Below are 56337 nucleotides of genomic sequence, written 5' to 3' on the forward strand. Positions count from 1 at the left end.
CGTTCCTGATCTGTTCTCTCTCAGGGGTGACGGGCGACAGCGGGCGCGGTTTCAGCGCTGTCCGCGAGCAGTGGCGTCCTGAGGGGGTTTTTCATGCACGGCGACGATGAGCGCGAGGAGGGTTCGCGCGCGCAAGGCCATGTTCCGGTCATGCTCGACCGGATCCTGGCGCTGCTCGCTCCGGCTCTGTCGGTGCCCTCCGATGAGGACGCGGTCTACGTCGACGCCACCCTCGGCCTCGCCGGACACGCCGCCGCCGTGCTCGCCGCACATCCGCGGGCGCGCCTCATCGGGCTCGACCGTGACACGACGGCGCTGGAGCGGTCCCGGCAGCGGCTCGAGCCGTACGCCGGCCGGTTCGCGCTCGCGCACGCCGTCTACGACGAGCTGCCCCGCGTCCTGGACGAGCTCGGCGTCCGCCGGGTGCACGCCGTCCTGTTCGACCTCGGGGTCTCGTCCCCGCAACTGGACGAGGCCGAGCGCGGCTTCGCCTACTCCTACGACGCGCCGCTCGACATGCGGATGGACCGCACCCAGCGGCTCACCGCCGAAGAGGTGGTCAACACCTACTCGGTCGCCGACCTGACGCGCATCCTGCGCGACTACGGCGAGGAGCGGTTCGCGCGGCGCGTCGCCGAGGCGATCGTCCGTGAGCGGGGGCGCGCCCCGCTCACGTCGACGGCCCGCCTCGTCGACGTCGTCCGCGGCGCCATTCCCGCCGCCTCGCGTCGTACGGGAGGCCACCCGGGCAAGCGCACCTTCCAGGCCCTGCGCATGGAGGTGAACGGCGAGCTCGCCGCGCTCGAGCGCGCGGTGCCCGCCGCGCTCGACGCCCTGGCCCTCGGCGGCCGCATCGCCGTCCTGTCCTACCACTCTCTGGAGGACCGGATCGTCAAGCGCGCGCTGGCCGCGCGCACCACCGATACCACCCCGCCGGATCTCCCGGTTCCGCTGCCGGAGTTGCAGCCCCGGTTCCGCCTCCTCACCCGGGGCGCGGAGCAGCCGTCCGACGAGGAGACCGAGACCAACCCCAGAGCCGCCTCGGCACGCCTGCGCGCCGCCGAGCGGATCCGGGAGGACGCACGTCCGCGAGGCATCGGCGCGATGCCCCTCGGTGAAGAGCCGCCGAGCGGGCGGAGTGGAGCAGGAGGCATCGCATGACCATCACGACTCCACCGGAGACCCGGCGGCGCCGCCTCCGGCGCGAGGAGGCGTCCACGCGCGCCGCGAACGGCACCGATGCCCCGACGAAGGACCGGGCGGATCCGCCACGCGAAAAGCGCTCCAGGGCGGCTCCGAAGAGCGCGTCGGGTGCCAAGGGTGCCCCGAAGGGCGCCACGGCGGTGCCGAAGGAGACGCAGGGCGGCAGGACGTCCAAGGGTTCCGGGACCGGCGGCCGCGCCGCCGCGCGCGGGACGGCGGACACCGGCACGGCCAAGCGCGGCAAGCCGCGGACCGGCGGCGCCAAGGACGCCTCACGCTCGGCGGCCACCGGCACGGCCACCGCCACCGCGCGCCGCCCCGCCTCGGCGAAGGCGGCCGGGAGGACCGGCGCACCGGCGACGGGCCGGAAGGCCGCGACGCCGGCGTCGGGCGGCACGGCGACGAAGGCCCGGACGACGACCGGGACGCCGACCCGCCGGACCGCCGGGAGCGCCGCGACGCGCCCGCGGGTGTCACGAGAGGCCGCGCCGCCGCGCGGCCGCGCGCCGTTCGTCCTGCTCATCGTGGGCCTGCTCGGTGGAGCCCTCGTCAGCCTCCTGCTGCTGAACACCGTCCTGGCACAGGACGCCTTCACGCTCAGCGAGCTGCAGCGCGACAACCGGCAGCTGGCCGAGCGCAAGCAGGCGCTCCAGGCCGACATCGCCCGGGAGAGCGACCCGGAGGTGCTGCACCGGAAGGCCCTCGGCCTCAACATGAAGGACCCGCAGGGCCCGGCCTTCATCGACCCCCGCACGGGACGGCTGATCGAAGGCGGCGCCCGCCCCCAGGGCGTGTCCGACGCCGCGGTGGCCGCCGCGGCGGCCGGTGCCGTCACCGGCGCGCCCGGCGCGCTGGTGCCTCCGGCCGATCCCACGCCTCCGCGCCGGAACACCGGCACGGCTCCGCAGGCGAAGACCGCGCCGCGTAAGACCGGAGGCGGCACGCGGTGACCTCGCGCCGCGGCCGCGGACCGGCCGCACCCTCACCGCCCGGAGGCCCGCGCCGCTCGAGCGGCCCCGGGCAGGCCGGTCGCGGCCAGGGCGGCCGGGGCCAGGCGTCATCGGCGCGTTCGGGTGCGCGGGGGGCCGCCGGTTCGGCGCAGTCCGCCCGGCGCGCCCGCGGCCGTCCGCCGGCGGCGGCGCCGCGGCGGCCTCGCGCGCTCCTGCGGCGCCGGATCGTCCGCCGTGATCCCGTCAAGCGCCTGAACGTCGGTCTGTTGCTCGTCGCGTTCGTGCTGTCGCTGTTCGCCGGGCGCCTCGTCCAGCTGCAGGGCATCGAGTCCAAGGGCTACGCCGAGGCCGCCGTACGGCAGCGGCTGAACCGGATCGACCTGCCGGCGGTTCGCGGGTCCATCACCTTCGCCGGTGGGCAGCCGCTGGCGATGACCGTCGACGCCCGGGTGATCTACGCCGACCCGTCGCTGATCCAGCAGTACGAGCAGAAGCACCGGACGAACATCCGGAACAAGATCGCCACGACGCTCGCGTCGATGTTCGGCCTGAACCCCGCGACGCTGCTGCAGAAGCTGGCACCCCGGACGAAGATGGACCACTACCGGGAGCTGATCCACCACGTGCCGCCCGACCGCGCCCGCATGGTGACCGCGATGGACTTCACGGGGATCGGCACGCTCCAGGAGTACCGCCGGGACTATCCGGGCGGTGATCTCGCCGCCAACGTCGTCGGCTTCGTCAACACCCAGAACGACGGCGCCGCGGGCCTGGAGTCCAGCATGAACAAGCTGCTCAAGGGGCGCAGCGGCTGGCAGAAGGTCGAGGTGAGCGAGAAGGGCCAGCGCATCCCCATGGGCGAGGACCAGCAGAGCAAGCCGACCCCCGGCAAGGGCCTGCGCCTCACCCTCGACCAGGACATCCAGTGGAAGGCCCAGGACGCGATCGCCCGTCAGGTCAAGGCGACCAAGGCGCAGAGCGGCACCGCCATCGTCATGGATCCGCGGACGGGTCAGGTCCTCGCCATGGCGACGGCACCGACCTTCGACCCGTCCACGTACTGGAAGTGGAAGCCCGACGACTGGGGCGACCGGGTGGTCGGCGAGGGGTTCGAGCCGGGCAGCACCAGCAAGGTCGTCACCGCGGCGGCGGCGCTGGAGGTCGGGCACGTGACGCCCGACACCGTGTTCTCCGTGCCCGACCACATCACCAGGCTCGACCGGACCTTCCACGACTCCGAGACGCACCCGACCGAGAGCCTCACCTTCGGCGGCGTCCTCGCCAAGTCCAGCAACGTCGGCACCATCATGGCCAGCGAGAGGCTGTCCGAGTCGCAGCTCTACCAGTACATGCGCGCCTTCGGGTACGCCCAGGAGACCGGCGTCGGCCTGCCGGGCGAGAACCCCGGCCTGCTCAAGCCGCCGAACCAGTGGTGGGGCACCGACCGCTACCCGATCGCGTTCGGGCAGGGCGTGTCGGTCAACGCGCTGCAGGTCGCCAGCGTCTACTCCACGATCGCCGACCACGGGGTCCGCGTGACCCCCAACGTGATCTCCGGCACGACGGACGACCACGGCAACGTCACGCCCGCCGCCAAGCCGGCGCAGCGCCGGGTCATCAGCGCCACCACCGCCGCCGAGCTCACCAAGATGCTCGAGGGGGTCACCACCAAGGAGGGCACGGCGCCCGCCGCGCAGATCCCCGGCTACCGGGTCGCGGGCAAGACCGGCACCGCCCAGCGGATCAACCCGAGCTGCGGTTGCTACCAGGGCGGCGGCTACACCTCCACCTTCGTGGGCTTCGCTCCGGCGGAGAACCCTCAGCTCGTCGTCGAGGTCGTGCTGCAGAAGCCGCAGAACGGCTACTACGGTGGTGAGGTGGCTGCCCCGGTGTTCAAGGACATCATGAGCTTCGCCCTGCAGAGCCGCCGCGTCCCGCCGAGCTCGGGCCGGACCCAGAAGATCCGTATCTCCCCAGACCAGCGCTGACCGACGGTACCCTCTCCGCCGTGTCCAACAGACCCGATCCCGATCCCATGCGACCCAAGACCGTTCCCGCCCGCCCACTGTCCGGGCTCGCCGCCCTCCTCGGCCTGAGCGAGGGCAGCGAGCCGCTGCGGGGAATGGTCACCGGCGTCACGCACGACTCCCGGAAGGTCATGCCGGGCGACCTGTACGCCGCGCTTCCGGGCAGCCGCTTCCACGGCGCCGTGTTCGCGGCGCAGGCCGCCGAGGCGGGCGCCACCGGGATCCTCACCGACCGCGAGGGCCGGATCCGGGCCGAGAAGTCGGGGCTGCCGGTGCTCGTCGTGGACGACCCCCGCGCGGTGCTCGGCCGGGTGGCCTCCTGGGTGTACGGCGACCCGGTGCGCGACCTGACACTGCTGGGCGTCACCGGCACGAGCGGCAAGTCGACCACGACGTTCCTGCTGGAGGCGGGGCTGCGGGCCGCGGGGCACGAGACGGGCCTGGTCGGCGGGATCGAGATCCGCGTCGGCGGCGAGGTGCTGCCGAGCGCGCTGACGACGCCGGAGGCGACCGACCTGCACGGCCTGTTCGCCCAGATGCGCGAGCGCGGCGTGACGGCGGCGGCCATGGAGGTCTCCAGCCACGCCCTCGACTTCGGCCGGGTGGGCGGCGCCTACTACGAGGTCTCGATCTTCACGAACCTCTCCCAGGACCACCTGGACCACCACCCGACGATGGAGGACTACTTCGCCGCCAAGGCGCTGCTGTTCACCCCGGCGTACTCCCGGATCGGCGTCGTGAACGTCGACGACTCCTGGGGCCGGCGGCTCACCCAGGTCGCGAAGATCCCGGTCACGACGTTCTCCGCGGACGGCGACCCGGGCGCGGACTGGCGGGCGGAGGACGTACGGCTGCGGCCGGACGGCAGCGACTTCCGGGTGGTCGGCCCCGGCGGGGTGGAGGCCGAGGCGAGCGTGCCGCTGCCCGGGCCCTTCAACGTCGCCAACGCGCTCGGCACGATCGTGGCGCTGGTCGAGTCGGGGATCTCCCTGCAGGTCGCGGTGCGGGGCGTCGCCGGCGTGGCCGGGGTCCCCGGCCGGCTGGAGCGCGTCGACGAGGGCCAGGACTTCGCCGCGCTCGTCGACTACGCCCACAAGCCCGGAGCCGTCCAGGCGGTCCTGGAGACCCTGCGGCCGCTCGTCGCCGACGACGGACGGCTGATCATCGTGCTCGGCTCCGGCGGTGACCGGGACACCGGCAAACGCCCCGTCATGGGACAACTCGCGGCACGCCTCGCCGACGTCGTCGTCCTGACGAACGACAACCCGCGGTCCGAGGACCCTTGGGCCATCCTCAACGCTATGGTCGGGGGGATACTCACCGTGCCGGAGAACGACCGGGCCCACGTCGTCGTGGAGCCCGACCGGGCGGCGGCGATCGCCCTCGCGGCCGACCGGGCCCGGCACGGCGACGTCGTCGTCATCGCCGGCAAAGGTCATGAACAGGGGCAGTATGTCGGCGGTGCGGTCCTCCCGTTCGACGACCGCGAGGTCCTGCGCCGCGTCCTGCGCGAGCGCCGGGAGAGACGAGATGACCACTGAGCGCGCGCGGCCGGGGTACGCCTCGCGCACGCCTGGCGCTGTGCCCCCGCAATCGACCAATCGGACATCCGGCAAGGAGCAGACTTGATTCCACTCTCGCTCGCGAGGATCGCGGAGATCACCCGGGGGAGGATGGACGGTGCGTCCCCTGAGGCGGTCGTGAGCGGACCGGTCGTCATCGACTCGCGCAAGGCCGAGCCCGGAGCGCTGTTCGTGGCGTTCCAGGGCGAGCACGCGGACGGGCACGACTTCGCCGCCCAGGCGGTCGAGGCGGGCGCGGCGGCCGTGCTCGCCGAGCGGCCCGTCGGCGTTCCCGCGATCGTCGTCGACGACGTCCTGACCGCCCTGAGCGCGCTCGCCCGCGCGGTGGTGGACCGGCTCCCCGGCACCACCGTGATCGGCGTCACGGGATCGGCGGGCAAGACCTCGACCAAGGACCTGATGGCGTGGCTCACCGGCCGGCTCGGCCCGGCCGTCGCGCCGCCCGGGTCGTTCAACAACGAGATCGGCCACCCGCTCACCGTGCTGCGCGCCGACGAGAGCACCCGCTACCTCGTCCTGGAGATGGGCGCGCGGGGGATCGGGCACATCGCCCACCTCGCGCGCGTCGCGCCCCCGGACATCGGCGTCGTCCTCAACGTCGGCAGCGCACACATCGGGGAGTTCGGCAGCCGCGACGTCGTCGCCAAGGCCAAGGGCGAGCTCGTCGAGGCGCTGTCGCCCGAGGGCGTGGCCGTCCTCAACGCCGACGACCCGCTCGTCCGGGCCATGGCCGCCCGCACCTCGGCGCGGATCACGCTGTTCGGGCGGGTGCCGGAGGCGGACGTGCGGGCCACGGCCGAGTCGCTCGACGACGCGGGCCGCCCGCGGTTCACCCTGGTCACCCCGAAGGGCTCGGCCGACGTCGCCCTCCGGCTCTACGGCGCGCACACGGTGAGCAACGCGCTCGCCGCGGCCGCCGTCGCGCACGAGCTCGGCATGCCGGTCGCGGACATCGCCGAGGCGTTGTCGGAGGCGACCCCGGCGAGCCGCTGGCGGATGGAGGTGACCGAGCGCCCCGACGGAGTGACCGTGATCAATGACGCCTACAACGCCAACCCGGAGTCGGTACGGTCGGCGCTGGACACCCTCGTCCACATGGCCCGCGGCCGGCGCGCCTTCGCCGTGCTCGGCGAAATGGCGGAGCTGGGTGCGATCACGGTGAGTGAGCACGAGAGGATCGGTGTCCACGCGGCGCGGGGCGGCCTGGCGGGCCTGATCGCCGTCGGCGAGACCGCCGCGTCCGTGCTGGAAGGTGCTGGACAAGTGGGGTCATGGACGGGAGAAGGCGTGCGGGTCGAGGATGCCGACGCGGCGGTGGCCGCGTTGGGCGAGAGACTGCGGCCGGGTGACGTCGTGCTGGTGAAGGCCTCGCGCGTCGCCGGGCTGGAGAAGGTCGCCCAGGCAGTGCTGGAGATGTCCGAAGGGGGGCACGAGGCGTGAGGACCATCCTGGTCGCGTCGGCCCTGTCCCTGATCCTCGGACTCCTCGGCACGCCCGTGTGGATCCGCGTGGTCCGCCGTCTCGGGTACGGCCAGATGATCCGCGAGGAGGGGCCCGAGGCGCACCTGAGCAAGCGGGGCACGCCCACGATGGGCGGCACCGTGTTCATCGTCGCCGCGCTCATCGGCTACTTCGTCGCCCACGCGGTCACGGCCACGCCGCCCACGGTGTCCGGTGTGCTCGTGCTGTTCCTGATGGCCGGCCTGGGCATGGTCGGGTTCGTCGACGACTACATCAAGGTGTTCAAGCAGCGCAGCCTGGGCCTGCGCAGCGGCGCCAAGATGATCGGCATCATCATCGTCGGCGTCGTGTTCGCGGTCCTGGCGCTGCGCTTCCCCAACGCGTACGGTGCCCCGCCGGCCATGCCGTACCTGTCGTTCCTGCGCGACTTCGGCCCGCCGATCGGCCCGTACCTGTTCGTGATCTGGGCCCTGGTCATGATCGCGGGCACGTCCAACGCGGTGAACCTCACCGACGGCCTCGACGGCCTGGCCGGCGGCGCGGTCGGCACGATCCTCGGCGCGTACGTCCTGATCGGCAACTGGCAGCTGCGCAACAGCTGCTTCTACGTCGGGCTCGCGCCGAACTGCTACACCGTCCGCGACCCGCTCGACCTGGCCGTCGTCGCCTCCGCGGTGCTGGGCGCCCTCGTCGGCTTCCTGTGGTGGAACGCCCCGCCGGCCCGGATCTTCATGGGCGACACCGGCTCGCTCGGCCTCGGCGGCGTGATCGTCGGGCTGGCCGTGATGACGCGCACCGAGCTGCTGTTCATCATCCTCGGCGGGCTGCCGGTCCTCATCACGCTGTCGGTGATCATCCAGGTCGGGTCGTTCAAGCTGACGAGAAAACGCGTCTTCAAGATGGCGCCGCTGCAGCACCACTTCGAGCTGTCCGGCTGGGCCGAGACGACGATCGTGGTGAGATTCTGGCTGATCTCCCTGTTGTGCGTCGGGGCGGGCCTGTCGCTGTTCTACCTCGAATGGATGCCGAACTGATGACCGCCTGGAACGGCCTGCGGGTGTGCGTGGCGGGTGCCGGCCTGTCCGGCCGCGCCGCCGCCCGCGTCCTGGCCGCCCGCGGTGCCCACGTCGCGCTCGTCGACGCGCGCGACGACGAGGCCCTGCGCGCCGAGGCCGCCCTGCCGGGCGTCACGACGCGCCTGGGCGACGGCGACACCCTGCCGCCGGAGACCGACCTGGTCGTCACCTCGCCGGGTTGGCGTCCCACTGCCCCGCTGCTCGAGACCGCCGCCAAGGCCGGCGTCGAGGTCATCGGCGAGGTCGAGCTGGCCTGGCGGCTGCGCGGCCCGGACGCCCCGCCCTGGCTGGCCATCACCGGCACCGACGGCAAGACCACCGTCGTGCGCATGCTGGCCCAGATGCTCGAGGCCGCGGGCCACCGGACGATCGCGGTCGGCAACGTCGGCACCCCCATCGTCGAGGTCGTCGCCGGCGCCGACGGCGCGGGACCGGAGCCGTACGACGTGCTGGCCGTGGAGCTGTCCAGCTTCCAGCTGCACTGGTCGAGCTCGATCCGCCCGCTCGCCGCGACCGTGCTCAACGTCGCGCCCGACCACATCGACTGGCACGGCTCCCTCGAGGAGTACGCCGCCGCCAAGGGCAAGATCTTCGGACCCGGCACGCTCGCGGTGGTCAACGCCGACGACGAGTGGTCCGTACGCCTCGGGGAGCGCGCCGAGCGCTCCGTCGGCTTCACGCTCGGCGTGCCCAGCCCCGGCCGCCTCGGCGTCGTCGAGGACCTCCTCGTCGACCGGGCCTTCACCGCCGACCCCGTACGCGAGGCGGCGGAGCTGGCCGAGCTCTCCGACGTCCGGCCGTTCGCCCCGCACAACGTCGCCAACGCCCTCGCCGCCGCCGCGCTGGCCCGCGCGTACGGCGTGCCGCCCGAGGCGGTCGGCGAGGGACTCCGGCGGTTCCGGCCCGACCCGCACCGCATCGAGCACATCGCGACCGTGGACGACGTCGACTACGTCAACGATTCCAAGGCGACCAACCCGCACGCGGCGGCGGCCTCCCTGGCGGCGTTCCGCTCCATCGTGTGGATCGCCGGCGGGCTCCTCAAGGGCGCCGACGTCGACGAGCTCGTACGCTCGTGCGCCGAGCGGCTCCGAGGCGTCGTCCTCATGGGCGCCGAACGCGGACGGATCGCCGAGGCACTCGCGCGACACGCCCCGGATGTCCCGGTCGTGGACGTCGCCGACACCGACACTGGTGCCATGGATCGCATCGTGACCGCGGCGGCCGGCCTGGCCCGGCCGGGGGACACCGTCCTGCTCGCGCCCGTCGGGGCGTCGTTCGACATGTTCGCCAACTACCCGGCACGCGGTGAGGCGTTCGCGGCGGCCGTCCGGCGGCTCCCGAACTGAGCGGCGCGGTGGGTTTCCGGGCAGAGTGAGCCGACCGTGGCCGGTGACTCCGGGGCGAGCCGCGGGCCGGGTTTCCGAGGGGCGTGATTCGATCGTGAGCGGGGCCGACGGCGGTTCGGGGAGCGTGATTCGACCGTGAGCGCGGTCTACGACGAGGAGGAGCCGCGGTCGGGGCCGCGCGCCTGGGCGTCCGGCGTGGCCGGCCTGTTCGACCGCCCGCTCACCTCCTACTACCTGGTGCTCGGCAGCTCCCTGCTGCTGCTCGCGCTCGGCATGGTCATGGTGCTGTCGGCGTCGAGCATCAAGCAGTACCAGGACACCGGGTCGGCCTTCAGCCTGTTCGAGAGGCAGGCGCTGTGGGTCGGCATCGGCCTGCCGCTGATGTGGATCGCCGGGCGGATGCCTCCGAAGGTGTTCCGCACGATCGCCTACCCGCTGATGCTGCTGTCGGCGCTGGCCCTCGCCGTGGCGCTGCTGCCCGGTCTCGGGCAGAGCGTCAACGGCGCGCAGCGCTGGATCAGCTTCGGCGGGCCCTTCCAGCTGCAGCCGTCGGAGCCGGCCAAGCTGGCCCTGGTGCTGTGGGGCGCCGACCTGCTGGCCCGCAAGGAGAAACTGCGGCAGCTCACCGACTGGCGGCAGCTGCTGATCCCCCTCCTGCCGGGCGCCGGGGTCCTCGTGCTGTTCGTCATGCTCGGCAGCGACCTCGGCACCACCGTGGTACTGCTGACGATCTTCCTGTCGCTGCTGTGGGTCGTGGGCGCGCCGGGCCGGCTGTTCGTCGGCATGGCCGGTGTGACCAGCGTCCTGGTCGCCATCCTCATCGTCGTCGAGCCGTACCGCATGACGCGGCTGACCGGCTTCCTCGACCAGTCCGGCAACCAGCTGACCATCAACTACCAGGGGATCCAGGGGCTCTACGCCATCGCCTCGGGCGGGCTGCTCGGCACCGGCCTCGGCGAGGGCCGGGCGAAGTGGAACTACCTGCCGCACCCGGAGACCGACTTCATCTTCGCCATCATCGGCGAGGAACTCGGCCTGATCGGCACGCTCATCGTCCTCGGGCTGTTCGGCCTGCTGGCGTACGCGGGGCTGCGGATCGCCCGCCGGGTCAAGGATCCCTTCATGCGGCTGGCCGCGGCCGGGGGGACCGCCTGGCTGATCGTCCAGGCCATCATCAACATCGGCGCGGTGATCGGCGTCCTGCCCATTACCGGCATTCCGCTGCCTCTGGTGTCGTACGGTGGGTCCGCCCTCATCCCGACGTTGTTCGTGCTGGGCATGCTGCTGTCGTTCGCGAAACGCGAGCCCGGCGCCCGGCAGGCCCTCGCCGCACGTGGTCCGGGACCCGCCGTAATGGCTCTAAGCTGGCTGGGCCTGGCAAAGCGCTGAGGGTGTCGAACCCGTGACGGAGCGAGAATGATCAGGAGCGCGAGCATGAGGGTTGTCCTGGCCGGTGGCGGCACAGCCGGACACATCGAACCCGCCCTGGCCCTTGCCGACGCGTTGCGCCGGGAGGACCCCGGCGTGCAGGTGACCTGCCTGGGCACCGAGCGAGGCCTGGAGACCCGTCTCGTGCCCCAACGGGGCTATGAGCTCGCCCTGATCCCCCCGGTGCCGCTGCCCCGGACCCTCACGCCCCGACTGCTGACGGTGCCCGGCCGGCTCGCCGGCGCGATCAACGCGGCGGCGGCCGTCCTCGACCGCACGCAGGCCGACATACTCGTCGGGTTCGGCGGCTACGTCGCGACCCCCGGCTATCTCGCCGCGCGGCGCCGGAAGATCCCCATCATCGTGCACGAGGCGAACCCGCGGCCGGGCCTCGCCAACCGTCTCGGCGCCCGCTTCACCGACCACGTCGCGGTCGCCGCGCCCGACACACCGCTCGCGCACGCCGAGGTCGTCGGCGTCCCACTGCGCCGGGAGATCGCCACCCTCGACCGGCTCGGCATGGGCGACAAGGCGCGGGCCCACTTCGGTCTGCGCTCCGACCTGCCGACGCTGCTGGTCTTCGGCGGCTCCCAGGGCGCCCGCTCGCTCAACCGGGCGATCGGGGAGGCCGTGCCGCAGCTGCGGGCGGCCGGCATCCAGATCCTGCACATCGTCGGCCCGAAGAACCTGGCCGAGCCGGAGTTCACGCCCGACGACCCCGCCTACATCATGCTGCCGTACTGCGACCGGATGGACCTCGCGTACGCCGCGGCCGACTTCGCCATGTGCCGGTCCGGCGCCATGACCTGCGCCGAGCTGACCGCCGTGGGCCTGCCCGCGGCGTACGTCCCGCTGCCGATCGGCAACGGCGAGCAGCGGCTCAACGCCGAGCCGATCGTCAAGGGCGGCGGGGGCCTGCTGATCGAGGACGGCGAGCTGACCGCCGACTGGATCCGCGCCAACGTGCTGCCCATCCTCGGCGAGCCCGAGCGGGTCGCCACGATGTCCGAGGCCGCCGCCCGCATGGGCCGGCGGGACGCCGACGTCGCCCTGGCCCGCATGGTCGCCCGCGTCGTCGCCCAAGGAACCCAGTCATGACTCTCGTCACGCCGGTGGAGATCATTCCCGCCGACCGTTTGGGCAAGGTCCACTTCGTCGGGCTCGGCGGTGCGGGCATGTCCGGCATCGCCCGGATCATGCTGGGCCGCGGCATCCCGGTCTCCGGCAGCGACGCCAGGGACTCCGAGCTGCTGACCGAGCTGCGCGAGCTCGGCGCGACGACGTACGTCGGGCACGCCGCCGAGCACGTCGGCGACGCCGCCACCGTGGTCGTCTCCACCGCCATCCGTGAGACGAACCCCGAGCTGGCGGCCGCCCGCGAGCGCGGTCTGCGCGTGCTGCACCGCGCCGCGGCGCTCGCGTCGCTGATGGCGGACCGCCGCGCTGTGGCCGTGGCCGGCACCCACGGCAAGACCACGACCACGTCGATGCTGACCGTCGCCCTGCAGCACGCCGGTGCCGACCCGTCGTACTGCATCGGCGGCCAGCTCGTCACCACCGGCCTGGGAGCCGGGGAGGGCGCGGGCGACCTGTTCCTCGCGGAGGCGGACGAGAGCGACGGGTCGTTCCTCATGTTCACGCCGCACGCCGCGATCGTGACCAACGTCGAGGCCGACCACCTGGACAACTACGGCGGATTCGAGAAGGTCAAGGAGACCTTCGCCGACTTCGTCGCGCGGATCGAGACGGGCGGCCTGCTCGTCGTGTGCGCCGACGACCCCGGGGCCAAAGCGCTGGGCGAGATCGGCGTCCGCCGCGGTCTCACCGTGCGGACGTACGGGGAGGCCGCCGACGCCGACTACCGCATCGAGGGATTCACCCCCCGCGGGCTCGGCTCGCGGTTCACCGTGGCGGGGCGGGAGTTCGAGCTGGCGGTGCCGGGCCGCCACTACGCCCAGAACGCCGCGGCGGCGTACGCCGTGGCCGTCGAGCTGGGCGTCGACGCCGCCAAGGTCGCCGAGGGACTGGCCGGCTTCGGCGGGGCGCGGCGCCGGCTCGAGCCGAAGGGCGAGGTCGGGGGCGTCAAGGTCTTCGACAGCTACGCCCACCACCCGACCGAGCTCGCCGCCGACCTGCGCGCCACCCGCGACTACGTCGATGAGCTCGGCGGCGGGCGCATCGTCGCCGTCTTCCAGCCGCACCTGTTCAGCCGCACGCAGTTCTTCGCCACCGAGTTCGGCGCCGCGCTCGGGCTCGCCGACGAGGCCGTCGTCCTGGACGTCTACCCGGCCCGCGAGGACCCCATCCCCGGGGTGACGGGCGAGCTCGTGGCCAAGGCCGTCCCGCATGGGCGCGTCACGTACGAGCCGGACGAAAGCGCGGTGGCCGGGCGTGTCGCGGCGATGGCGGCTCCCGGGGACGTCATCATCACCATGGGCGCCGGCGACGTGACCCGGCTCGGTCCGGAGATCCTGCGGCTGCTCGGCGCCTGAGCGACCGGTTCCGGCGGCGTCGTGCCCTTACTCACCGGGCTCCCGGTCTCGGCGGCAGTGCGGGTGCCGGGCGGGGACCTCGGGGCGTTCCGCGCGGCGTGTCCGGCACCGCCTGGAGCGAGTGAGGAGGCGCGGCCATGGACCCCGACGGCACGTCGCGGGGAGCGGGGGACCTCTTCTCGACGGACACGCCCGGCACGGGCACGTCCGACACGGGCTCATCCGGCACCGACATATCCGGTTCGAGCGTGGAGGTGCCGGACCGGACGCCGTCCCGCCGGCGCACGAGCCGGTGGAAGGTCCTGTTCGTCGGGCTCTTCGTCGCGGCGGTGCTCGGCACGGCGACGTGGGTCCTGCTGGGATCCCGGCTGCTCGTCGTCCGGCGGATCGACGTCACGGGGGAGCGGCTCGTCCCGCGCGCCGAGGTGCTCGCCGCGGCGGGGGTGCGGGTGGGGGAGCCCATGGCCAGGCTCGACACCGGCGTCGTCCGCGACCGGGTGGAGGCGGTTCAGGCGGTCGAGACCGTCCGCGTGGAGCGGCGGTGGCCGACCACCGTACGGATCGTCGTACGGGAACGGACCCCGATCGTCGTCGCCCAGCGCGACAACCGGTTCCTCCAGATCGATCGGTACGGGGTGACGGTGCTCACGTCCGCGGCCCGCCCGCGGGGGCTGCCGGTGCTGGACGTGGCGAATCCCACGCAGAGCGATCCGGCGCTGCGCGCCGGCCTGGCCGTCGTCCGGGCCCTGCCCTCGTGGTTGGGGCGGCGGGTGGCCGGCGTGGAGGCCATGTCGCCGGAGGCGGTCACGCTGCGGCTGCAGGACGGGGTCACCGTGGTCTGGGGCGCGCCGGAGCGCGGCCCGGAGAAGCTCCGGCTGCTGCACGGCCTGCTGAGCGAGTCGCCGCAGCGGGGGGTGAGGACGATCGATGTCAGCTCTCCGGAGGTCGTCACCACGAAGTGACGGCGGCCGGATGCGGCCGAGTAGCGAACGATCCTCCGGCGCGGGACACTTGTCTTCGCGCGGCGGGTGGGAACGGCGCGCACCGGATCGGATGAAATGGGATGTCTGGGGTGTCGCGCGACACGCCGGTGTGCTCAGGGCCGGGTTAGTTGACCCTGCAGTGGGCCGCCCCTACTGTCCGTATCAGCCCTAGGTTGACATAACTCTAAGTCTCAACTTGAGGGTGAGGGTTCCGGCCCAACGATGTACGTGACTTCAGTAAGAAACACCGGAGCGGTGTCACGCCGGCCGGTTCGATAGAGCGAGCGGAAGGGCCCCTCGTCGTGGCAGCACCGCAGAATTACCTGGCGGTCATCAAGGTCGTCGGCATCGGCGGCGGCGGCGTCAACGCCGTCAACCGGATGATCGAAGAGGGGCTCAAGGGTGTCGAGTTCATCGCGATCAACACGGATGCCCAGGCGCTGCTGATGAGCGACGCCGACGTCAAGCTCGACGTCGGCCGCGAGCTCACCCGTGGCCTCGGCGCCGGCGCCAACCCCGATGTCGGGCGGAAGGCCGCCGAGGACCACCGCGAGGAGATCGAAGAGGTGCTCAAGGGCGCCGACATGGTCTTCGTCACCGCCGGCGAGGGCGGCGGCACCGGCACCGGAGGCGCTCCGGTGGTGGCCAACATCGCCCGCTCCCTGGGCGCCCTCACGATCGGCGTGGTGACCCGCCCCTTCAGCTTCGAGGGCAAGCGGCGCGCGATGCAGGCCGAGGCCGGCATCGAGACGCTCCGCGACGAGGTCGACACGCTGATCGTCATTCCGAACGACCGGCTGCTGTCGATCTCCGACCGCCAGGTCAGCGTGCTCGACGCGTTCAAGGCGGCCGACCAGGTGCTCCTCTCCGGTGTTCAGGGCATCACCGACCTGATCACCACGCCGGGTCTGATCAACCTCGACTTCGCCGACGTGAAGTCGGTTATGTCGGGCGCCGGTTCCGCGCTCATGGGCATCGGCTCCGCGCGCGGGGACGACCGCTCGGTCGCCGCCGCCGAGATGGCGATCTCCAGCCCGCTGCTGGAGGCCAGCATCGACGGCGCCCACGGCGTCCTCCTGTCGATCTCCGGTGGCTCTGACCTCGGGCTCTTCGAGATCAACGAGGCCGCCCAGCTCGTGTCGAACGCCGCGGCCCCCGACGCGAACATCATCTTCGGTGCGGTCATCGACGACGCCCTGGGCGACGAGGTCCGGGTGACCGTGATCGCCGCGGGCTTCGACGAGATCCGGCCGCACAACGCCCCGGCGCCTCAGGCGGAGCCCAAGCGGATGTCGCCGCCGGCCCGCCCGGCCGTGGCGGCGCCGCACGTCACCCCGCCACGGCCGGTGACGCCACCGTCGCCACCACCACCAGCGCCGCCCCGCGTCGCCGCGGTCCCCGCGCCGACGCCCGCCCCGCTGCCGGCCTCGGCCCCGTCCGGCACGGCCACTCCGCACCGGGAGTCCGGTCTGGGAGAGGCCAAGTCGGCCGAGGCGAAGCAGGACCAGTCGAAGGCCGACGCGTCCAAGGCGGACGCTTCCAAGTCCGAGCCGTCGGCCGACAAGCCGGGCGAGGGCCCGGCGGACACGACGCCGCGTCCGGCCTCCGGCGAGGCGGCGGCGCGCCCTAAGGTGCCGCGGCCGGCCACCGAGCCGACCGCGGCGCGCCTCGGCACCGACCCGGTCCGCCGCCGCCCCGTCGTCTTCGACGAGGACGACGACCTGGACGTCCCGGACTTCCTGAAGTAGTGATGCCGAGCCGCGAAGCCGAACTGGCCGCGAACCTCGCGGCGGTCCGCGAACGCGTCGCCAAGGCATGCGCCACGGTCGGCCGATCGGCCGACGAGGTCACCCTCATCGCGGTGACGAAGACCTTCCCCGCCTCGGACGTGCGCCTGCTGGCCGGGCTCGGTGTCACCGACGTCGCCGAGAACCGCGACCAGGAGGCCTCCGCCAAGGCGGACGAATGCCGCGACCTGCCGTTGACCTGGCACTTCGTCGGTCAGGTGCAGACCAACAAGGCACGCTCGGTGGTGTCCTACGCGGACGTCGTGCACTCGATCGACCGGGAGCGCCTCGTGACGGCGCTGTCGCGCGCGGCGGTCCGCGCCGACAGGTCGATCCGCTGTCTCGTCCAGGTGGCGCTCGACGACGCCGAGGGCCGGGGCGGGATCCGTCCCGACGGAGTCCCGGCGCTGGCCGACGCGCTCGCCTCGGCTCCCGGCCTCAGCCTCGGGGGCGTCATGGCGGTCGCGCCGTTGGGCGGAGACCCGGCGCGGGCGTTCGCCCGGCTGGCCGACGTCGCCGCCGCGGTGCGGAAGTCTCACCCCGAGGCGAACATGATTTCTGCCGGAATGAGCGGCGATATGGAAGAAGCGATCGCGTGTGGTGCGACACACGTCCGAGTCGGTACGGCGTTGCTCGGAGGCCGACGGGCAATCGTCAGGTAATGTCCCCACCGTGGACCTTGGCGTCCGCGTTCAAACGTAACGATCGGCGAGCGGAAGCTTCCCGCAGGGATCTCCTGTCGGCGGACGACGGAGGGGGCGTATGGCCAGCGCGATGCGCAAGATGGCGGTCTACCTCGGCCTCGTGGAGGACGACCGCTACGACGACGACTACGACGACTACGACGTCTACGACGACGAGGCCGTCGAGCGGCGTCGGGCTGAGCGCGGAACCGACGATTCCGCAGGCCAGCCCGCCGGAGTCCAGGCGCCTGCCGAGGAGGAGCCGAAGCCGTTCGGGCCGGAGCGGCGGCCCCCAGTTGGGGAGTCGGCCGTGTCCGACCTCGCTCGTATCACTACGCTTCACCCCAGGACCTACAACGAGGCCCGCACGATCGGAGAGCACTTCCGGGAGGGGACCCCGGTGATCATGAATCTCACCGAGATGGTCGACAGCGACGCCAAGCGTCTTGTCGACTTCGCGGCTGGTCTCATATTCGGCCTGCACGGAAGCATCGAGCGTGTTACGAACAAGGTGTTCCTGTTGTCCCCAGCCAACGTCGAGGTGACCGCCGAAGACAAGGCACGTATGGCAGAACGAGGGTTCTTCAATCAGAGCTGACAGTCACAAGCGAGAGTGTTCGTGAATCTTGGAAGTTACCTGAGCATCCCGCTGTACCTCTTCCTGCTCTTCCTCATCGGCAGGATGGTCTTCGAGACGCTCCAGGCGTTCGCCCGGTCGTGGAGGCCCCGAGGGGTGGTGTTGGTGCTGGCGGAGGCCACATACACCGTCACCGACCCACCTCTCAAGCTCCTACGCCGTTTCATCCCCTCCGTCCGGCTGGGTAACGTTGCACTCGACCTGAGCTTCACGGTTCTCTTCTTCATGGTCTGGTTCTTGATCATCATTGTCCAGGCACTCTGATCGGGTACCGTCCGTTCGGGGACAGACTCCAAGCGCGCCAAGGAGACCAGATGCCGCTGACACCCGCGGATGTGCGGAACAAGCAGTTCAGTACCACCCGGCTGCGGCCGGGCTACGACGAAGAGGAGGTCGACGCATTCCTCGACGAGGTCGAGGCCGAGCTCGACCGGCTCATCCAGGAGAACGAGGAGCTGCGCGCCAAGCTGGCCGAGTGCCTTCGCGGCAAGGTGCCGGCGATGGCCGCTCCGATCGTCGAGCCCAAGCCGGAGATCGCGCATCTGCCTGAGCCGCCCAAGCCGCCGGAGCCGAAACTCGAGCCCGAGCCGATGATGGGCGGCCTCGGCATGCCTCCCGCCCCGCAGCAGATGGCGCCGCCGCCTCCGCCGATGGCCACGCCCGGCGAGGACAACATGGACACCGCCGCGCGCGTGCTCGCCCTGGCCCAGCAGACCGCCGACCAGGCGATCGCCGACGCCCGTCGCGAGGCCGACGAGACGCTGGGGCGTGCCCGGCGCGAGGCCGAGGAGATCCTCGGCAAGGCCCGCCGGCAGTCCGAGCAGATCGTCAGCGAGGCCCGCGCCCGCGCCGAGTCGCTCGAGCGCGACGCGCAGGAGCGCCACCGCCAGGCCATGGGCTCCCTCGTCCAGCAGCGCGAGGAGCTGGAGCGCATGGTCGACGACCTCAACGCGTTCGAGCGCGAATACCGCAGCCGTCTCAAGGCGTACCTCGAGGGTCAGCTGCGCGAGCTGGAGGCCGGCAGTCACGCCGGGCCGTTCGGGCCGGGCAACACGGGCCCGCAGCCGGCGCAGCCCGCCGTCCCGCCTCCGCCGCCGCACCCCGAGGTGCCGCGCAACGGGCAGCCGGGCGTCGGACCGGGCAACACCGGAGCGAACCCCTTCCCGCAGCCGCCGCAGGGTGAGCCGCAGCACGCCCAGCACGGGGCCACCGGGAGCTTCCACACCGCCGACAATCCGCACGACCGGCGCTGAGTGAATCTAGCCGGTTGGAGGCGGCCGAACCGGCCGAAGTTGCGCTAGCGTGGCTGCGCACCTCCGGTACGACGGTCGGTAGAGGGAGACCTGTGTGATCATCCTGAGTGGCGTGCTCGTCGTCTTGGCGATCGCTCTTCTTGTGACGGGCATCGTCACGGGCAACACCGGGCATGAGATTCTCGGTCTTGACGGGCTGAAGCTGATCTATGTCTCCATCGGGATCAGCATCGTCTCCGCCCTCTTCCTCGCCGTCGGCGTATTCCTCCGCCGCAAGGAGCTGTTCGGCACAGCCGCGGCCCCGGCGAACGCCAAGACGTCCGCCGGCCGGGCGACCGCCAGGCCGGTCAAGGCCAAGGCACGAGTCGGAGCGGGAGAGGACGCCCCGCTCGTCCCGGCGACGTCCACGTCCCCGGCCGACGTGCCCGCCGAGACGACCGTCTGGATCGTCCCGGGGCGCAAGAGGTACCACCTGGAGACCTGCCGTCAGCTCGCGGGGCGCGACAAGGAGGAGCTCACCTTCGTCGAGGCGCGCGAGGAAGGGTTCACCGCCTGCACCGCGTGCCTGCCCGACACGGCGCTCGCCGCGCGTGCAGCCCTCACCGACACCGCGCCGGCCGACGACCGGCCCGCGGATGAGCGCACGGCCACGGTGACCGACACCAGGCCGCAGAGCGCGGCCCTCGATCCGGTCGAGGTGACCCGGTTCGACATCCCCGTCACGCGGGATGCGCCCGCCGAGGAGCGAGAGGCCCTCACGGCCGACGCGGCCACGGCCGCCGAGAGCACGGCGACCGAGCCGTCGGCGACGGACGCCCACGACGCCGCCGAGACCACGACCGTCGAGCAGCCCGGCGCCGTCCCCACGGCCGATGACTCCGAGTCGCTCGTCGAGCGATCGAGGCGACGCAGCCGGTCGCTGTTCGAGCCCGCGGAGCGCACCGAGAGCCGGGAGCGTACGGAGAGCGAAACCGCCGCGACGGACGCCACCACGGCGGACGAGCGGGCCGACGAGGCCATCGCCGCCGAGCCGGAGCACACCGAGCCCGAGCCAGAGCCCGCCGAGTCCGCGAAGGCCGAGACGGCGTCCCCGGACACCGGTCAGCGGGACGACGTCGAGTCCGACACGGCCTGGGCCGAGGATGAGCCCGAGGCGGCCGAGCCGCAGGATGACCTGCACGCCGACGAGACGGATGCCGCGGACACGGACGCGTCGCCGCATGAGCCCGCCGAGCCCGCCGACTCCGAGCACGAGGCCGCCAGGTCCGAGGACGCGTCGTCGGACGCCGAGGCGCCGGAGGCCGATGCCCAGGCGCGGGACACTCAGGCTCCGGACACCGAGGCGGACGAGAGCGCGACGGCCGGATCCGAGCCCGAGGCGGCCCCGTCGGACGAGCACGCCGAGGACATCGAGGACGACGAGGCCGAGGCCGAGCCGGAGGACACCACCGACGCCGCGGACGACCGGCCCACCGAGGCCGAAGATGCCGCCGAGTCGCCGACGGACGCCACCGCCGAGACGGCCGCTGAGAAGCCCGCAGAGCCCACGGACGAGGCCGATGACACGGAGTCCACGGCCGGCCCGACCGTACGCATCCTGAGCGGCACCAAGCGCTACCACCGGCCGGACTGCGCACTGATCGAGGACATCGCCGACGACGCCGACGACCTCGAGAGCCTGCCGCGGGAAGAAGCGCGGGAGCGCGGCTGCACTCCCTGCCTGGTCTGCCAGCCCGACGACGACTGACCCGTCGGCCGCCTCGACGGCACCTCTCGTACGGCCCGTCGGCCGTCTCAGTCGGCGCCGGATCCGATGGACGCCTTGAGGGCGCTTCCAGCGACATGTCGGCCGCTCCGATGGTGCCGCCTTCATAGGCCCGCCAGGTATCCAAGGGGCCGGCGACCCTCCGTCGGTCCTCCATGAGCCTGCTGGACCTCCGCCGGTCCTCCACGCGGCCGGCTTGGATCTCAGTCGGCGCCGGACCTGGTGGAAGCCCTCAGAGTGCGTCCAGCGACGCGCGGTTCCTGCGACATGCCGACCGTTCCGGCGGTGCCGCCTGCACGGGCCCGCCAGGCATCAACGGGGCCGCCGAGCCTCCGCCGTCCTCCATGCGGCCGCCGGATCTCAGCCGGTCCTCTACCGGTCGGTCGGATTTCAGCCGGCCTCGGGTTCGGCGGAAGCCCTCGGGTCGCTTCCAGCGGCATGGGGCGGGACGAAATGGCGTTTCTGGTCAGGCCGCGGCATGGCCGGAAGTGGCCGACCGGTCCGCGGTCGGCGGGTGTTCACGGACGTGTGTGTGGCCGGGCCGGAACATGACGGACGCGGTCACGTCCGGTTCTCAGGTGGGACCGGATGTGCGGTACGGAACGAACGGCCTCAGCGGGACCGTCGCTGACGGCGGAGTTGTCGCTGTTGCTCCCGGAACTCCCGGTGGACCGCGCGCTGCTTCTCCCGGAACTCCTGGTGCAGGTGTCGCTGGCGCATGTGGAAGTCACGATGATCGGCTGCCGCGGTGTCCGTACTCTCGCCCGACGCCGCGCGTTTGACGTCGACCCCGCCGAGCAACGCCATTCCCGTGAGCCGGATGACCGGGGCGTCCGGTCCGACGGTGTCATCGGACGGCAGTTGGCAGCCGCCGAGGATGGAGGCCACGGAGCTGAGCACCCGTACGCCCGGCGGAACGGTGATCGAGACGCCGCCGAGGATGGCCGAGACGTTGATGGTGACCTCGCGCTGGGCCAGCACGGCCTGGCGGAGGTCGAGTTCGACGCCGCCGAACACGGCGACGACGTTGGTCTGCGGCTCGACGAGCCAGCGCCCCTTCCGCTCGGCACCACTGAAGATCGCCACGATGTTGGGCGAGCCCGCCTGCGGGGCCGGCAGGTCGTCGCGGACCGTGGCCGCGGGAGCGGCGCCCCCTGTCGCCGGGAGGTCCGCCACGATCGGCGCCAGCTCGGCATAGGTCTTCGCCTGGTACACCGCGTCGAGACGCTCGGCGTGCTCATCCGGAGTGAGACGGCCCTCGGCGAGGGCCTCACGCAACTGGTCGGCGGTCCGGTCCCGGTCGGCGTCCGAGGCGCGCATGCGCCCGGGGTCGGCCGGGGCGGACTTGTCGGGAAGCTCCACGCCAGTATCATTCCGCACCCGCCCGGTGAGGACCAGTCACCCCCACGTCAGAGGCTGCAACGGGGCCCGGTGGGAGTCCCTGAACCGATTGATTCTCAAGGCAGGTTCGCGGTGTTGACGGGCTGCAGTTCCGGACGCTTGGCGGCGCGGCCGTCGCCAGAGGAGCGGCCTCGGAGGCGGCGGAGGATCCACGGACCGAGGAAGGTGCCGGCCCAGGTGAGTTCGACCGCCGCGCGTCGCCAGATCGGCATGGGCGGGAGCGGCGGGAGGGGATCGGCCCAGCTCGCATCGGCGCCGGGGAGCTTCAGGGTATGCGCGACGGCCGCGGCGATGCGGGCGTGACCGAGTGGGGTCGCGTGGATCCGGTCATCGCTCCACAGGCGCGGATCAGTGGTGACCGGGTGGTGGAACGTATCGACCAGCGTGGCTCCGTGGCGTTCGGCCATGGCGCGAATGCGGTCGTTGAAGTCGAGGACCCTGGGACGCAGGTGGCGTACCAGAGGCGCGATCTTGGCGACGTCGGGGAAGGTGAAGGTGGCCACGGTCGCGCCGGAGGCCGTGAACGCCTTCAGCATGGCCTCCAGGTCGGCCGCCACCGCGGCGGGATCGAAGCCGGGGCGGACCAGGTCGTTCATGCCCGCCATGACGGTGATCAGGTCGGGGTTCAGATCGAGGGCGGCTTCGGTCTGTTCGGCCCTGATCCGAGCGGCCAGGCCGCCGCGGACGGCGAGGTTGGCGTACCGGAAGTCCGGATGTTGAACGGCGAGGATCTCGGCCAGACGGTCGGCCCAGCCGCGGTAACCGGTCTCCTCGGTGCCGTCGTTCAGACCCTCGGTCTGGCTGTCGCCCACCGCGACATAACGCTGGTACGGCATGGTCACTCCGTAGGGATTCTGGTGCGCTGATCGAGGATGGCCAAGGCCTGACGGGTCCAGCGGACGTTCTCGCGTTCGAACGCCAGGCCGCGCAGGAGGGTCAGATACGGGCCGATGCGGGGGGCCTGCGTGAGGTGCTCCTCCTCGGTGCGGCCGTTCAGGAGGCGTGCGCGGAGGTGTTCGAAGCGGGCGATCTTGGCTTCGGCCCAGCTCATGCGTTCGCGGAGGGCGCTCTTCACGGCTTCGGCGTCACCGGCGTCGACCGCCTGCACCTGCACCATGAGCTCGTCGCGGATCGCGCCGGGGCGCGGGGGCGCGGCGGTGAACTCGTGCAGTGCGCGGCGGCCGGCGTCGGTGAGGGAGAACAGCCGCTTGTCAGGACGGCGCTCCTGGTGAACGATCCGGCCCTGGATCAGCCCATCGGCCGCCATCCTGTCCAGCTCTCGGTAGAGCTGCTGGGGGGTGGCCATCCAGAAGTTGGCCACCGACGCATCGAAGGTCTTGGCCAGGTCGTACCCGGATGCCTCACCGTCCAGGAGCACGGCCAAGACGGCATTGCGCAACGACATGTCCTGACCGTAGCTACTCATACATGCGAATAGTCAACTATGTGATTATTGCCACGAGTGACACCCCTGGCTCGTGGGGGTCTCCGCGGTTAGCGTCACCTGCACCTAGTCAACGAGTTGAGTAGAGGTGATCGGGGCATGCATCCCTTCCGGCAGGCCGTGGAGAGCGGAGACCTGGCGGCGGCCGAGGCGCTGCTCGCCGACGATGTGGTCTTCACCAGCCCCGTGGCGTTCAAGCCGTACCCGGGAAAGGCGATCACCGCGGCGATTCTGCGGGGGGTGGCGCGGGTGTTCGAGGACTTTCACTACGTCCGGGAGACCGCGAGCGCGGACGGTCGTGACCACGTGCTGGTGTTCCGGGCGAAGGTGAAGGGGCGTGAGCTACAAGGCTGCGATCTTCTGCACCTGAACGAGGACGGCCTGATCGACAAGCTCACCGTCATGGTGCGGCCGCTGTCGGCCGCCACCGCGCTCGCCGAGGCCATGGGCGCGGAGTTCGACCGCATCCAGCGGGAGGCACGGACCGCCGAGTAGGGCCTCCACTCGAGTCCGTGTCACCAGCCGCAACGTAGCTTCCTGTAGCGTCTCAAGTTCGATACGTGGTGATCACAAGTGGCTATACCGGACGGTAGCTGCACGATCACGGATCAGGGTTCTCCCGACGTTCACGGCGAATCGGGAGGCTTGAGGCGTGCTCAACCTCCTCAAGGACGTCGACCACATCACCCACTACACCGCCGACTTCACCTCGGTGGCCTTCCCGATGAGTAGTGAGGGGCGTGACGGGTGATCTACCGGTGGTCCGTGCCGGTGGTCTCCAGAGCCGCTCCCGGCGGGCTCATCCGTTGTCGGCCAGGATGCGGGGCAGGCCGAATCGCGGGAGCATGCCGGTGTCGAGGAAGGCCGTGATTTGGCTTATGCGGTCGCCGTCGAGAGTGAGCACGGTCAGTCCGTGCGCGCGGGCGATGCCGGCGTGGGGGTCGCGCAGATAGCGGCCGAATGCGGGCTGGCCGTTGGCTCTGGTCGGAATGAGGCGGAACCGCCGAGTGCCGCGCACAAAGCCGATTTCGGCGAAGAAGTCAGCGACGGCGTCGCGGCCTTGGTATTCCTGCGGCAGTGGTGGCATGGTGAACCAGGCGTCGTCGGTGAGCAGCTCGACCAGCGCGGGCACGTCGCACCGCTCAAAGGCGGCGACGAACGCGTCCATGACGCGACGTTCGGTCGGGGAGTTCGGTAGCGGCGGGTCTGCTGACTGCTCGCGATTCGCCAGTGCGCCGCGTGCCCTTTTGAGGCCGCTCGCGACGGCGTCCACGGTTGTGTCGAGCATCTCCGCGACTTCGGCGCCTCGGTATCCGAGCACGTCACGCAGCACGAGGATGGCCCGCTGGCGCGGCGGCATGGTCTGTACGGCGGCGACGAACGCGAGTGATACGGCCTCGCGGCTCTCCACACGTGCTTCTGGGCCGGGGACCGGCTCGCCGAACCCGGTCAGCGTGTCGGGGTAGGGCTCGAGCCACGGTACCTCGCTGAGCCGGTTCGGCTCAGGCAGCGGAACCGAAGGCGGGGCGGCGACCGGAGACGGCCGGTGGTTGCGATCACGCAATGCGTTCAGGCAGCGGTTGGTCGCGATCCGGTACAGCCAGGTGCGTATCGAGGAACGCCCCGCGAAACCGCCGATTCCGCGCCACGCCGCGAAAAGCGTCTCCTGGACCAGATCCTCGGCCTCGGCAACCGAACCCACCAGCCGATAGCAGTGCACCTGAAGCTCCCTCCGGTACGGCTCGGTGAGCCTGCCGAACGCTTCCGCGTCGCCCTCGCGTGCTCCCGACAGCAACACCTCGTCCATGACCCCGTCCTCGCTGCGTCCGAACTCGCATAATCGTCCAGTTGTGATGACACCGGCCACGCCGAAAACCGGGCGCGCCCGGTTTTCGGCGTCCAGCGGGTCTACCCAGCAGTGTCACTGTCGGCCAACCCGAGGAGACCGATGTCATCCCGATCGACACTCACCGCACCGCCCCCGAATCAACTGACCGCCGATCAGCGGTGGACGCTCGCGCTGGCGAGTGTCGGTTCGTTCCTGGTGATCCTGGACCTGTTCGCGGTGACGACGGCCCTGCCGACACTACGGGTCGCGCTGCATGCCTCGATCACCACACTGGACTGGACGATCAACGCCTACACACTCACCTTCGCCGTACTGCTGATGACCGCGGCGGCGCTCGGCGACCGCTGGGGCCGGCGACGGGTGTACGCGAGCGGTCTGCTGCTGTTCGCCATAGCGTCGGTAGCCTGCGCGCTCGCGCCGAACGGCGCAGTGCTCATCGGAGCCAGAGCGGTGCAGGGGATCGGCGCCGCCGTGACGATGCCCACGGCGCTCGCCCTGATCAACGCCGCCTTCCCAACCGAACGACGAGGATGGGCGCAGGGTGTGTTCGGCGCGGTCACCGGCCTCGCCACCGTGCTCGGACCCGTCTTCGGCGGGGTCATCACCCAGATGCTCTCCTGGTCGTACATCTTCTGGGTCAACGTACCCATCGGTGTAGCGGCCGCCGTAGCCGTCCTGCTGCGCATCCGCGACGTTCAGGGCGGTGGGCCGGGCAGGCGGCGTTCGCTGGACCTGCTCGGACTGGTCCTCGGCGGTGCGTCCGTGCTGGCGTTGGTATGGGGTGTGATTCGCGCCGCCACAGACGGCTGGGGCGACCGGGCGGTGGTCGGCTCACTCGTACTCGGCGGCGTGGCGTTGGTCGCCCTGCTCGCCTGGCAGCGTCGAGCGAGCCAGCCGCTCATTCCGCTGCGGTTGTTCACCGACACCGCCTTCGCGTCCGGCATCGCTGGCATCTTCCTCCAGTCGGCGTCGTTGACAGCCCTGGTGTTCTTCACCGCGCAGTTCTTCCAGGACGCTCAGGGCGACGGTCCGCTGGTAGCCGGGCTCCGCCTGCTGCCGCTCGGACTGGTACCCCTTGCCCTCGGATCCTGGTCCGGCACATCCACCGACCGTGTGGGCACCCGGCCGATGATCGCGGCAGGCATGACGCTCCAGACGGCAGGCACGACCATTCCGGCGGTGTTCTCGCGTCCCGGGCTGTGGTACCCGGTACTGGCGGTGGCCATGGCGGTCGTAGCCGTCGGCTTCACATTCGCCGTGCCCGCACTGACCAAGTCGGTCGTCGGCTCGGTCAAGCCCGCCGACATCGGCACCGCGTCGGGTCTGTTCAGCACCGTCCGACAGGTGGGCGCGGCGTTCGGCGTCGCAGTGGCCTCGGCAGCGTTCACCGCGACCGGCGGGTACCCCACTGCCTCCGCAGTCGCCTCCGGCTATCGCGGAGCCATGATCGTGGCCGCGGCGCTGGCAGGATTGGGCACGGCGACAACCACGATGTCCCGGCGAGCAGCCAGCAGGGCAAGCGCCGTGCTCCGGGGATGACCACGCTTCCGAGAACACGGTCCCAGGCAGATCACAAACCCCCGCCATGACTTCCGAGCGCCAACCGGCACTCCAAGGGCGCCCCGCTCACCAATGCGCGCGCCCGCGACTGGGCTGTGCGCGACTACCGCCTCTACCTGCTCCGCGACGCCGTACCCAAGAAGTCGGTGCGCTACAGCAACAACGCCCTCGCCGCGCTGGACGACTTCCACACCCGCCTCGGCCTCGGCAAGGCCAACATCGGCCGAGACGACCTGCCCCGTACCGCACCCCGAGCGCTGGACGAGAGGACTCAGATCCGGTGGCTGCGAGCGATCGAGGCCCCCAAGCAACTACTCTCAGCTACTTTTTGGCTGGTGACACGGACCCGAGGGGAGGGCCGAATAGCATCCACGTCGTGGCCTCTGACGGGTGACCGGTAACCGGTGATATTTTACTCACCATGGCTTTGGCAGGTGGTTCGCTGCGGCGGATGAGTCTGCGTGACCAGGCACTGGCGGCGCTGAGAGAAGCGCTGGTCACCGGTGACCTGGTGCCGGGCGAGGTGTATTCGGCGGCGTCGTTGGCGACGGGATTCGGCGTGTCCACGAGTCCGGTGCGTGAGGCGATGCTCGCGCTGGTCGATGAGGGGCTGCTCGAGGCGCTGCCCAACCGGGGATTCCGGGTGGTGTCGTTCACCGAGCAGGACTTCGCCGAGATCTTCGAGCTGCGCATGATGCTCGAGGTTCCCGGGGTGGGCCGGGCGGCGGAGCTGGGCATGGCGGACCGCGTAGAGCGGCTGTCGCAGCTCGTCGACCTCATCGAGAGGACGGCCGAGGAACGCGACCTGGCCGGCAACCTCCAGGCCGATCGCGACTTTCACATCCTCCTGCTGGAGGCGACCGGTAACCGGCGGCTGGTCGACTCCGTGGCGGTCCTGCGCGACCAGACGCGCCTGCACAACCTGCGCTCCCTCACCGCGGACGGCGACCTGGTCGACTCCGCGGCCGAACATCGTCCGCTGCTGGACGCGGTCCTGCAGGGCGACCGCGCGCTCGCCGAAGAGCTGATGCGCCGGCACCTGTCGCATATCCCGGGGGACTGGTCGTCGGGCGGTGGGCCGAAGCACGGCCCGGACACGTGAGGTCTCGCGGGCCGCTCACCAACCGCACGTAAGCAGAATTCCCGAAGGAGCAGTGGTCGTCCCATGAGCGTTCTGTCGTCGATCAGCGGTCCCGCGGATCTGGGCGGGCTCAGCGCGGCGGAGCTGGACCGGCTCGCCGCCGAGATCCGGGAGTTCCTGATCGACGCGGTGTCCCGTACGGGCGGCCACCTGGGTCCGAACCTCGGCGTCGTGGAGCTGACCATCGCCCTGCACCGGGTGTACGACTCTCCGGCCGACCGCATCATCTTCGACGTCGGTCACCAGGCGTACGTGCACAAACTGCTGACCGGGCGGCAGGACTTCTCGCGCCTTCGGCAGGAAGGCGGGCTTTCCGGCTATCCGAGCCGGGCCGAGTCCCCGCACGATCTCGTGGAGAACCAGCATGCCTCCACCGCCCTCAGCTGGGCGGATGGGCTGGCCAAGGCACACCGCCTCAACGGTCGGGGTGATCGGCACGTCGTCGCGGTGATCGGGGACGGCGCGCTGACCGGCGGAATGGCCTGGGAGGCGCTGAACAACATCGCCGCCGACCCGTCGTTGCCGCTGGTGATCGTCGTCAACGACAACGGGCACTCGTACTCACCGACGATCGGCGGCCTGGCCACCCACCTGGCGGCGTTGCGGACCACCGACGGCTACGAACGGTTCCTGCGACTCACCCGGGACGTCCTCGGCCGTACACCGGTGATCGGGCGGCCGTTGTACGACGCTCTGCACGGCGCCAAGAAGGGGCTCAAGGACTTCGTCGCGCCGCAGGGAATGTTCGAAGACCTGGGCCTGAAGTATGTCGGCCCGATCGACGGTCACGACCGGGCGGCGGTGGAGCAGGCACTGCACTGGGCCAAACGATTCTCCGGCCCGGTCATCGTCCACTGCATCACCGAGAAGGGCCGCGGATATCCACTGGCCGAGCAGGCGGACGAGCGGTTCCACCAGGTCAAGGTGATCGACCCGGACACCGGGGTGCCGCTGCGCGTGGCCGGGGAGGACTGGACCTCGGTGTTCGCCGGGGAACTGGTGCGGATCGGCGCCGAACGACCGGACGTGGTGGCGATCACCGCCGCGATGCTGCGGTCGACCGGGCTGGAACCGTTCGCCCGGCGCCACCCCGACCGGGTGTTCGACGTGGGCATCGCCGAGCAGCACGCCGCCGCCTCCGCGGCCGGACTCGCCCTGGGCGGGCTGCATCCGGTCGTCGCGGTGTACGCCACGTTCCTGAACCGCTGTTTCGATCAGTTGCTGATGGACGTGGCACTGCACCGGTGCGGGGTGACGTTCGTCCTGGACCGGGCGGGCGTCACCGGGGACGACGGCGCCTCCCACAACGGCGTGTGGGACATGTCCCTCCTCCAGGTCGTGCCAGGGCTGCGGATCGCGGCCCCCCGGGACGGCGAACGCCTGCGGGAACAGTTGCGCGAGGCGACGGCGGTGGACGACGCGCCGACGGTGGTGCGCTTCCCGAAGGGAACCGTCGGTCCACCGGTCCCGGGCACCGGGCGAATCGGCGGCATGGACGTCCTCCGGGGAACCGTCGCGACGGCGACCGACGAACCGGCGGCGGATGTCCTGATCGTGTCCGTCGGCGCGCTGGCCCCGCTGTGCCTGGAGGTCGCCGACCGCCTGGCCGCCGACGGCATCACCGCGACGGTCGTCGATCCGCGCTGGGTCAAGCCGGTCGATGACACGCTGCCCGGCCTCGCCGCCCGGCATCGCATGGTGCTGACGGTGGAGGACGGAGTACGGGCCGGCGGCGTCGGCTCCGCCGTCGCGCGGGCGATGCGCGACGCGGGGGTCGACGTTCCGATGCGCGACTGCGGCGTACCGGAGGCCTTCCTCGACCACGCCGCGCGCGATCGTGTGCTCGCCCGCGTCGGCCTGACCGCGGCGGACATCGCCCGCCAGGCCGAGGAAACCCTCATCCGGCTTTCGCGACTGCCACAGGACGCGCCGTCCACTCTTCGCTGACTCTGACCTGTCAGCCGCGCGACCGGATGCCTCCCTGCCGGGCGCGCTCGTCGCCTTCGCGGTAGAGCACCAGGTGCTCGTGGAAGAGAACGCCGTCGCGGACGTCGCCCGTGGCGGTGAAGCCGGTGTCGTCGACGTAGTCGATGTGGTCGCCGGTGACGGTGTAGCGGCCGGTATAGGCGCTCTGACGGTTTCCGCGGGCCTCGTCGTAGCGGCCGCTCGGCAGCAGTTCCTGGCGGATGAATCCGTCCGCGGTCACCCACATCCCGACGTACGGGTGAGGGGCGCGGGGCGTGTCGTTGCTGGTCATGGCTCCATGGTCGGCCCGGCGGCCGGTGGCGACCAGGCCGCGGTCTCCCCAGGTGCGGGCTTCCTGGGGGCGGCGCACCCACCGTCGCGAGCGGATCCCCAACTGCCTGAGCATCCGGGGGATCTACTGCCCCCGGCGGTGCCATCGGCCGATCGTGTCGCGCGCGAACGCACGGTCTCGGCGCTCCGGCGGATCAGGTGGAGTGGCGCTGATCCGCCGGAGCGCACGGAGGGTCAGGCGGAGCGGCGCAGCCAGAAGGTGAGGCGCAGCTCCTCGTCCTGGACGGGGCTCAGGTCCACGTCCGGCTCGCCGTCCTGCCAGGTGCTCGCGAGCACCTCGCCGGCCACCTCGTCGCCGTGCTCGCGCAGCGCCGCCGCGAGTTCGGCGTCGCTGGTGCGCCACCACAGGTCGATCCGGTCGCTGATGTCCAGGCCGGTGTTCTTGCGGGCCTCCTGGACCAGACGAATCACCTCGCGGACCAGCCCGGCACGGCGCAGTTCCGGCGTGACGGTCAGGTCCAGCGCGACCGTCTCCCCGGCGGCGCTCTCCACCGCCCAGCCGCTGCGCGGCCGCTCGGTGACGATGACGTCGTCCGGCGTCAGCTCCACCTTGCCGACCTCGTCGGCCTCGACGGTGACCGAGCCGGAGTCGCGCAGGGCGTGGACGAGCCCGGCCGGCTCGGCGGCGGTGACGGCCGCCGCGACCTTCGGGGTCTGCTTGGCGAAGCGCTTGCCCAGCTCGCGGAAGTTGGGCTTGACCTGGTACTCGACGAGCTCGCCGCCGATCGAGGCGAGCGTGTCGAAGCCCTGGACGTTCAGCTCGTCGGCGATCTGGGCGCGCAGCTCGGCGGGGAGCGACGCCCAGCCCCCGGCGCCGACGAGGGCACGGCCGAGCGGCTGGCGGGTGCGGACGCCCGACGCGGCCCGGGCGGACCGGCCCAGCTCCACGAGACGCCGGACCAGCGCCATCCGATCGGACAGCTCGGCGTCGAGGAGCGTCTCGTTCACCTCCGGCCAGGTCGCCAGGTGCACCGAGTCCGGGTCGCCGTCGCGCCGCAGAACGTCCCAGACGTAGTCGGTGACGAACGGCGCGATCGGCGCCATGAGCCGCGTCAGCGTCTCCAGGCACTCGTACAGCGTGGCGAAGGCCGCGGCGTTCTCGCCGGACGCCTCGGGCCCCTCCCAGAAGCGGCGGCGGGAGCGGCGGACGTACCAGTTGGACAGGTCGTCGATGAACTCCGCGAGGCGGCGGCCGGCGGCGGCCGTGTCGAAGCCCTCGAGCGCCGTGTCGACCTCGCGGACCGTACGGTGCAGCTCGGCCAGCACCCAGCGGTCGAGCAGCGGCCGGTCGGCGTGCGCGGGGGCGGGCGCGTCCGGCGTCCAGCCGGAGGCGTTCGCGTACAGCGCGAAGAACGACGCGGTGTTCCAGTAGGTCAGGAGGATCTTGCGGACGATCTCCTCGAGCGGGGCGTCGCCGACGCGGCGGGCGGCCCACGGCTGGCCGGCTGCGGCCATGTACCAGCGCAGGGCGTCGGCGCCGTGCTGGTCCATGAGCGGGATCGGCTCGAGGACGTTGCCGAGGTGCTTGCTCATCTTCCGGCCGTCGTCGGCGAGGATGTGCCCGAGGCAGACGACGTTCTCGTACGACGAGCGGTCGAAGACGAGCGTGCCGACGGCCATCAGCGAGTAGAACCAGCCGCGGGTCTGGTCGATGGCCTCGCAGATGTACTGCGCCGGGTACGACGCCTCGAACGTCTCCTGCTGCCGGTGCGGCGCGCCCCACTGGGCGAACGGCATGGAGCCGGAGTCGTACCAGGCGTCGATCACGTCGGGGACGCGACGGGCCTCCTTGCCGCAGTCCGGGCAGGCGAAGACGACGTCGTCGACGTACGGGCGGTGCGGGTCGAGCGCGCTCAGGTCCTGCCCGGCGAGCTCACCGAGCTCCTTGAGGGAGCCGACGCAGGTGGCGTGATCGTCCTCGCACAGCCAGAGCGGCAGCGGCGTGCCCCAGTAGCGGCTGCGCGACAGCGACCAGTCGACGTTGTTGCGCAGCCACTCGCCGTACCGGCCCTCCTTGATCGTGGCGGGGAACCAGTTGGTGCGCTCGTTCTCCTCCAGGAGCCGGTCCTTGATCGCCGTGGTCTTGATGTACCAGGCGGGCAGCGCGTAGTAGAGCAGCGGGGTGTGGCACCGCCAGCAGTGCGGGTAGCTGTGCTCGTAGCGCTCCGAGCGGAACAGCAGTCCGCGCTCTTTCAGGTCCTCGGTGAGGCGCTGGTCGGCCTCCTTGAAGAACACGCCGCCGACGAGCGGCACCGACAGGTCGAACTTCCCGTCCGGGTTGATCGGGTTCACGACGGGCATGCCGGCCGCCCGGGTGGCCGCGAAGTCGTCGGCGCCGAAGGCGGGCGCCATGTGGACCAGGCCGGTGCCGTCCTCGGTGGTGACGAAGTCGGCGGCCAGCACGCGGTGCGCGTCGGGGATCTCGACGAGGTCGAACGGCCGCCGGTACGACGTGCCGACGAGGTCGGCGCCGGCGACGCGGGAGACGATGTGCCAGCCCTCGCCGAGGACCTGGGCGAACAGCGGCTCGGCCACGATCACCTTGCCGGGTTCGCCGGAGCGGGCGGCGACGACGTACGTCACGTCCGGGTGGACGGCGATCGCGGTGTTGGACACCAGCGTCCAGGGCGTGGTCGTCCAGACCAGGAGGTCGGTGCCTTCGAGCGGGCCGTCGGTGATCGGGAACCGGACGGTCACCGAGGGGTCGACGACGGTCTCGTAGCCGCCCGGCTGGCCGAGCTCGTGGTCGGACAGGGGAGTGCCGCAGCGCGGGCAGTACGGGCTGATGCGGTGGTCGCGGACCAGCAGGCCCTTGTCGAAGATCGTCTTGAGGGACCACCAGACGGCCTCGACGTAGTCCGGGTCCATCGTGCGATAGGCCTGCGCGAGGTCCACCCAGTAGCCCATGCGCTCGGTCATCGCCTCGAAGGCGTCGACGTGGCGCAGCACCGACTCGCGGCAGCGCGCGTTGAACTCCGCTACGCCGTACGACTCGATGTCGCGCTTGCCGGAGATGCCGAGCTCTTTCTCCACGGCCACCTCGACGGGCAGGCCGTGACAGTCCCACCCGGCCTTGCGGCGGACGCTGTAGCCCTTCATCGTCTTGAACCGCGGGAACAGGTCCTTGAACACGCGTGCCTCGACGTGGTGCACGCCGGGCATGCCGTTGGCGGTCGGCGGTCCTTCGTAGAAGACCCACTGCGGTCCGGCCTCGGTCTGGTCGAGGGACCGCTGGAAGACCTTGCCCTGCCGCCAGCGGGCCAGGACGTCCCGCTCCAGCGCGGGAAGGTCGACCTGCGCGGGGAGGGTACGCAGCCTGCCGCGCCCCGTCTCGGGCGTGGCCTGCGGCTCGTCGGGCATTTCGGGTGCACCTCCGGCGTCACGAACTTGTACGTGGAAACCGAAGGGACGAGGCGGCGAAGCCCCGCGGTACCACCCTCCTTGGCCGCTCCGGGAAGAAGGAACGACCCGCTCATTACGGTCGGCTGCCGGATCTACTGGGCCTGCTGGCCGTTCTGCCGACGGCTCAGGGGTGATCAGACCGCCGGGCACGCCCCCGGACTCGCACCATCTCCGGGTCGCTCAAGGCTGCGTACGGCGGCAGGTGTCCCCATCAACGCCTTGCCGATAGCGACGATAACGCACCAGGGCCTGTGACTTCTTCCCGTTAAGGGAGCGGAGGCGGGCAGGAGGGGGTTTCGGACAGCGCGCGTCGGTCAAGAACGGGCAATGACACGCCAAGGGAACTCGACGCTCTGAGGGCGTAATGGGCGATATGCGGAGTGTGACAACCCCTGGTCATTTGCCGTCTGGCGAACCGCGACCTATGCTGCCCGCACTGCCGAAAAACAAGATCAGCGCGAGGGGGCCCATATGGACGGTACCACTGGTGCGGGAGATAAGAATCGCACAGCCGAGGCGCCCCGCACATCGCGCACCGGGCCACGTCACCGGTCGGCCAAGGCTCAGCAGGTCTCCACGGCCACCGCGCAACGGCTTCCGGTCCGCGAAGGGGAGGACCGGTGGACCAGCGCCGAGCTGTCCGAGGTCCGTGGCCGGTTGCAGGCGGAGATGGGGGAGCTGACCGCCGAGATCGCGACGGCGGAGTCGCAGATCGCCGAGCGCATCAACGACGCCGCCGAGGGGGCCGGCGACGATCAGGCCGACGCCGGCGCCAAGACCTTTGAGCGTGAGCAGGCGATGGCGCTCACTTACAACGCCCGTGACCTGCTCGCCCAGAACGAACGCGCGATCGTCCGGATCGACCAGGGCACCTACGGGGTGTGCGAGTCGTGCGGTCAGGCGATCGGTAAGGCGCGCCTGCAGGCGTTCCCGCGTGCGACCCTATGTGTGAGATGCAAACAGCGCGAGGAGCGTCGCTGAGCGACGCCATGAACCCAGAGCAGGAAGCCGCCGAGCGGCCGCGGCGCATCGGCGTGCTCGTCGCCGTCGCGGCGGCCGCCCTCGCCGCCGACGCGATCAGCAAGGTCATCGTCGTGGCGACGCTGCAGGACCGGCCGCCCGTCGAGCTGATCAACGGGCTGCTGACATTGCGGGTGCTCCGTAACAGCGGTGCCGCCTTCAACATCGGCATCGGCATGACCTACGTCTTCACCGTGATCGCCACCGCCGTCGTCGTGGCGATCCTTCGGTACGCCCGGCGGCTGCGCAGCCTGCCGTGGGCCGTCACCCTCGGCCTCCTGCTCGGCGGGGCGCTGGGCAATCTGGCCGACCGCCTGCTGCGGTCCCCGGGTCCGCTGCGCGGGCACGTCGTCGACTGGATCGAGCTGCCGCACTGGCCGGTGTTCAACCTCGCCGACTCGGCGATCGTCTGCGGCGGGGCTCTGGCCGTGGTGCTGGCCTCGCGCGGGCTGCAGGTGGACGGCACCGTCTACCGCGACGAGAAGAAGGACGAGCGGGCCGAGCGCGACTCCGGGACCGGCGAGGCCGACGCCCCGGCGGCGGACGGGCCGGACGGTGAGCGGAACGCGCCCGCCGAGCCCGCCTCCGGCACGACGAAGGCCCCCGGCGGAGCGAACGAGGACGGGGCGCGACCCACGGATTCGGCCGGCTCCGGCGGCGAAGACGACGCCGGCGGCGCTCGCCCGGCCGCCGAGAGCGCCTCCGACGACGGCCCCGCGGACGCCGACAGCGCCTCCGACGGCGTCACCGCCCCGGACGACGCCACCGTTTCCGACATCGCCACCGCTCCGGGCGACGCCGTGATCGAGGGCGGCGCGCCGAAGGACAATGGGCGCGCGGCCGGCGAGACCTCCGTTCGGGACGCGAAGCACTGATGAGCGAGCATCGCAGCCTCCCCGTGCCCGACGGCCTGGAGGGAGAGCGCCTCGACGCCGCCCTGGCCCGGCTCTTCGGACTGTCGCGCAGCCGCGCCGCCGAGGTCATCGCGGCCGGTGACGTCCTCGTCGACGGGCGTGCCGCCGCCAAGTCCGACCGCATGCAGGCGGGCACCTGGCTCGAGGTGACCCTGCCGGCGCCGCCGGCCGCCCCGGCGCCGAAGGCCGAGCCGGTCCCGGGCATGACCATCCTGTACGAGGACGCCGACATCGTCGTCGTCAGCAAGCCGATCGGCGTCGCCGCCCATCCCACGACCGGCTGGACGGGCCCGACCGTGCTCGGTGGTCTTCTCGGCGCCGGGCACACGATCGCCACCAGCGGCGCCGCGGAGCGCCAGGGCATCGTGCACCGCCTCGACGCGAACACCACCGGGGCGATGGTGGTCGCCAAGAGCGAGATCGCCTACTCCCGGCTGAAGCGGGCGTTCAAGGACCGGACCGTCGACAAGCGCTACCACGCCCTCGTCCAGGGCCACCCGGACCCGCTGCGCGGCACCATCGACGCGCCGATCGACCGGCACCCCTCCGGCGACGGGCGGTGGGCCGTGGTGGCCGGAGGCCGCCCGTCCGTCACGCACTACGACACGATCGAGGCGTACCGGGCGGCCAGTCTGCTCGACATCAAGCTGGAGACCGGGCGTACCCACCAGATTCGCGTGCACATGTCCGCGGTGCGGCACCCGTGCGTCGGGGACTTCCTCTACGGCGCGGACCCCACCCTGTCCGCCCGGCTCGGCCTGACCCGGCAGTGGCTGCACGCCGTACGCCTCGGGTTCGAGCACCCGACGCAGGGGCACTGGGTGGAGTTCGAGTGCCCGTACCCGGACGACCTGGCGCACGCCCTGGACGTCGTCGCCGGCGAGTCCTGAGCCCGGGCGTTCACCCGGCCGGCGGGATGGGCCAGCCGGCCGCGCCGAGCTCCCGGGAGATCCGGCGGGCGGCCTCCCGCACGGCGCCGGCGACGGCCTCGCCGGGGGGCCATTCGGGCATGGGGACGACCACGCCGATCGCGCCGACGACCGTCCGGTAGCCGTCGAAGATCGGCGCCGCCAGCCCGCACTCGCCGATGACGGCCTCCTCCTGTTCCGTGGCGAGGGTGTCGGCGCGTACGCGGTCGAGCCTCTCGCGGAACTCGGCCGGGTCGGTCACCGTGTCGCGGGTCATGCTGCGCAGTGGGCCGCCCGCCATGAGCGCCCGGGCCTGATCGGGCGCGTAGGCGAGGATCGCCTTGCCGAGCGCGCTGGCGTGCGCGGGGATGACGATGCCGACCTCCGGCATCTGCCGTGAGCCGTCCGGCCGCGGCTCGTGATGAACGATCATGACCTCGTCGGGGAGCAGCACCGCGGTGCGTACGGCGTGGCCGGTGGTCCGCGCGAGCTCGGCGGCCCAGGTGAGGCTGCGGGAACGCAGCTCCAGCGTGTCGAGGTAGACGTTGCCCAGCTTCAGCACGGCGGGGCCGAGACGGTAGCGGGCGGAGCCCTGCTCCTGCAGCACCAGGCCGCGGGTCTGGAGCGTCTTGATGATGCCGTGAACGGTGGAGGGCGCCAGCTCCAGCCGGGCTGAGATCTCGGACAGGCTCAGGTGGCGCTCGGCTTGGAGCACCTCCAGGACCCGGATCGCCCGATCGACGGACTGGATCATCCGCGCCCTCTTCCGGTCGTCGCCCGGCCCGCCTGCCGATCGCACTTTACAACAGCGGGTCGACACCTTACATTCGGGCCATTCGGCATTATCGAATGATTTTCGTAGATGTCGAATTGCGGTTCTCCCTGCCGACCTGACGCGTGAAGGAGGAGCCATGCCCGTACGGCAACTGGTGAACGATCCGGCCGACCTGGTGCCGGAGGCGCTGCGAGGGTTCGCCCGCGCCCATCCGGAACTGGTCCGCTACCACGACGATCCGGCGTTCGTGGTGCGCGCCGGCGTGAGGGACCGAGCGAAGGTCGCCCTCGTATCGGGCGGCGGCTCCGGTCACGAGCCCCTGCACGTCGGCTTCGTCGGAGCGGGCATGCTCGACGCGGCGGTGCCCGGGGCGGTGTTCGCCAGCCCGACCGCGTACCAGATCAAGGCGGCGATCGAGGCGGCCGACCGCGGCCAGGGCGTGCTACTGATCGTGAAGAACTACACCGGCGACGTCCTGAACTTCCAGATCGCCGCCGAGTTGGCCGCCGATGAGGGTATCGAGACGCGGACCGTCCTCGTGGACGACGACCTGGCCACGGACGGGCAGGAGGAGGGCGGCCCGGGACGCCGGGGAACCGCCGCGGTCGTCGCCGTCGAGAAGATCTGCGGCGCCGCGGCCGAGCGCGGAGCCTCCCTGGCCGACCTCGCCGCGCTCGGCGAGCGGGTGACCGGATCGGCGCGCACCCTGGCCCTCGCTCTCGCGTCCTGCACGCAGCCGGGTCAGAGCCGGCCGTCGTTCGACCTGGCCGACGACGAGATCGAGTTCGGCGTGGGCATCCACGGGGAGCACGGGGTGGGACGCCGGCCGTACGGGCCGGTCCGCGACCTCGTCGGCGAGCTCACCCGCCCGATCGCCAAGGCGCTGGAACTCGGCCACGGCGACTCCGTGATCGCCATCGTCAACGGCCTCGGATCGACGCACGACCTGGAGCTGTCGGCCGTCCACGGCGAGCTGACCGCGATCCTGGACGACCTCGGCGTCGAGGTGACCCGGTCGCTCGTGGGCTCCTACGTGACGTCGCTCGACATGCGCGGTTGCTCGATCACGCTGGTGCGCGCCGACGACGAACTGGTCGACCTGTGGGACGCGCCGGTCCGCACCCCGGCGCTGAGCTGGTGAGAGACGGGAGTATGGACATGGAGACCACCACCATCGACACCCGGGCCTGGATCGAGCGCTTCATCGCGGAGGTCGAACGCCGCGGCGCCGAGCTCACCGAACTGGACCGCCGGGCCGGCGACGGCGACTACGGCACGAACCTCGGCTCCGCCGTTCGCCGAGCCACGGCCAACCTGGAGGCCGCCGACGCGGACACGCCCGGCGCGGTCTTCACGGCCGTCGCGAACGCCTTCCTCAACACCGGTGGGACCAGCGGCCCGCTGTTCGGCATGTGGTTCCGGGAGTTCGCCAAGGCGCTCGGCCCCGAGGTCACCACCGGGGCGCTGAGCGAGGCCGCGCGGAACGCCGTGGCCGTCGTCCAGCGGCTCGGCAAGGCCGAGGTCGGGCACAAGACCATGGTGGACGCGATGGCGCCGGCGGCCCGGGCCCTCTCCGAGGCGGCGGAACGGGACGCCGATGTCGCCACCGCGCTGCGCGAGGCGGCGGCGGCCGCCCACGAGGGCGCCGCGTCCACCGAGGACCTGCTCGCCCGGCGCGGCAGGGCCAGTTACGTCGGCGAGCACGCGCGCGGCGTCGTCGACCCCGGCGCGCTGACCGTCGCCTGGTTCTTCGACGCGGCGACCGGGTGAACCGCGTCCCGGCGGGCGGGTGACGCCGGCCGGGACGCGACCCGGCCGGCCGCCGGGAGAGCCGGCGGCCGGCCGCGGCCACCGCCGGCCGCCGCCGGGTCCGGTGCCGAGACGTATCGACGGATGCCCGTGTCCGGCCGTTCCGTTCGTCCAAGCGAGGGCGGGGGATCGGCCGAAACGTTCAGCGCCGGTTGCGGATCACGCGAAACCCGGCACGATGCACCCCGTGAACGAGATGACGCAGCTCAACCTGGACGGTCGGCGGTTCGCCATGGTGAGCTCGACCGCGAGCCGAGTGGACCCCGACGCGCCCACCCGGTTCCTCTACCGTGAGGCGGACGGCGTGATCTGGGGCAGCTATGACGGCGACACGGTCGTGCACGGCCGGTTCGTCGGAACCCGCCGCCACGACGAGATCGAGCTCAGCTACGTCCACGTGACCAAGGACGGCGGGAGTCCGGTGGCCGGGCGCAGCACGAGCCGTATCGAGCCGCTGCCGGACGGGCGGTTCCGGCTGGTCGAGGAGTTTCAGTTCGACGGGGACGACACGCCCCAGGTCAGCGTGTGCGAGGAACTCCCCGCCTAGGGTTCTCGCCGGGCGGGCTCGTGGGACAGGTCCTGCAGCCCGCCCAGGTCGGCGCGTCCGGCGTCCGCGCGGACGAATCGCATGCTGCCCAGCGGCATCGGGCCGGTCTCGGCGGCGGGTGACGGGGCGGGCAGCGGCCGTTCGTCCGAGGGCAGGATGTAGGGGCGGCGCAGCACTTCGTCGAGGATGAACACCGTCTCGGTCGCCTTGACCGCGGGGATGCTCGCCAGCCGATGGGTGACGAGATGGTGCACGGTGGCCACGTCGCGGACCCTGATCTGGATCATCGCGTCGTGCTGGCCGGTGGTGATCGCGCAGTACTCCACCTCGGGCATGAGCGCCAGCTGGCTCCGGAACTGGCGCCACATCTGCTGGCGGACGGTGACGAAGACCAGCGCGCAGACGCCCAGCCCGGCGCGGACCGGGTCGACCTGGGCGGTGAACCGGACGATCACACCGTTCGCGCGCAGCGCCTCGAACCGGGTGTAGGCGTTCGCGCGGGAGATGCCGACCCGCTGCGCGAGAGCGGAGATCGAGATCCTGCCGTCCTGTCGCAGGACGTCCAGTATCCGCAGGTTGATGGCGTCCAGGTCGGTGGGGATTCGTCCAGGCCGCCACTCTTCAGCCGACGGTCCGTCCGACGTTTCGTCCATTGAGGCAGGCTCCCGAAGCAGTTCATCTCGACTTTTGCGGCGGTCGTGGACAGCTTGGGCACAACACTGCACTATCACTACCTAATCGTCTAGATGTTCTGAATGTCGTATTTAACCCCTGACCGAAACCCTCGGAGGCTGTACATGCCGAGCCTGCGCTCCGCGCCCCGACGGGCGATCCTGCCCGTCCTCGTGGCGTCCGCGATCAGCCTGACCGCATGCTCCGGCGGCGGCTCCTCCTCGTCCTCCTCGGCGTCCGGCGGCAAGGCGCTGGTCATCGACACGTCCTTCAACCTGAAGACCGCCGACCCCGGCCGGATGTACGAGCAGACCGGCCTGCTGGTCGACCGGGCGCTCTACGACACGCTGCTGACCTTCACCGGATCCGACGTCAGCAAGCCGGTGCCCGCGCTGGCCGAGTCGTACCAGGAGTCCAAGGACGGCAAGACGCTGACGCTCAAGCTGCGGCAGGGGGCGACGTTCTCCGACGGCAGCCCGGTCACCGCCGACGACGTGGTGTTCTCCCTGAACCGGGTCCGCGACCTCAAGGGCAACCCGTCGTTCCTGCTGGACGGCGTGACCGTGAAGAAGGTCGACGACACGACCATCGAGCTGCACTCGGCGCAGCCGAACCCGGCGCTGCCGTTCATCCTGCCCAACCCGGCGCTCGGCATCGTCAACTCCAAGGTCGTCAAGGCCCACGGCGGCACCGAGAGCGCCGACGACAAGGCGGAGTCGTTCCTCAACGGCCAGTCGGCGGGCTCCGGCCCGTACGTCCTGGACTCGTTCAACGCCAGCACGCAGGTCGTGCTCAAGGCCAACGCCAAGTACTGGGGCACGACCAAGCCGGCGTACGGCAAGGTGGTGATCCGCAACGTCCAGGCGCCGACGCAGAAGCTGAACGTGCAGCGCGGCGACAGCCAGATCGCGCTGGACCTGTCGGCCGACCAGGCCCAGGGCATCGGCGGGGGTCTGCAGGTCGCCAAGGGCGCCTCGGCGAGCGTGTTCTTCCTGCTCGCCAACCACGGCAGCGCCGTCAGCAAGGTCACGTCCAACCCGAAGTTCGTCGAGGCCGTCCGCAAGGGCGTCGACTACCAGGGGCTGCTCCAGCTCGCCGGCGAGGGCTCGGTCCAGGCGGCCGGGATCGTCCCGTCGATGATCAACGGCGCGCTGCCCGCCGACCAGGCGACCAAGCGCGACGTGGCCGGCGCCAAGGCGGCGCTCGCCGCGAGCGGTGTCCCGAACCCGAAGGTCAAGCTGGAGTTCCCGAGCGACTACACGCTGAACGGGCTGTCCTTCCAGCCGCTCGCCGAGCGCATCCAGGCGAACCTGAAGGAGGTCGGCATCACCGTCGACCTGGCTCCCGCGCCGATCGCGACCGCGCTGCAGAACTACCGCGACGGCAAGGAGGAGATGGGCCTGTGGTGGTGGAGCCCGGACTACCCGGACGCCAGCGACTACCTCGCCTTCCTGCCCGGCAAGCTCATCGGCCTGCGCGCGGGTTGGAAGAAGGGCGACGACTCCGCGCTGGAAAGCGCCGGTGACAAGGCCGCGCGGACCATCGGCGACGCCCGCGCGCAGCAGTACCAGCAGATCCAGACGCAGCTGAACCAGAACGGTCCGATCGTTCCGCTGTTCCAGCCGAGCCAGCACGTGGTCAGCGCCGCCTCGGTGACCGGCGTGGCGCTGAACCCGGTGTGGACCATCGACCTCGCGACACTCGGCAGCAAGTGAAACACCAGCTGATCCGCTTCCTGGCCCGGCGGCTGGCGGTCTCCGTACTGCTGGCCGTCGGGGTCACGCTGGTCACCTTCACCCTCACCAACCTGGTGCCGGGTGACCCGGCCGCGGCCAACCTGGGGCAGCAGGCCCTCGGCAACCCGGCGATCGTGAAGCAGTTCCGCGAGCAGCACGGCCTGGACAAGCCACTGCCGGTCCAGTACGTCACGTACCTGCGGAATCTCGCCCATGGCGACCTCGGCGAGTCACAGCAGAGCCATCGCCCGGTCGACGCGGACCTGTCGGAGTTCGTGCCCGCGACGTTCGAGCTGGCCGGCGCGGCGCTGCTGCTGTCGCTCGTGGTCGGCGTCGCGTTGGGGGTGATCGCGGCGCTCCGCCGGGACCGGATCGTCGATCAGTTCCTGCGGGTGACGAGCCTCGCCGGGGTGTCGGTGCCGACGTTCTGGCTGGCCCTGCTCGCGTTCTACTTCGTCTTCTACCGGCTGCGGCTGGCCCCCGGCTCCGGCCGCATCGCCCCCACCATGACACCGCCGCCGCACGTCACCGGCCTGTACACGGTGGACGCGGCCCTGGCCGGCCAGTGGGACGTGTTCGCCAGCGCCGTCGGTCACCTGGCCCTGCCCGCGCTGGTGCTCGCCGCGTACACCATCGGGCTGCTGACCCGGTTCACCCGCTCGGCGGTGCTGGAGGTGCTCGGCCAGGACTACGTACGGGCGGCGCGCGCCAAGGGGCTGCCCGGCCACGTGGTGCTGTTGCGGTACGTGCTGCGCGCCGCGCTGGTCCCGATCATCACGGTGGCCGGCCTGGCCTTCGGCAGCCTGCTGTCCGGCACGGTGCTGGTGGAGTCGATCTTCGCCTGGCCCGGCGTCGGACAGTACGCGTACAAGAGCGCGACCAACCTCGACCTGCCCGCGGTCATGGGCGTCGGCCTCGTCGTCGGCGCGATCTACGTCGTGGTCAACCTCATCGTCGACGTGCTGTACGGCGTGATCGACCCGAGAGTGAGGAGCGCATGATCCGCCGCCTTCCGGAGGCGTGGCGCAGGCCCCTCGCCGTGACCGGCCTGGTCGTCACCATCGCATGGCTGATCGTCGTGGTCGCGGCGCCACTGCTCGCCCCGTACGACCCGCTCGCGCAGAAGTTCCCCCGGCTGAGCCCGCCCGGCGGCGCGCACTGGTTCGGCACCGACGACCTCGGCCGGGACGTCTTCAGCCGGGTGCTGTACGGCGCGCGGCTGTCGATCCCGCTGACCCTGCTGCTGGTGGCGCTGTCGGTGGTCATCGGCGGCCTGCTGGGCGCCTGCGCCGGCTACTTCGGCCGGTGGGTGGACGAGACGATCATGCGGGTGGCGGACCTGGTGTTCGCGTTCCCGACGGTGATCCTGGCGATGGCCGTGGCCGCGTCGCTGGGCGCGAGCCTGCGCAACGCGGTGCTGGCGGTCCTCGTCGTCTCCTGGCCGGCGTACGCGCGCGTCACCCGCGGTCTGGTGCTCGGCATCCGGTCCCGCGAGTTCGTGCTCAGCGGGCGGCTGCTCGGCTTCTCCGTGTGGCGCTCGCTCCGCACCGACGTGCTGCCCAACGTGACCGGCCCCGTCCTGGTGCTCGCCACGCTCGACATCGGCACCCAACTGCTGCTGCTGTCCGGCCTGTCGTTCCTCGGCCTCGGCGCCAAGCCGCCCACCGCGGAGTGGGGGGCGATGGTCGCGTCGGCCACACAGGTGTTCGACAAGTGGTGGGTCGGGGTCTTCCCGGGTCTGGCCATCCTCACGGTGGTGCTGGCGTTCAACTTCCTCGGCGACACCATGCGTGACGCGCTCGACCCGCGGACCGCCAGGGCGATCAAGGAGCGGGCGCTGTGACGATCCTGGCCATCGAAGAGCTCACCGTCGAACTGGGCGGCCGACGCCTCATCCGCGGCATCGACCTCGCCCTGGAGGCGGGGAAGGTGCACGGACTGGCGGGGGAGAGCGGCTCGGGCAAGACCATGACCGGCCTGGCCGTCCTCGGCCTGCTGCCGCACGGCGCGCGCACCGGCGGGACCATCTCGCTCGGCGACACCGACCTGCTGACGCTCAAACCGAAGGAGATGAACAAGCGGCGCGGCAGTGAGATCGGCATGGTCTTCCAGGACCCGTCGACCAGCCTGCACCCCATGCTCTCCGTCGGACGCCAGATCACCGACCCCATCCGCCATCACCTGGGACTGGACCGGCGGCAGGCACGGGAACGGGCCGCGGAACTCCTCGGCAAGGTCCGCATCCCCGACCCGGAGGGCGCGCTCGACCGGTACCCGCACCAGTTCTCCGGCGGAATGCGGCAGCGCGTCGCGATCGCCATCGCGCTCGCCTGCGATCCGCGCGTGCTGATCGCCGACGAGCCGACGACGGCCCTGGACGTCACCGTGCAGGCCGGCATCCTCCGGCTGCTGCGCGGCCTCTGCGACGACCTCGGCCTCGCGGTGCTGCTCATCACCCACGACCTCGGCGTCATGTCGTCGGTCGCCGACGTGATCAGCGTGATGCGGGACGGCCGCCTCGTCGAGACCGGGCCGCGTGCGCGGGTCATGCGCGAGCCGGCCGATCCGTACACCCGTGCCCTGCTGGACGCCCTGCCCGACCGGAGCACCCCATGACTCTTCTGTCCGTCGAGGACCTGGTCGTCGACCACCGCACCCCCGGCCGGCCGCCGGTCCGGGCCGTCGCCGGGGCGAGCCTCACCGTCGCCCCGGGAGAGGTCGTCGGCCTGGTCGGCGAGTCCGGCTGCGGAAAGTCGACGCTCGCCCGCGCGATCTGCGGGATCACCGCTCCCTCCGCCGGTTCGGTCGCCTTCGAGGGCCGCCCGGTACGCCCGCTCGGCCTGCGCCGCCGCGATCCGGAGCTGACCCGGATCCAGATGGTGTTCCAGGACCCGTACGCCTCGCTCAACCCGCGCCGCCGCGTGGGGAGGCAGATCGCCGACGGGATCCGCGACAAGGCGACACCGGGTGAGCTCCTGGAGCGGGTCGGTCTCGACGCGGACATGGCCGGCCGCTACCCGCATGAGTTCTCCGGCGGGCAGCGGCAGCGCATCGCCATCGCCCGCGCCCTCGCCGCGCGGCCGTCCCTGCTGATCGGCGACGAACCCATCTCGGCGCTGGACGCCTCCGCGCAGGCGCAGGTCGCGGGGCTGATGCGGTCCCTCGCCGTCGAATCCGGCGCCGGGCTGCTGTTCATCAGCCACGACCTGTCGGTGGTACGGCTCATCGCGGACCGGATCGCCGTGATGTACCTCGGCAAGATCGTGGAGACCGGCCGCACCGCCGAGGTGTGGGACGACCCGAAGCACCCCTACACCCGGGCGCTCCTGGCCGCGATTCCCGCGCCGGACGGCTCCGGCACGCTGCCCGCCGAGCTCCCCGGCGACGTGCCGAACCCCGCGGCGCCGCCCTCCGGCTGCCGGTTCCACCCGCGCTGCCCGAGCGCGATGGACGTCTGCTCCGTCCGGGAGCCGGTGCCCCTGGGCGGGGTGGCCTGCTGGCTCTACGACACGGCGGGCTCGGACACGGCGGGTTCGGACACGGCGGGTTCGGACACGGCGGGCTCGGGCACGGTGGGTTCGGGCACGGCGGGCTCGGGCACGGTGGGTTCGGATACCGCGGGTTCGGGCACGGCGGGCTCGGGCACCGCGGGCCCGGACACAGCGGGCTCGGGCACCGCAAGCCCGGACACCGCAGGCTCGGACACAGCCGGCTCGGCCGCCGAGTGAGCGGAGAACGCCTGGACCGGCTCCGTGCCCTGCTCACCGCGCACGGCGTCGACGCCCTCGTCCTGCGGCCGTCGTCGAACCTGCGATACCTCGCCGGGGCGACGCTCCACGGGTTCCTCGTCGTCACGCCGGACGGCCCGCCGGTCCACGTCGCCGACGCGTTCGGCGAGGCGGTCTCGCGCATCCCCGCCGGTGCGCGGGTGGCGGTCGATCCGCAGATGCCGGCCCACGAGCTGCTCGCCCTGCAGGAGGCGCTCGGCCCGGAGACGCCGATCGCCTCCGCCGCGCCCCTGCTCGCGCCGCTGCGGATGCGCAAGTCCGCCGCGGAGATCGAGCTGATGGAACGCGCCGCGATCGCAGCGGACCGGGCGCTGGTCGCGGCGCGCGACCTCACCTGGTCCGGTTCGACCGAGCGTGAGATGGCGCGGCGGCTGCGGATCCTGCTGCTCGAGAGCGGGCACGAGGAGACCATGTCCGTGGCCGTCGCGGCAGGGGAGAACTCGGCCGACCCCCACCACCGGCCGTCCGACCGAGTGATCAACCCCGGCGACGCCGTCCGGGTGAACCTCAGCGGCCGGTACGGCGGTCACTGCTCCGACACCACGCGGATGTTCGTGGTGGCCGAGCCGCCGGAGGACTTCGAGGCGATGTACTCCGTCGTGCTCGCCGCCCAGACCGCCGCCTGCGAGGCGGTGCGCCCCGGCGTCACGGCCGCCGAGATCGACGCGATCGCCCGCGCGGTCATCGCCGACAGCGGGTACGGCGCGTTCATCCTCCACCGGACCGGCCACGGCGTCGGCCTCGACGAGTATGAGCCGCCCTACCTCACGCCCGAGGACGGAACCGTCCTCGACGCGGGCATGACCATGTCGATCGGACCCGGCGTCTACCTGCCCGAACTGTACGGTGCGCGCATCGAGGACGTCGTCGTCTGCACCGACATCGGCGCCCGCCGGCTCAACCAGACCCCTCGCCTGCTCTCGGTGGTCGACCTCTAGGCGATCGATTCCAGGGGTCAGTGGTCGTAGCGATCCCGGACTCGCCGGACGGGTGGCGGGACCCCATAGGCTGAGCCACCGTCCGCACTGTCTAGGGGAGACATGACAAGTAGGTTCACGGAGTTGGTCGTCGACTGCCACGATCCGGAGCGCCTCGCGGCCTTCTGGTGCGCGGTCCTGGATTTCAAGGTGATCGACCGGAGCGAGGGCAAGGTCGAGATCGGCTCCTGGGAGCCGACCGTCGAGGAGGTCCGGGCCCGCCAGATGCCGCCCACCATGGTGTTCATCCGGGTGCCTGAGGGCAAGACCGTGAAGAACCGGCTCCACCTGGACGTCAGCCCGATCGACAGCAGTACCGACGACGAGGTCGCCAGGTTGCTTGGCCTTGGCGCCGCCACGGTGGACGTGGGCCAGGGCCCTGGCCGGAGCTGGGTGGTCATGGCCGACCCCGAGGGCAACGAGTTCGACGTCCTGCGCACTCTGGCACCACCCAACTAGATGATCACCCCCAAGGGGTGGTGGTCGTAGGCGGTCAATGAGCGCGGGACGGGCTGTCCGCGAGCAGATCCAGTAGCGTCTCGCGCTCGTCGGCCTTCGCTCCGGTCAGGGCGAAGGCGACGGGCAGTCCCTGGAGGTTGCACACCAGGTGCAGGCGCAGGCCCATCCATCGCGTCAGACGCCGAGCGTGCGGAGGCCGGCGGCGACGGCGGCCGCGACCACCAGGACGACGAGGAACGGGGCGCGTAGCAGCAGCGCGACGACCGCGGCGCCCATGCCGGCCAGGCGGGGACCGTCCAGCTCCAGGGTGCGGCCGTGCGCGAGTGTCTGCACGGCGACCAGCGCGGTCAGCAGCGCGACGGGTACGAGCGCGGTGAACCGCCGCACCCGCTCGTCGTCCAGCACACGTTGCGGGGCGACCAGCCCGGTGAGCTTGAGCGCGTAGCAGCCCAGCCCGGTCGCCACGACGGCGATCCAGACGGCCATGATCTTCCTCCTAGACTTCCGAGAGTTCCCGGCGCTCGCCGGCCTGTCGGGATGAGGGCGTGCGGCGTCGTACGATCCCGGCCAGCGCGGCGACGGCGGCGAGCATGACCGGCACGCCCGGGGGCAGCAGCGGCGTGGTCGCGACCGCGATCGCCATCGCGAGGAGCGCGACGACGCGCTCGGTGCTTCCGGAGGTCAGCCGTGGCCACAGCAGGGCGAGGAACGCCGCCGGCCCGACCACGTCGAGGCCGTACGTCTCCGGGTTGCCCAGCCGGGCCGCGCCCAGCGCGCCGAGCAGGGTGGCGAGGTTCCAGGTGGTGTAGATGCTGATGGCGGTGGCCCAGAACCCCGCGCGGGCCGACCGCGGGCCGGGCTGCGCGGTGGCCACGGCCGTCGTCTCGTCGATGACGACGTGGGCGGTCAGTAGTCGCCGCCATCCGCGCACGTCGAGCGTCCGCGCGAGCCGCAGGCCGTACAGGGCGTTCCGGCCGCCGAGCAGGACCGCGCCGAGGGCCCCCGCGATCAGGTTGCCGCCGCCGGCGACCACTCCGATCAGCGCGAACTGCGACGCTCCCGAGAACGCCACGAGGCTCAGAACGCAGGTCTGCGCCACCCCCAGCCCGGCCGCGACCGACGCGGCCCCGAACGCCAGCCCCGACAGGCCGACGGCCAGGCCGACCCCCAGCCCGTCGCGAACGGCGGAGCGTATGTCCGAATCCATACCCGCAGGCTAAGAAGCGTGCGGGACGGGCGTCTTGCACGAAATTGCGGCCGTCACGAGGGCGGCGGCCCTGTGCTCAGTGGTGTTGCTCTTGGCGGGCGAGGAGCCCGGAGGCGGTCAGTTGGACGGTCTGGCGGATCAGGTCGGTGAAGTCCGGGCGCATGGCGGCCAGGACGGGGGCCGAGGCGTAGGCGGCCTGCACGGCCTCGGAGGGGCGCTCGCAGGGCCAGACGGCGGTGGCCATGAACAGGGTCGCTCCCACCAGCCGGAAGGCGTCATCTTCGCCGAGTTCGGGGAGGTGCCGCAGGGCCAGCCGGGCCAATGCCCGCATGGACTGGAGGGCGGCGTGCTTGTGGTCGATGGCGACCTCGGTGGAGATGTTGTGCTCCAGCACCGCTGCCTGCGCGCTGAGCAGATCGCACAGTACCGGCCGCTGCGCCATCGACTCGGCCAGGATCTCGGCCAGCCGGTCTCCGCGCTCGCGCGGCGTGCCCTGGCCGGCCTGAAACGACCGCTCCAGCTCGGCGATCCAGTCCTTGAGCTCGGCGTCCAGCAGTTGGAGCAGAACCGCCTCGCGGGAGTCGAAGTAGCGCAGCACATTGGGCTTGGCCAGGCCGACGCGGCGGCTCAGTTCGTTCAGGCTGAGCTTCGCGACCGGCATCTCGGTCAGCATCGCGGCTGCGGTGTCCAGGATCTGCCGTCTCCTCTGGCTCCGTTGCTCGTCGTTGCGGGCACGTTTGAAGTCCACCGTCACATATTACATACCGGTGGTATTTTGAGAAGTTACCGGTGGTACGTTACTCTGCTGCGAGACAAGATACCGGTAGTACTTTGGAGGTGCGTCTTGTACCACGTTCCTGACCAGCAGGGAAAGCTCGCCGTAGTGACCGGCGCGAACAGCGGCACCGGCAAGGAAGCCGCGAAGGCTCTGGCTTCGGCGGGCGCCACGGTCATCCTCGCCGTGCGCACCCTCGCCAAGGGCGAGCAGGCGCGCCGCGAGATCCTCGCCGCGCACCCAGCGGCCGAGGTGGAGGTGCGCCGCGTCGACCTGGCCGACCTGTCCTCGGTCCAGGAGTTCGCCGACCAGATGATCAAGGACGGACGGCCGCTGGATCTGCTGCTGAACAACGCGGGCGTGATGATGCCGCCGGTGCGTCATGAGACCAAGGACGGCTTCGAACTGCAGATCGGCAGCAACTTCCTCGGCCCATTCGCTCTCACCGTACGACTGCTCCCCCTGCTGCTGCAGGCGCCGGCGCCGCGGGTGGCCACGATGAGCAGCGGCCAGGCGAACCGCGCCACCATCCGGTTCGACGATATGAACTGGACTAACGACTACAAACCCGTCCCTGCCTACGGTCAGTCGAAGCTCGCGGATCTTCTGATGAGCCAGCACCTGGCCGATCTGGCCACAAGAAAAGGGTGGCCGCTGCTCTCGACGGGCGCGCACCCGGGCAGCGCCCGCACCAACCTCGCATCGAACGGCCCGACAATGGGCGGTCGCCCGCCGCTGCTTCTGCAGGTCCTGGGACGCATAGTGCCGTCGCAGAGCGCGGCAGGCGGCGCGCAGCCGCTGCTGTACGCGGCGACCAGCCCCGACGCGACGCAGGCCGGCTACTACGGCCCCCGCTGGAGCATGGTCGGCCCTGCCGCGCCGGCGAAGCTGCCACGTTCCTCGGCCGACAAGGCGATCGCGGCCCGGCTGTGGACTCTGGCCGAAAAGCTCACCGGCGTATCGGTTCCCGCCCAGCTCTGACGCACCCGACCCTCCACGAGTGCCGGCCTTCAAAGCCGTCGAGCGCGTCCGCTGCCTGACCGAGCATTTCCGCGATCACGAAGGCGCCGACACCGAGCTGATGGACCGCGCCGCTTGGTGACGACAGGGGTGCCCTTGTACGCCTCCGCCGGCGGGAGGCCCGGCGTACAGGTCAGGTGGGGCGGCCGAGGAGGTAGGCACCGGGTGGGACGCCGACGATTCGCTTGAAATGCCGGGTCAGGTGCGCCTGATCGGTGAAGCCGAGGTCGGCGGCGACCTCGGCGGGCCGCCGGCCGGCGTCCAGGAGTGAGCGGGCCCGCTGAACCCGAAGGTTCGTCAGGTAGGCGTGCGGCGGCAGGCCGTACGCGGCGCGGAAGGCGCGGAGCAGGGCGAATCGCCCGGTGCCCACCATGGCGGCCAGGTCGTCGAGGGACGGCGGGTCGGGCAGCCGCTCGTGAAGGATCTCGCGGGCGGCGCGGACCGCGCGCGGGGGCGCGCCGTCGGGCATCGAGCGGGGCGGCCGGGCGGCGTGGCGGCGAAGGAGCCCGGCGAGGGCGCGGTGCAGCGTGGACGAAGACGCGAGGGCGTCACCGGCCTCGGCGCTGCGGTGAACGGCGCGGAGCAGCCGGGCCGCATCCGGGTCGTCCACCACGGTGTGGGGGAAGTAGGGCGTGCCGCCGGGGGCGCCCAGCTCGGCGGCGAGCTCCGCCACGACGTCCACGGTGGGGTACAGCACGCGGTAGCGCCAGCCCTCGGGGACGCCCGCGTGCCCGCCGTGCACGACCTCCGGATTCAGGAGCGCGACCTGGCCGGCGGCGGCCCGCAGGAGCGACCCGGCGTGCTCGAACTCCTCCACCCCGGACTCGATGAGCGCCACGGTGAAGGTCGCGTGGGCGTGTCTCGCGTAGCGGTGGGTGACGTAGCGGGCGCTCAGCAGGTCGACACCCGGCTCCGCAGGGTGCCGCCGATAGTGCGCCACCTCCCGGCTCATGGCTCCGATGCTACCGACCGCGGCGTCGAGGGCGGCAGGACGGCGGGCAGGCCGAAGACCGTGAACAGGCGCAGGTCGAAGAACATCGCGACGTGTGAGACGCCCTCGGGCGTGGGCGTGAGGACCTGCAGGGCGAACGCGTGGTGCGCCCCGTCGGCGGCGTGCATGTAGACCGCGAACGCGGGCTGGCCGTTGGCGCGCGTCTCCACCAGCCGCATGGCGCCGGGGGCGTCGGCCGGGCACTGCTCCTTGATCAGGTGGCCGATGTCCTCCCGGCCCTGGAACCAGGCGGTGAAGGGCGGCATCTCCCAGACGGCGTCGGCGGTGAGCAGCCGCTCGATGGCGGCGACGTCGTAGTCCTCGAAGGCCTGGACGTAACGGGCGAGGAGCTCGCGCTGCTCCGGCGAGGTCGGCTCGGCCGGGCCGTCCTGCGGGGGAGCGATCTCGTCGAGCCGGGCGCGGGCGCGCTGCAGGATGCTGTTGACCGCGGTGGTCGTCGTGTCGAGGGCCTCCGCCACCTCTGCGGCCCGCCACTTCAGCACGTCGCGCAGGATGAGGACCGCGCGATGCCGGGGCGGCAGATGCTGCAGGGCGGCGATCAGTGCGAGGCGGATGCTCTCCCGGGAGGCGACGATCGCCGCGGGGTCGGCGTGCTCGGCGCCGGCCATGGCGTCGGGAACGGGCTCCAGCCAGGGCACGTCGGACCGCTCGACGAGCGTGTCGTACGGGTCGGCGTTCGGGCTGCCGAGCCCGGTCGGGAGGGGCCGGCGGCCTCGGCTCTCCAGGGCGGTGAGGCAGGTGCGGGTGGCGATCCGGTGCAGCCACGTGCGCAGCGACGACCGGCCTTCGAAGGAGTCGTACGAGCGCCAGGCCCGGATGTAGGTCTCCTGGACCTGGTCCTCGGCGTCGTGCACGGAGCCGAGCATGCGGTAGCAGTGCGCCAGCAGCTCACGGCGGTACGGAGCCGCCTCGCGCAGGAAGTCTTCCTTGACGGCGCTGTCCGTGCTCATGGTGCCCCCTCATCGCGCCGGGCGACCGGCGGCCGTCCGCAGGTCCTTCCCCTTGTATACGGCACACCGCTGACAGAACGCCCGTGACCTGGAGCATGACTGGAGGTGAACGTTCCGCCGGGCGGCTCTCGTCTCATTGACCGAGACGAGGGTCCCGCACGGTGGCATGCGGGGAATCGCCGCGGTTACCCTGGGCACGTGGATCGTCGCTATTTCGCGTTTATGCAGCCGGCTTCGGGTGAGCCGGTCGACGTGACCTGAGCGACGACCCCCGAGCCGGCCAAGGCAGAGCCCCACAGGCTCTGCCTTTCGCGTTTTCCAACGTGAGTGGGCGGCTCGGGCTCCGGGCCCGCCCGGAGGGAGAGACCCATGGACCTGCACGATCCGGACCAGCCCGTGATGATCGCCGGCCCTGCCGCCGCGCCGGACGTCGCCGTGGTCAGCCTGCGCCGCCTGCACGGTCGCGTGGACGCGGCCGGCGAGCTGACGAGGGTGCGCCGCTCGTACCGGGGGCCGCTGCTGGTGGAGCCGTTCTCCGCGCGCGACCTCCCGGCCGTCGTGACGCACGCCGACGGCGTCATGGTCGGCGGAGCCTGGATGCAGGACTTCCAGCTCCTGCGAGCGGTGGCCCGTACCGGGCTCCCCGTCGTCGTACAGCGGGCCACGGCCGCCACGCTGGAGGAGTGGCTGTCGGCGGCCGAGTACTGCGTGGCCGAGGGCAACCGCGACGTCGTCCTCTGCGAGACCGGCACCCGTACGCACCTGCCGCACGCCACCATCGACCTGGAGCTGGTCCGGGAGGCCGGGCGCCGCCGCCCGGTGTTCGTGGACGTCTCCGCCGCCCCGTACCTCGCGGTCGCGGCGCTGTCGGTGGGCGCGCGCGGGCTGTTCCTCGGCGAGGACGCCGAGCCGGACCTGGTGGCCGAGGTGCGCGCGAAGGCGGCCCTGCTCGGGCCGCTCGTCCGCGACGACGAGCCGGAGACGATCCCCGAGGCGCGCGCGGCGATCGACCGGATCGACGCGGCGCTGGCGACACTGCTGGAGCGCCGCGCCGAACTCGCGGCGACCGTGCAGCGGCTCAAGCCGGTCGGCGGCTTCGCCGGCCGGGACCCGCGACGCGAACGCGAGATCGTCGAGGCCATGGCGCGACGCGCCCCGGGGCTCGGCGCCGACCGGCTCGCCCGGATCATGACGGCCGTCATCGAGGCCGGTCTCGAGGCGTCCGAGGAACGCGACCTCTCCCCGGCCTGAACGCTGATGGACCTCGGCCGGCGACCATGGCCGCGGTCGGATGCGTCGGCTGGTGACAACGGCCGGGAGTCGCAGGAGGACAGGACGGCGGTGAGGACGACCGCGTTCATGATGTCGCCCGCCCCGAGGAACAGGCCGACGCCGATCGCCCCGCCAATGGCGATCATCTCGACCTGCCGGTTGCCCAGGGAGTGGGCGTAACCGGCGTTCTCGTCCTCGGACGTCGTGTCCTGGTGATTCAGCATGTTCTTGCGAGGAACCCCGGGCCTGCAGGCCCGGGAGGAATCGTATCCCGACCTCTGCGGCGCGCAGCGCCGCAACAGCGTTCTGGAAGGCCGCCCGCTCCGCTCAGGAGGAGTGCTCCTGGTCGGTGCCTTGATGATCGGAAGCGGACGCGCTCGTACGAGGAGGCGAAGTGGGGACGGAGAGGGGGCGGAGGAGGTCGCCCCGCGGGTACGTGGGAGTGTCGCCAGGGAGTTCTTGGGTCCTCTGCGAATAGCGGGGGCTCAGTTCTTCAATTCGGTGACGTAAAGCGATGATATCGTCACGGCTCGTGAAGGTCGTGGTCCAGGTCAAGCTGGCACCGACGCCTGTGCAGGCGGCGGCGCTCAAGCACACCCTTCGCACGGTCAACGAGGCCGCGTGCTGGGTGTCTGGTGTGGCGTTCGAGCGCTAGCGGCAACTCGCGCTGCGGGCCAAGCTGCAGAAGAAGGGCACCAAGTCCGCCAAACGCCTGTTGAGGAAACACCGGCGTAAGGAGTCACGGCGGGCCAAGGACGTCAACCATTGTGTTTCCAAGACGATCGTGACCGAGGCTGAACGCACCGGGCACGGGATCTCCCTGGAAGAGTTGACGGGGATCCGTGAACGGGTACGGCTCCGCAAGCCCCAACGGGTCGCCCTGCACTCCTGGGCCTTCGCCCAGCTCGCAGACTTCATCGTCTACAAGGCACGCCGCGCCGGTGTGCCCGTCGTGTTCGTCGACCCCGCGTACTCCTCCAGGCAGTGCGCCGAGTGCGGGCATACCGACCGGCTCAACCGGATCTCTCAAGCCTTGTTCATCTGCCGGGGTTGCGGCGTCGTTGCGCACGCGGACCGGAACGCTTCCCGCGTCCTGGCCCGAAGAGGCCAGAACGCGTGGGATGCGGGGCGGAAGTCACACGTCCCGACCACCAGCCCACCAAGCTGACGGTCAAGACGCGGCAGACCACCTCACCGCCAGTGAGGCTCTAGCCGCAAGCTCGGTCCTTTGAGGACCGAGAAGCTGACTGCTGTCGACACACGAACTGTGGTTTGTCGCTCCCCCAAAACCGCGATACGGCCACCGACCCTACAAGCTCGCGGAGCGTGTTCGAGCCGCGACGCGAAGTCGGTCGATTCCCCGCCGGAAATGAGGTAGACCCTGGTAGGTGAGGCAACCGCCGCCGACCGGCCCGCCGGCCGCGTACGGGTGTACGTCGCTTGGAAGTGAAGGCGTCGCTGACCGAAAATAGGTATAAACCGGACATCCGGAGTGTCAGGCCCCGGTGATCCCGGTGGCACCGTTAGGCTCAGGGGACCCGGCTTCCGGCCGGCTCTCACCCCAGACGACGACTTCCGACGCGGCGCGTGCTCCGGGCACGTGGGGCGTCGCCATGCCTGAAGGAGGCGCATCGCGCATGAGTGACTCGTTCGTGCATCTGCATGTGCACACCGAGTACTCCATGCTCGACGGAGCGGCCCGTCTCAAGGAGATGTTCGCCGAGGTCGAGCGGCAGAAGATGCCGGCCGTCGCGATGACCGACCACGGCAACACCCACGGTGCGTACGACTTCTACAAACAGGCCACCGCCGCCGGGGTGACCCCCATCGTGGGCATCGAGGCCTACGTCGCCCCGGAATCCCGGTTCCACAAGCAGCCGGTGCGCTGGGGCGAGCCCAGCCAGAAGGGCGACGACGTCTCCGGTGGCGGCCACTACACCCACAAGACGATCTGGGCGCGCAACGCCGAGGGCCTGCACAACCTGTTCAAGCTGACGAGCCGCGCCTACACCGAGGGGTTCATCCGCAAGTGGGCCCGGATGGACTTCGAGCTGCTGGCCGAGCACTCGGCCGGCCTCATGGCCACCACCGGCTGCCCCTCCGGCGAGGTCCAGACCCGGCTGCGCCTCGGTCACTTCGACAAGGCCCTGGAGGCCGCCGCCAAGTACCAGGAGCTGTTCGGCAAGGACAACTACTTCCTGGAGGTCATGGACCACGGTCTCGACATCGAGCGCCGGGTCCGTGACGGACTGATCGAGATCAGCAAGAAGCTCGGCATCCCGCCCGTCGTCACCAACGACTCCCACTACACGCGCGAGTCCGAGGCGTCCGCCCACGACGCGCTGCTGTGCATCCAGACCGGCAAGCAGCTGTCCGACCCGGGCCGCTTCAAGTTCGACGGCTCCGGCTACTACCTCAAGTCCGCCGACGAGATGCGGGCGATCGACACCTCCGACATCTGGGCCGAGGGCTGCCGCAACACCCTCCTCGTCGCCGAGCGCGTCGACGCGTCCGGCATGTTCGAGTTCCACAACCTCATGCCGCGCTTCCCGGTGCCGGAGGGCGAGTCCGAGGAGTCGTGGTTCCGTAAAGAGGTCTGGCGGGGCATGGAGCGACGCTTCCCCGAAGGCGTCGACGAGGAGCACCGCAAGCAGGCCGAGTACGAGATGGACGTCATCTGCCAGATGGGGTTCCCGTCGTACTTCC

52 protein-coding genes and 3 pseudogenes (1 of these 55 cut by a window edge) are annotated in these 56337 nt (G+C 71.5%); 41 read left to right on the forward strand and 14 right to left on the reverse strand.

The genetic code is table 11. The features are described from left to right. The first annotated feature begins 93 nt into the window (after positions 1-93). From rsmH to ACQP2O_RS16170, 17 genes are all read left to right on the forward strand, one after another. On the forward strand, positions 94-1161 hold the full coding sequence (gene rsmH / locus ACQP2O_RS16090; RefSeq protein ID WP_433185038.1) for a 16S rRNA (cytosine(1402)-N(4))-methyltransferase RsmH: 1068 nt from the start codon (positions 94-96) through the stop codon (positions 1159-1161). Next, a complete protein-coding gene (locus ACQP2O_RS16095; protein WP_433185041.1) occupies positions 1158-2153 on the forward strand; it encodes a hypothetical protein in 996 nt (331 codons plus the stop codon). The genes rsmH and ACQP2O_RS16095 overlap by 4 nt, the downstream gene beginning before the upstream one ends. Next, positions 2150-4141 (forward strand): peptidoglycan D,D-transpeptidase FtsI family protein, encoded by a 1992-nt coding sequence (locus tag ACQP2O_RS16100; protein WP_433185044.1) that lies wholly within the window; start codon positions 2150-2152, stop codon positions 4139-4141. Before ACQP2O_RS16095 ends, ACQP2O_RS16100 begins: the two co-directional genes overlap by 4 nt. Positions 4142-4188: 47 nt before the next feature. Then, positions 4189-5721, forward strand: coding sequence for a UDP-N-acetylmuramoyl-L-alanyl-D-glutamate--2,6-diaminopimelate ligase (locus ACQP2O_RS16105; protein WP_433191040.1), 1533 nt, complete (start codon positions 4189-4191; stop codon positions 5719-5721). 84 nt (positions 5722-5805) lie between these two features. Continuing rightward, the gene (locus tag ACQP2O_RS16110; protein ID WP_433185047.1) at positions 5806-7203 is read left to right on the forward strand and encodes a UDP-N-acetylmuramoyl-tripeptide--D-alanyl-D-alanine ligase; all 1398 of its coding nucleotides are present in this window, start codon (positions 5806-5808) and stop codon (positions 7201-7203) included. Next, positions 7200-8258 carry a phospho-N-acetylmuramoyl-pentapeptide-transferase gene (mraY, locus tag ACQP2O_RS16115; protein WP_433185050.1) on the forward strand — a complete coding sequence of 353 codons (1059 nt, stop codon included), beginning with the start codon at positions 7200-7202 and terminating at the stop codon, positions 8256-8258. Before ACQP2O_RS16110 ends, mraY begins: the two co-directional genes overlap by 4 nt. Beyond that, positions 8243-9649, forward strand: a complete 1407-nt coding sequence (gene murD, locus ACQP2O_RS16120; RefSeq protein ID WP_433185053.1) for a UDP-N-acetylmuramoyl-L-alanine--D-glutamate ligase — start codon at positions 8243-8245, stop codon at positions 9647-9649. The genes mraY and murD overlap by 16 nt, the downstream gene beginning before the upstream one ends. A gap of 135 nt (positions 9650-9784) precedes the next feature. Continuing rightward, entirely contained in the window at positions 9785-11038 is a 1254-nt protein-coding gene (ftsW, locus tag ACQP2O_RS16125) for a putative lipid II flippase FtsW (RefSeq protein ID WP_433185056.1), read from the forward strand. A 45-nt stretch (positions 11039-11083) separates the two neighbouring features. Continuing rightward, the gene (murG, locus tag ACQP2O_RS16130) at positions 11084-12175 is read left to right on the forward strand and encodes an undecaprenyldiphospho-muramoylpentapeptide beta-N-acetylglucosaminyltransferase (RefSeq protein ID WP_433185059.1); all 1092 of its coding nucleotides are present in this window, start codon (positions 11084-11086) and stop codon (positions 12173-12175) included. Beyond that, the gene (gene murC, locus ACQP2O_RS16135) at positions 12172-13569 is read left to right on the forward strand and encodes a UDP-N-acetylmuramate--L-alanine ligase (protein ID WP_433185061.1); all 1398 of its coding nucleotides are present in this window, start codon (positions 12172-12174) and stop codon (positions 13567-13569) included. The genes murG and murC overlap by 4 nt, the downstream gene beginning before the upstream one ends. Before the next feature lie 137 nt (positions 13570-13706). Beyond that, entirely contained in the window at positions 13707-14531 is an 825-nt protein-coding gene (locus ACQP2O_RS16140) for a cell division protein FtsQ/DivIB (protein ID WP_433185064.1), read from the forward strand. Positions 14532-14854: 323 nt separating this feature from the next. After that, the gene (gene ftsZ / locus ACQP2O_RS16145; protein WP_433185067.1) at positions 14855-16300 is read left to right on the forward strand and encodes a cell division protein FtsZ; all 1446 of its coding nucleotides are present in this window, start codon (positions 14855-14857) and stop codon (positions 16298-16300) included. Between the two features lie 2 nt (positions 16301-16302). After that, a complete protein-coding gene (locus tag ACQP2O_RS16150) occupies positions 16303-17001 on the forward strand; it encodes a YggS family pyridoxal phosphate-dependent enzyme (RefSeq protein WP_433185070.1) in 699 nt (232 codons plus the stop codon). A 100-nt stretch (positions 17002-17101) separates the two neighbouring features. Further along, complete coding sequence (locus ACQP2O_RS16155) at positions 17102-17620, forward strand: cell division protein SepF (RefSeq protein WP_433185073.1); 519 nt, start codon at positions 17102-17104, stop codon at positions 17618-17620. Positions 17621-17641: 21 nt separating this feature from the next. Further along, the gene (locus tag ACQP2O_RS16160; protein ID WP_360878811.1) at positions 17642-17923 is read left to right on the forward strand and encodes a YggT family protein; all 282 of its coding nucleotides are present in this window, start codon (positions 17642-17644) and stop codon (positions 17921-17923) included. Positions 17924-17973: 50 nt separating this feature from the next. Beyond that, entirely contained in the window at positions 17974-18912 is a 939-nt protein-coding gene (locus tag ACQP2O_RS16165; protein ID WP_433185077.1) for a DivIVA domain-containing protein, read from the forward strand. A gap of 94 nt (positions 18913-19006) precedes the next feature. Further along, positions 19007-20659, forward strand: a complete 1653-nt coding sequence (locus ACQP2O_RS16170; protein ID WP_433185080.1) for a hypothetical protein — start codon at positions 19007-19009, stop codon at positions 20657-20659. Positions 20660-21289: 630 nt separating this feature from the next. On the opposite strand, the gene ACQP2O_RS16175 is transcribed toward ACQP2O_RS16170, so the two are convergent. The 3 genes from ACQP2O_RS16175 to ACQP2O_RS16185 form a co-directional block, all read right to left on the reverse strand. Next, the gene (locus tag ACQP2O_RS16175; RefSeq protein ID WP_433185083.1) at positions 21290-22039 is read right to left on the reverse strand and encodes a DUF1707 SHOCT-like domain-containing protein; all 750 of its coding nucleotides are present in this window, start codon (positions 22037-22039) and stop codon (positions 21290-21292) included. Positions 22040-22134: 95 nt separating this feature from the next. Next, the gene (locus ACQP2O_RS16180; RefSeq protein WP_433185086.1) at positions 22135-22914 is read right to left on the reverse strand and encodes an SGNH/GDSL hydrolase family protein; all 780 of its coding nucleotides are present in this window, start codon (positions 22912-22914) and stop codon (positions 22135-22137) included. 2 nt (positions 22915-22916) lie between these two features. Then, complete coding sequence (locus tag ACQP2O_RS16185) at positions 22917-23483, reverse strand: PadR family transcriptional regulator (RefSeq protein WP_433185089.1); 567 nt, start codon at positions 23481-23483, stop codon at positions 22917-22919. 138 nt (positions 23484-23621) lie between these two features. Here ACQP2O_RS16185 and ACQP2O_RS16190 point away from each other — a divergent pair, with 138 nt between their 5' ends. Further along, positions 23622-24017, forward strand: coding sequence for a nuclear transport factor 2 family protein (locus ACQP2O_RS16190; protein WP_433185092.1), 396 nt, complete (start codon positions 23622-23624; stop codon positions 24015-24017). Between the two features lie 304 nt (positions 24018-24321). On the opposite strand, the gene ACQP2O_RS16195 is transcribed toward ACQP2O_RS16190, so the two are convergent. Further along, positions 24322-25329, reverse strand: coding sequence for a sigma-70 family RNA polymerase sigma factor (locus ACQP2O_RS16195; RefSeq protein WP_433185095.1), 1008 nt, complete (start codon positions 25327-25329; stop codon positions 24322-24324). A 141-nt stretch (positions 25330-25470) separates the two neighbouring features. Here ACQP2O_RS16195 and ACQP2O_RS16200 point away from each other — a divergent pair, with 141 nt between their 5' ends. The 4 genes from ACQP2O_RS16200 to dxs all read left to right on the forward strand — a co-directional run bounded on the left by ACQP2O_RS16200 (position 25471) and on the right by dxs (position 30019). Further along, positions 25471-26910, forward strand: a complete 1440-nt coding sequence (locus ACQP2O_RS16200) for an MFS transporter (protein WP_433185098.1) — start codon at positions 25471-25473, stop codon at positions 26908-26910. 116 nt (positions 26911-27026) lie between these two features. Continuing rightward, positions 27027-27332, forward strand: a complete 306-nt coding sequence (locus tag ACQP2O_RS16205; protein WP_433185100.1) for a hypothetical protein — start codon at positions 27027-27029, stop codon at positions 27330-27332. A gap of 50 nt (positions 27333-27382) precedes the next feature. Further along, on the forward strand, positions 27383-28033 hold the full coding sequence (locus tag ACQP2O_RS16210) for a GntR family transcriptional regulator (RefSeq protein ID WP_433185103.1): 651 nt from the start codon (positions 27383-27385) through the stop codon (positions 28031-28033). A gap of 63 nt (positions 28034-28096) precedes the next feature. Next, positions 28097-30019 carry a 1-deoxy-D-xylulose-5-phosphate synthase gene (gene dxs, locus ACQP2O_RS16215; protein ID WP_433185106.1) on the forward strand — a complete coding sequence of 641 codons (1923 nt, stop codon included), beginning with the start codon at positions 28097-28099 and terminating at the stop codon, positions 30017-30019. Positions 30020-30029: 10 nt separating this feature from the next. Here dxs and ACQP2O_RS16220 read toward each other — a convergent pair whose 3' ends face one another. Further along, positions 30030-30443 (reverse strand): Atu4866 domain-containing protein, encoded by a 414-nt coding sequence (locus ACQP2O_RS16220; RefSeq protein WP_433185109.1) that lies wholly within the window; start codon positions 30441-30443, stop codon positions 30030-30032. A 119-nt stretch (positions 30444-30562) separates the two neighbouring features. Beyond that, the gene (gene ileS, locus ACQP2O_RS16225) at positions 30563-33748 is read right to left on the reverse strand and encodes an isoleucine--tRNA ligase (protein ID WP_433185112.1); all 3186 of its coding nucleotides are present in this window, start codon (positions 33746-33748) and stop codon (positions 30563-30565) included. Positions 33749-34261: 513 nt separating this feature from the next. On the opposite strand from ileS, the gene ACQP2O_RS16230 reads away from it, so the two are divergent. Genes ACQP2O_RS16230 through ACQP2O_RS16240 form a run of 3 tightly spaced genes read left to right on the forward strand, consistent with a single transcriptional unit; the run spans position 34262 to position 36614 of the window. After that, positions 34262-34771, forward strand: coding sequence for a TraR/DksA family transcriptional regulator (locus ACQP2O_RS16230; RefSeq protein WP_433185115.1), 510 nt, complete (start codon positions 34262-34264; stop codon positions 34769-34771). An 8-nt stretch (positions 34772-34779) separates the two neighbouring features. Continuing rightward, entirely contained in the window at positions 34780-35685 is a 906-nt protein-coding gene (gene lspA / locus ACQP2O_RS16235) for a signal peptidase II (protein ID WP_433185118.1), read from the forward strand. After that, a complete protein-coding gene (locus ACQP2O_RS16240) occupies positions 35685-36614 on the forward strand; it encodes an RluA family pseudouridine synthase (protein WP_433185121.1) in 930 nt (309 codons plus the stop codon). Before lspA ends, ACQP2O_RS16240 begins: the two co-directional genes overlap by 1 nt. A 10-nt stretch (positions 36615-36624) precedes the next feature. On the opposite strand, the gene ACQP2O_RS16245 is transcribed toward ACQP2O_RS16240, so the two are convergent. Next, entirely contained in the window at positions 36625-37386 is a 762-nt protein-coding gene (locus ACQP2O_RS16245; RefSeq protein WP_433185124.1) for an IclR family transcriptional regulator, read from the reverse strand. A gap of 157 nt (positions 37387-37543) precedes the next feature. Here ACQP2O_RS16245 and ACQP2O_RS16250 point away from each other — a divergent pair, with 157 nt between their 5' ends. From ACQP2O_RS16250 to ACQP2O_RS16260, 3 genes are all read left to right on the forward strand, one after another. Further along, complete coding sequence (locus tag ACQP2O_RS16250) at positions 37544-38548, forward strand: dihydroxyacetone kinase subunit DhaK (protein ID WP_433185126.1); 1005 nt, start codon at positions 37544-37546, stop codon at positions 38546-38548. Between the two features lie 17 nt (positions 38549-38565). After that, positions 38566-39177, forward strand: a complete 612-nt coding sequence (gene dhaL / locus ACQP2O_RS16255) for a dihydroxyacetone kinase subunit DhaL (RefSeq protein ID WP_433185129.1) — start codon at positions 38566-38568, stop codon at positions 39175-39177. 235 nt (positions 39178-39412) lie between these two features. Beyond that, positions 39413-39763: a hypothetical protein gene (locus ACQP2O_RS16260; protein WP_433191042.1), complete on the forward strand. Its 351-nt coding sequence runs from the start codon at positions 39413-39415 to the stop codon at positions 39761-39763. Here ACQP2O_RS16260 and ACQP2O_RS16265 read toward each other — a convergent pair. Beyond that, positions 39760-40416, reverse strand: a complete 657-nt coding sequence (locus ACQP2O_RS16265) for an Lrp/AsnC family transcriptional regulator (RefSeq protein ID WP_433185132.1) — start codon at positions 40414-40416, stop codon at positions 39760-39762. The two genes, ACQP2O_RS16260 and ACQP2O_RS16265, sit on opposite strands and share 4 nt — an antisense overlap. A gap of 144 nt (positions 40417-40560) precedes the next feature. Here ACQP2O_RS16265 and ACQP2O_RS16270 point away from each other — a divergent pair, with 144 nt between their 5' ends. The 7 genes from ACQP2O_RS16270 to ACQP2O_RS16300 all read left to right on the forward strand — a co-directional run bounded on the left by ACQP2O_RS16270 (position 40561) and on the right by ACQP2O_RS16300 (position 47395). Next, a complete protein-coding gene (locus ACQP2O_RS16270; protein WP_433185134.1) occupies positions 40561-42150 on the forward strand; it encodes an ABC transporter substrate-binding protein in 1590 nt (529 codons plus the stop codon). Next, a complete protein-coding gene (locus ACQP2O_RS16275; RefSeq protein ID WP_433185137.1) occupies positions 42147-43172 on the forward strand; it encodes an ABC transporter permease in 1026 nt (341 codons plus the stop codon). Before ACQP2O_RS16270 ends, ACQP2O_RS16275 begins: the two co-directional genes overlap by 4 nt. After that, a complete protein-coding gene (locus ACQP2O_RS16280; protein WP_433185140.1) occupies positions 43169-44014 on the forward strand; it encodes an ABC transporter permease in 846 nt (281 codons plus the stop codon). Before ACQP2O_RS16275 ends, ACQP2O_RS16280 begins: the two co-directional genes overlap by 4 nt. After that, positions 44011-44787 carry an ABC transporter ATP-binding protein gene (locus tag ACQP2O_RS16285; RefSeq protein WP_433185143.1) on the forward strand — a complete coding sequence of 259 codons (777 nt, stop codon included), beginning with the start codon at positions 44011-44013 and terminating at the stop codon, positions 44785-44787. The genes ACQP2O_RS16280 and ACQP2O_RS16285 overlap by 4 nt, the downstream gene beginning before the upstream one ends. Next, entirely contained in the window at positions 44784-45899 is a 1116-nt protein-coding gene (locus tag ACQP2O_RS16290; protein ID WP_433185145.1) for an oligopeptide/dipeptide ABC transporter ATP-binding protein, read from the forward strand. Before ACQP2O_RS16285 ends, ACQP2O_RS16290 begins: the two co-directional genes overlap by 4 nt. Beyond that, positions 45896-46897 (forward strand): M24 family metallopeptidase, encoded by a 1002-nt coding sequence (locus ACQP2O_RS16295; RefSeq protein WP_433185148.1) that lies wholly within the window; start codon positions 45896-45898, stop codon positions 46895-46897. The genes ACQP2O_RS16290 and ACQP2O_RS16295 overlap by 4 nt, the downstream gene beginning before the upstream one ends. A gap of 102 nt (positions 46898-46999) precedes the next feature. Further along, on the forward strand, positions 47000-47395 hold the full coding sequence (locus ACQP2O_RS16300) for a VOC family protein (protein ID WP_433185150.1): 396 nt from the start codon (positions 47000-47002) through the stop codon (positions 47393-47395). Between the two features lie 49 nt (positions 47396-47444). On the opposite strand, the pseudogene ACQP2O_RS16305 reads toward ACQP2O_RS16300, so the two are convergent. From ACQP2O_RS16305 to ACQP2O_RS16320, 4 genes and pseudogenes are all read right to left on the reverse strand, one after another. Then, positions 47445-47558: pseudogene (locus tag ACQP2O_RS16305) on the reverse strand (IS982 family transposase); the annotation flags it as partial. 11 nt (positions 47559-47569) lie between these two features. Then, a complete protein-coding gene (locus ACQP2O_RS16310; RefSeq protein WP_433185153.1) occupies positions 47570-47881 on the reverse strand; it encodes an AzlD domain-containing protein in 312 nt (103 codons plus the stop codon). A 10-nt stretch (positions 47882-47891) separates the two neighbouring features. Beyond that, a complete protein-coding gene (locus tag ACQP2O_RS16315; RefSeq protein WP_433185156.1) occupies positions 47892-48602 on the reverse strand; it encodes an AzlC family ABC transporter permease in 711 nt (236 codons plus the stop codon). Between the two features lie 76 nt (positions 48603-48678). Continuing rightward, entirely contained in the window at positions 48679-49350 is a 672-nt protein-coding gene (locus tag ACQP2O_RS16320) for a TetR family transcriptional regulator (protein ID WP_433185158.1), read from the reverse strand. A 96-nt stretch (positions 49351-49446) separates the two neighbouring features. Here ACQP2O_RS16320 and ACQP2O_RS16325 point away from each other — a divergent pair, with 96 nt between their 5' ends. Then, positions 49447-50358: an SDR family oxidoreductase gene (locus ACQP2O_RS16325; protein ID WP_433185161.1), complete on the forward strand. Its 912-nt coding sequence runs from the start codon at positions 49447-49449 to the stop codon at positions 50356-50358. A 172-nt stretch (positions 50359-50530) separates the two neighbouring features. Here ACQP2O_RS16325 and ACQP2O_RS16330 read toward each other — a convergent pair whose 3' ends face one another. Together ACQP2O_RS16330 and ACQP2O_RS16335 are read right to left on the reverse strand one after the other, a co-directional pair. Next, positions 50531-51349 (reverse strand): AraC family ligand binding domain-containing protein, encoded by an 819-nt coding sequence (locus ACQP2O_RS16330; RefSeq protein WP_433185164.1) that lies wholly within the window; start codon positions 51347-51349, stop codon positions 50531-50533. Further along, positions 51346-52359: a sigma-70 family RNA polymerase sigma factor gene (locus ACQP2O_RS16335; RefSeq protein ID WP_433185167.1), complete on the reverse strand. Its 1014-nt coding sequence runs from the start codon at positions 52357-52359 to the stop codon at positions 51346-51348. Before ACQP2O_RS16335 ends, ACQP2O_RS16330 begins: the two co-directional genes overlap by 4 nt. A 399-nt stretch (positions 52360-52758) precedes the next feature. Between ACQP2O_RS16335 and ACQP2O_RS16340 the strand changes: the two are divergent. From ACQP2O_RS16340 to dnaE, 5 genes and pseudogenes are all read left to right on the forward strand, one after another. Then, positions 52759-53187, forward strand: a pseudogene (locus ACQP2O_RS16340) (hypothetical protein); the annotation flags it as partial. Between the two features lie 117 nt (positions 53188-53304). After that, complete coding sequence (locus ACQP2O_RS16345; RefSeq protein WP_433191044.1) at positions 53305-53610, forward strand: chorismate mutase; 306 nt, start codon at positions 53305-53307, stop codon at positions 53608-53610. 553 nt (positions 53611-54163) lie between these two features. After that, positions 54164-54286, forward strand: a complete 123-nt coding sequence (locus tag ACQP2O_RS16350) for a hypothetical protein (RefSeq protein WP_433185169.1) — start codon at positions 54164-54166, stop codon at positions 54284-54286. Continuing rightward, positions 54287-54799 (forward strand): annotated as a pseudogene (locus ACQP2O_RS16355) (RNA-guided endonuclease InsQ/TnpB family protein); the annotation flags it as partial. It abuts the gene before it with no gap. Between the two features lie 469 nt (positions 54800-55268). Then, positions 55269-56337 carry the 5' end (the start) of a DNA polymerase III subunit alpha gene (gene dnaE, locus ACQP2O_RS16360; RefSeq protein WP_433185172.1) on the forward strand. Its footprint extends 2456 nt past the window's final position, so the window shows 1069 of its 3525 coding nt (coding positions 1-1069); it begins with the start codon at positions 55269-55271; the stop codon falls past the right edge of the window.

The sequence above is a fragment of the Actinoallomurus sp. CA-150999 genome (genome assembly GCF_050942425.1).
Lineage (GTDB): Bacteria > Actinomycetota > Actinomycetes > Streptosporangiales > Streptosporangiaceae > Actinoallomurus.

What these genes read in the sequence shown, in the direction of transcription:
- rsmH (WP_433185038.1), top strand. Translation starts at nt 94, where the DNA reads ATGCACGGCGACGATGAGCGCGAGGAGGGTTCGCGCGCGCAAGGCCAT.
- ACQP2O_RS16095 (WP_433185041.1), top strand. Translation starts at nt 1,158, where the DNA reads ATGACCATCACGACTCCACCGGAGACCCGGCGGCGCCGCCTCCGGCGC.
- ACQP2O_RS16105 (WP_433191040.1), top strand. Translation starts at nt 4,189, where the DNA reads ATGCGACCCAAGACCGTTCCCGCCCGCCCACTGTCCGGGCTCGCCGCC.
- murD (WP_433185053.1), top strand. Translation starts at nt 8,243, where the DNA reads ATGGATGCCGAACTGATGACCGCCTGGAACGGCCTGCGGGTGTGCGTG.
- murG (WP_433185059.1), top strand. Translation starts at nt 11,084, where the DNA reads ATGAGGGTTGTCCTGGCCGGTGGCGGCACAGCCGGACACATCGAACCC.
- murC (WP_433185061.1), top strand. Translation starts at nt 12,172, where the DNA reads ATGACTCTCGTCACGCCGGTGGAGATCATTCCCGCCGACCGTTTGGGC.
- ACQP2O_RS16140 (WP_433185064.1), top strand. Translation starts at nt 13,707, where the DNA reads ATGGACCCCGACGGCACGTCGCGGGGAGCGGGGGACCTCTTCTCGACG.
- ACQP2O_RS16150 (WP_433185070.1), top strand. Translation starts at nt 16,303, where the DNA reads ATGCCGAGCCGCGAAGCCGAACTGGCCGCGAACCTCGCGGCGGTCCGC.
- ACQP2O_RS16155 (WP_433185073.1), top strand. Translation starts at nt 17,102, where the DNA reads ATGGCCAGCGCGATGCGCAAGATGGCGGTCTACCTCGGCCTCGTGGAG.
- ACQP2O_RS16165 (WP_433185077.1), top strand. Translation starts at nt 17,974, where the DNA reads ATGCCGCTGACACCCGCGGATGTGCGGAACAAGCAGTTCAGTACCACC.
- ACQP2O_RS16180 (WP_433185086.1), bottom strand. Translation starts at nt 22,914, where the DNA reads ATGCCGTACCAGCGTTATGTCGCGGTGGGCGACAGCCAGACCGAGGGT.
- ACQP2O_RS16185 (WP_433185089.1), bottom strand. Translation starts at nt 23,483, where the DNA reads ATGTCGTTGCGCAATGCCGTCTTGGCCGTGCTCCTGGACGGTGAGGCA.
- ACQP2O_RS16190 (WP_433185092.1), top strand. Translation starts at nt 23,622, where the DNA reads ATGCATCCCTTCCGGCAGGCCGTGGAGAGCGGAGACCTGGCGGCGGCC.
- ACQP2O_RS16195 (WP_433185095.1), bottom strand. Translation starts at nt 25,329, where the DNA reads ATGGACGAGGTGTTGCTGTCGGGAGCACGCGAGGGCGACGCGGAAGCG.
- ACQP2O_RS16200 (WP_433185098.1), top strand. Translation starts at nt 25,471, where the DNA reads ATGTCATCCCGATCGACACTCACCGCACCGCCCCCGAATCAACTGACC.
- ACQP2O_RS16210 (WP_433185103.1), top strand. Translation starts at nt 27,383, where the DNA reads ATGAGTCTGCGTGACCAGGCACTGGCGGCGCTGAGAGAAGCGCTGGTC.
- dxs (WP_433185106.1), top strand. Translation starts at nt 28,097, where the DNA reads ATGAGCGTTCTGTCGTCGATCAGCGGTCCCGCGGATCTGGGCGGGCTC.
- ACQP2O_RS16220 (WP_433185109.1), bottom strand. Translation starts at nt 30,443, where the DNA reads ATGCTCAGGCAGTTGGGGATCCGCTCGCGACGGTGGGTGCGCCGCCCC.
- ileS (WP_433185112.1), bottom strand. Translation starts at nt 33,748, where the DNA reads ATGCCCGACGAGCCGCAGGCCACGCCCGAGACGGGGCGCGGCAGGCTG.
- ACQP2O_RS16230 (WP_433185115.1), top strand. Translation starts at nt 34,262, where the DNA reads ATGGACGGTACCACTGGTGCGGGAGATAAGAATCGCACAGCCGAGGCG.
- lspA (WP_433185118.1), top strand. Translation starts at nt 34,780, where the DNA reads ATGAACCCAGAGCAGGAAGCCGCCGAGCGGCCGCGGCGCATCGGCGTG.
- ACQP2O_RS16240 (WP_433185121.1), top strand. Translation starts at nt 35,685, where the DNA reads ATGAGCGAGCATCGCAGCCTCCCCGTGCCCGACGGCCTGGAGGGAGAG.
- ACQP2O_RS16245 (WP_433185124.1), bottom strand. Translation starts at nt 37,386, where the DNA reads ATGATCCAGTCCGTCGATCGGGCGATCCGGGTCCTGGAGGTGCTCCAA.
- ACQP2O_RS16250 (WP_433185126.1), top strand. Translation starts at nt 37,544, where the DNA reads ATGCCCGTACGGCAACTGGTGAACGATCCGGCCGACCTGGTGCCGGAG.
- dhaL (WP_433185129.1), top strand. Translation starts at nt 38,566, where the DNA reads ATGGAGACCACCACCATCGACACCCGGGCCTGGATCGAGCGCTTCATC.
- ACQP2O_RS16260 (WP_433191042.1), top strand. Translation starts at nt 39,413, where the DNA reads ATGACGCAGCTCAACCTGGACGGTCGGCGGTTCGCCATGGTGAGCTCG.
- ACQP2O_RS16265 (WP_433185132.1), bottom strand. Translation starts at nt 40,416, where the DNA reads ATGGACGAAACGTCGGACGGACCGTCGGCTGAAGAGTGGCGGCCTGGA.
- ACQP2O_RS16270 (WP_433185134.1), top strand. Translation starts at nt 40,561, where the DNA reads ATGCCGAGCCTGCGCTCCGCGCCCCGACGGGCGATCCTGCCCGTCCTC.
- ACQP2O_RS16280 (WP_433185140.1), top strand. Translation starts at nt 43,169, where the DNA reads ATGATCCGCCGCCTTCCGGAGGCGTGGCGCAGGCCCCTCGCCGTGACC.
- ACQP2O_RS16290 (WP_433185145.1), top strand. Translation starts at nt 44,784, where the DNA reads ATGACTCTTCTGTCCGTCGAGGACCTGGTCGTCGACCACCGCACCCCC.
- ACQP2O_RS16300 (WP_433185150.1), top strand. Translation starts at nt 47,000, where the DNA reads ATGACAAGTAGGTTCACGGAGTTGGTCGTCGACTGCCACGATCCGGAG.
- ACQP2O_RS16310 (WP_433185153.1), bottom strand. Translation starts at nt 47,881, where the DNA reads ATGGCCGTCTGGATCGCCGTCGTGGCGACCGGGCTGGGCTGCTACGCG.
- ACQP2O_RS16315 (WP_433185156.1), bottom strand. Translation starts at nt 48,602, where the DNA reads ATGGATTCGGACATACGCTCCGCCGTTCGCGACGGGCTGGGGGTCGGC.
- ACQP2O_RS16330 (WP_433185164.1), bottom strand. Translation starts at nt 51,349, where the DNA reads ATGAGCCGGGAGGTGGCGCACTATCGGCGGCACCCTGCGGAGCCGGGT.
- ACQP2O_RS16335 (WP_433185167.1), bottom strand. Translation starts at nt 52,359, where the DNA reads ATGAGCACGGACAGCGCCGTCAAGGAAGACTTCCTGCGCGAGGCGGCT.